Here is a 57,671-nt window from a genome sequence, read left to right on the forward strand (position 1 = left end):
ACCCGCCCCTACGTGATTTGGGGGAATCGAGGGGACATGATATTACGGGTAAGACAATTTGGGCGATCGACCTTTGTGTCTAAATTAGTCGATCGCCGAGACTCAAATTCCCTCTATCATATCGTTTCCGGTTGGATGGGAATGATTAAACCGCAGAGTACGCAGAGAACGCAGAGGAAGAGAACAGAGAGATGAATAATTCCGATGCTAACGGATTTGATATCAAACGATTTGCTCGCTAGAAGTTTCCCCGCTAGCAGGAGGCTCTACCGTATCGCCAAAGGCAATCCGCAGAAAAGGCGGAGCCAAAAAAGTCGTCAGAATCACCATGATAATAATCGAGACTTCTAACGGTTTATCCAAAACCCCACTCGCGGAACCGATGCCGGCAAACACTAAGCCGACTTCGCCCCGAGGAATCATCCCCACTCCGATCGCCAATCGATTGATTCCCGGCTGACCAAACACCACCCAACCTGTTACGATCTTGCCCAAAATAGCAACTACAATCAAAAATACGGCAATCAAAAGTCCCGCCCGATTATCGGGTACTGTTGGGTTCAAAACCCCCAAATCCGCCCGTGCTCCCACCGTCACAAAAAAGATGGGTACAAATAAATCGGCGATGGGTTTCACCAATTCATCCAACTCATTGCGCGCATCGCTTTCATCCAACACCAAGCCCGCAGCAAAGGCACCCAAAATCGCTTCGAGATGAATTGCGTTGCCCAGAAAAGCCATGAAGTAGGCAAAAATAAATGCCGGGATGAGAATATTGCCGCGAGTTTTGAGTTGACCCACCACCGCCGAGAAGGTTTTGTCGAAGACACCACCCAACAGAATCGAACCTAGCAGAAAAACAGTTGCACTGACAATCAAATAGATGACATTAACAACATCAATCTCCCCGGTTTTGGCTAAACTGGCGACAACAGCCAGGACAATAATTCCCAACACATCATCAATCACCGCCGCACCGACAATAATTTGACCTTCTTTAGAGTTCAGTTGTCCTAAATCCGACAAAACTTTGGAGGTAATTCCGATGCTGGTTGCCGTCAAAGCTGCCCCCGCAAAAATTGCTGGAATTGCCGCCGTGTGGAAAATTATCATCAAGCCAGCAGTACCAGCGGCAAAGGGAACTGCCACACCTACGCAGGCGACAACGGTAGCTTGAATTCCGACTTGCTTGAGTTGTTTGAGATCCGACTCTAAGCCAATTTCAAACAGCAGAATAATTACGCCCAATTCAGCTAGCACTGAAATGACTTCACTCTGCGATTCAAACACACTGGTGAAGGCGGCAGGGGATAGATGATTAATCGATTGCAGAACTGTCATAATCCCTGAGTCTGAGGCTGACAGCTCGCTTCCGGGAAAAACGATCAAGTGTAAAGCAGATATTCCAATAATCACCCCTGCTACAAGTTCACCCAAAACTGGCGGAAAATCAAACTTTAGAGCCACTTCCGCGCCGATTTTACTGGCGATATAAATCACTACCAAACTGAGCAAAACTCCGCTGAGGACGATCGGCGAATTTTCGGCTTCGACTGTTGCTAATAAAGGTATGGGGGCAACTAGAGAAGCTATCCCAGAACTTAAAGCTGTAATTGTATGGTTCAAAAACATGGGTAGGATGATGGTAAGAAATACGATTCTACGCGGACTGTTGACTGTTGACTGTTGACTGTTGACTGTGATATCCTGTCGTATCGATTGACCATAATATCCCGGCCGGGCGGGTTTTTGAGATTGTCAATTATTGGCAGATATTGTTGGTGAACCCGCCCCTACCTGATTTCGGGTAATAGACTGGACTAGATATGAGTGGGAAAATTGATAACTGTTACATATTGGGTAGCCAGTTAACTCGACATGACTATCAAGCAAAGCTTGAAGAACCCAAATCTGGCGGTACATCTTGCCACCGCCCTTGTCCGACTGCTTGAATTGCTTCTTTTAGCAAGATATCGCCGGTATAAATTGCCCTACCGACGATCGCACTTTTGACACCAATTGGTTCCAAAGCGAGCAAACTCAACAAATCTGCGATCGAACTTACGCCACCGGAAGCAATCACCGGAATCGAAATAGCGTTAGCAATTTCGCGCAAAGATTCCAAATTCGGCCCTTCCATAGTACCGTCGCGGTGAATGTCGGTGTAAATAATTTCAGCAGCGCCTAACTCGGCCATTTTTTGCGCCAATTCTGTTGCTAAAACTTCCGAAGTTTCTAGCCAGCCTCTAGTAGCAACTTTGCCCTTTCTGGCATCGATGCCTACCAGAATTCGATCGGGAAATTCGGCGCACAATTCGCCGACTAATTGCGGTTGTTCGACGGCGACAGTGCCGAGAATGACGCGCCGAATGCCTAAATTGAGGATAGCAGCAACAGAAGTGCGATCGCGCATTCCCCCACCTACTTGACAGGGAACGTCTACTGATCGGACGATCGCTTCTATGGCTGCTTGGTTGACTGGATGCCCTGCTTTGGCGCCGTCGAGGTCTACTAAATGCAGCATGGTTGCGCCTTCATTTACCCACTGTCTGGCGACTGCGACGGGGTTGTCGTTAAAAGTTTGAGACTTCGCGTAGTCTCCCTGATACAATCTGACGCATTTTCCATCCAATAGGTCGATCGCTGGAATTACATTCATAATATTTGGGAATGGGGAATTGGGCATCGGGCATGGGGCATCGGGCATCGGCCAAACAGGGCATTAGGAATTGGGAAGAGTTTATTTTTGTTCCTTCTTCCTTCTTCACATCGATCCTCTTCCTTCTTATATACATTCGCAGCCGCTATTTAAATGAAACATAACCGCAGAAGAAAGCGTTGACCATAAAGGAGTATTGACATCAGCTTTTTGCAAAGCTTCGGCCGTCCAGTCGTTGCAAGTTCTCAAAATAGAGTAACTGCGATTTGCTTCATAAAAACTATCACTGTTGTGGTAGCCATAACTAATTTTTAGTTTATTACCTCCTGCGTCTAGTTGGAATGAATTTTTAATGAAATTCACAATGTTTAGATAATTAGACCCGCTAAGTTTAACACATTTTGTTTCTTTATTTTGTGGCCAAGCCCGATAACCTTGTACTTGCACCGTAGACGGAGTAGGGAGAAATAGCGCCTTGAAAGCTGTAACTGGGTTGATACTTCCTGATGTAGGAGTTTCCAACATAAAAGCTCTATCTCCCCAGCCAAAAGACAAATATTTATAATCAGAAGTGGCATCCCGCCCTATTTCTGTTAGCGGTAAATATTGATTCCAGTCAAAATATTCATTTTTAACTGGAACAATGATTTCGGTGTGGATGCCTTGGTTGGAAATGTAGAGAGAGATTGTGCAATCTGCTTGCGAGTAATTTCCCCACTTTCTGGGAGTGAGATAGCCAATTATTAGGCAAGTGGTCAAAGATAAGATGACAATTCCTAAGCGCTGTATGATTTTTCTCATTTTAACTGTGGGTTTCAAATTCTGGCTTCGGATGGCGGGCGCTGCATCTTTGTGGGAAAGAATTCTTGCAGGGCATAATTGCGCTGTTCGGGGGTTTCCCTCGCCCAATTCGATAAACTTTCGTAGAAAAAGAACGACACGCCAGCGAAATCTCTTTTTCGCACTTCTTGCACTTGTTCTTGAATTTGTTTGAGGGGAACAGAATTATTTTTAAGACCAGTTAAAATGCCGATCGCAGTTGGAATGTTAAGTTTAGCCAGTTTAACTTCTTCCCGTTCCAGTTCGGCACTAAAACGCTTGATATCGCTGCGATAAACCTGCAACACAATTTCGTCGATGTAGCCGCGTCTTTCCCAGGTAAACCAGTCCTGCAAGTGGGCGGGTAAAGAAAAGTGAAAAGGGTTCGGAGATAAGCTGACAATACATTTTTCTTTACGGGATTTGATGGCGCGGGAAACTCGCCCCATGAAGTCGTTAATTTTGTCAGCGCGCCAGCGCACCCAGAAGGTTTCACGGGCGTCGTCGGAGGGAGGGCTTTTGATTTGTTCCTGATACATTGACACTGTTAATGGCTCGTAACCAAATTCTACTGGCAATCCGAAATGGTCGTCAAATTGAATGCCATCTATATCATAATTATCGACAATTTCTAGGATCAAATCTAAGATAAATTGCTGCACTTGGGGATGAAAAGGATTCAGCCAAACTCGATCGTGTTCGCCTTCTTTCCAAATAGTTGAACCGTCGCGTCGGTGCGCCAGCCAGTCGGGGTGAAGTGTGGCTAATTCCGATTCGGCGGGAGCCATGAAACCAAACTCAAACCAGGGGATTACTGCTATACCTTTTTGGCGGGATTGTGCTATAATCTCTTTGAGGATGTCTCGGTCTTTCAATCCGGGCGATGGGTCGATCGACTGTCCGAATACTCGTTGGGCGGCTGCGCTGGGATAAATCGTATAGCCTCCTTGCCAAACCGTGGGATAGATGGTATTGAAATTGAGTTGATCGAGTCGATTTACAGCGTCAATGATGTTGTTGCGCGAGAAAATAACCTCGCTGTCAATGTTAGTCAGCCAGACGCCGCGCAATTCGGTTGTTGGGGTTTTGAGCGGGGTTTGAGCCAAGAGACGGGGGGATAATATCGCGGAGGAGGTAAGGGCGATCGTAAAAACAACTATTAAAGCCAGTATCCGCTGCCATTTGTGCAGTTTAATCATCAATTTGTCGCAAATATGATTATTTTTAGACTGATATTTTACCGTATAATTAGCTTGTTAGGGTGCGTCAGCTAGGGTTATTTGATTAAAAGTCGATCGAACATTTCCTGACGCACCTACTATTTTTGATATTATTGGGGGTCAACGATGGTACCCATAAATAATATTGTTCCTGTAGTATCGTCTTGAATGGCACAAAAGAAGGGACGGTTTACATTCATTTGAAAACCCGGCATAGATCTCGTCATCTCAATTACAGTCACGGCTGCTGCTTCTGTACCTTCTTCGTTAACTTCGACAAATGTCTTGTGTTTTACCGATTCTACTGCTACTTGGCTATCAGTCATCGGGGAAAAGTCTGTTTTCGCTCCACCGAAAAATTCTGCCATTCCCAAAGCTATAAGTGTGTCTTTCAGTTGAACCTCATACTCCATTTTGAAGCGCGGTATTTCAATCATTCCACTTTTAACTCTAAATTCTTGCATCCATTTATTCCAGTTTTCTGGTGTTAATTGCTGCGAGAAAGTTGCCAAATTGGTATTGGAGTTTGGCAAGAAAATATACATACTCAGAGCGCCTTTTTTGCCGTAAGGTAAACTGACTGCTTGAAAAGTCTCTGTTTCGTAGCACCGATAAGAGCCCATCTGGGACATCATTGGATGCTGTTTGGAACTGCTGTCTGTTAAATAAAAAGTTTTGTTGGCAGTGTGAGATTTATCAAAGGGCGTTTCCCAGTTGCCTTTGAAATAGATGGCGTTAATCAAAAACAAGAGTGTATCTGGCTTGATTTTAGTGACTATTTTATCAATTTTTCCGTGAGTTTTTTCGCTCACCCAGTTGTTAATGATGCTGAGAGCTTCTTGCTGACTATGAAAGTCTATTTCGCTAATATTGGCTTGGTAGTATTGTTGATTTATTTGCAAAAATTCGGGTTTTAATGAGAAGCCTTGTCTGACCAAAAGCGCGTTGGCAATTGATACTTGAACCTTGGGGTCATCTTTTTGCAAACTCTTTTGCAAATTGTGATTGGCTGCGTTGATTGCTTTTGGACTCATTTTCGTTAATTCGAGAGCTTTTGTCATTTCTTGTTTGGTTTCTCCGCTGACTCCGTTGTATGCCATTGACAGTGCGAGGGCGACAGAAGTAGGGGAAATAAAGATATTTTGATTCGGCTCTTGTTTGGTGAGGGTGTTGAACAAGTTAAAGCCAAATTTAATATTAGCTGCAACAAGTCTGGCGTCTACATTTATCTGGTTGTTAGGGGGTGTCATGGCTAGAAGTTCTAAGTGATTGGGATGTGGGAGGTGGATGGCGTTAATTTTTAGTGGCGGCGCTAATTATGTGATTCAACCGGACATGATATCATATTCTATTGGTTAATTTTTTAAGAATAACCTTGCAGTTTCATAACTTGGCGGTAGTGCGCTTCAATCTCGCTCACCGTTTGCGATTGACGCTTGCTCGTCCACTCGCTGCGATCGAATAATTCCCGCATCAAAGCATCAACATCGATCGTTTTCACCTTACCTTCGGCGACAATTTGTTTGCCGTTTACCCAAACGCTGTCTACCGCATTAGTCGGGCGCCCTACAATCAGCAAGCCGATCGGAGCGGTGCGCGGCAGCAATGATAAACTGGTTAAATCATACAGCACAAAATCTGCTTTTTTACCGACTGTCAGCGAACCCATTTCATCGGCGAGATTCAAGCCTTGTGATCCTCCCAGGGATGCCATTTCTACAGACTGGCGCGGTGTAATCCATTGGCGGTAATCCAAATCCGTGATATTGTGCAAAATCGAACCAATTTTAATCGCTTCCAGCAAATCTTGAGAGTCATGGGCTATCAACCAACTTTAATAAAGTTAATAAATCCTAAAATTATCTATCAAAAAGTTACCCCTGATACTTAATTATAACAAAGATTTAAGATATGACAAGTTAGTAACAATCAAATAGTTATAAGATTGAAATTGTTTTTGAGCCAAAATCCCTATGAATCCTGATTCTCTCCGCACCTTGGGCGTACCGCCGAATGCTTGGAAAGTTGATGCCAAAATTGCCGATATCACCCGATCGCCGATCGCGCCTCAACCTGTTACCCTGGAAACAGAAACTAAAACCCTGCGTTTGGACTTAGCAAAAACAGCAATGTTGGTGATAGATATGCAAAACGATTTCTGTCATCCCGACGGTTGGCTAGCACATATTGGCGTAGATGTAACGCCCGCCCGAACTCCAATTAATCCTTTAATAAATTTGCTGCCAAAATTGCGATCGCACGCAGTACCAATTATTTGGATAAACTGGGGAAACCGCCCCGATTTGCTCAATATTAGTGCAGCTTCCCGTCACGTTTACAATCCCACAGGATCCGGCGTAGGTTTGGGAGATCCGCTGCCAAAAAACAACGCACCTGTACTGATGGCAGGGAGTTGGGCGGCGCAGGTTGTCGATGAATTAAAACCCAAACCGGAGGATATTTGTGTTGATAAATATCGGATGAGTGGCTTTTGGGATACTCCTTTAGATAGTATCTTGCGGAACCTCGGCAGAACTACACTTTTCTTTGGAGGAGTAAACGCCGATCAGTGCGTCATGGCTACCCTGCAAGATGCTAATTTCCTCGGTTATGACTGTATTTTAGTCAAAGATTGTACAGCTACGACATCTCCAGAGTATTGCTGGCAAGCTACTCTTTATAACGTTAAACAATGTTTTGGCTTTTTGTCGGATTCTCAGGCTATGTTAGAAGCAATTAAATAGTAGTCAGCAATGATTCCTAGAATGAGTGTAGGGGCAATCCCCCCGTGGTTGCCCCTCTTGATTAAGAAACTGAGTAGGCGGGTACGGGGCTGGGCGGGTACGGGGCTGGGCGGACACGGGGGCACCGCCCCTACGATAATTAACAATTAAACACAAAAAAATGACAAACCAGTGCATGATTCCTGTTATAAAGTCTCCGAAAGACTACCAAGCATTTCGCATCAGTCCGGGCGATACTAATAGATTAGCTATCGTCTTCGATCCGGTAATAGCTAATGTTTCATTAACAGTTTGCGTGGAGATTTTCGATGTGGGGGGCAAAACTCCTCCCAACCGTCATCAATTAGCCGTAGAAATGTTTTTTGTACTCAAAGGAACAGGGCAAGCAACCTGCGACGGCAAAACAGTTAGTATTCAACCGGGAGATAGTTTGTTAGTGCCTCCAACTGGCACTCACGTAATTGAGAATACGGGCAGTGGACGTTTGTACACTTTGTGCATCATGGTGCCGAATGAGGATTTTGTGGAACTAATTCGCAGCGGTACACCAGTCGAACTAGATGAGGAAGATATGAGAGTTCTCGGGCGATCGGATGTACTCGTATCGTGTTAGGTTTTTAGTAAGGACTTTAATCCTTTAATCTCGTCCTAGGTAGAGCCTTGGAACATATATCTAGATGCTCTGCCTAGCTTCTTTTTTGCAGGTAAAATAATTTATGAGCGTTATATTTCACATTGCTAAAAGCCAACAGTGGGAAGAAGCAAAACACCTTCAATCCTATCGCGGCGATACCCTAGACTCGGAAGGATTTATCCACTGTTCGACACTCCCGCAAGTTGTTAGAACTTCCAACAAATTTTTTGCTGGACAAACAGGATTGCTGTTGTTGTGGATTGACTCGGAAAAAGTGGAAGCAGAAGTTAAGTATGAACCTGCTGCTGGAGATTTTTATCCACACATTTACGGGCCGCTGAATGTTGATGCTGTGTTGAAAGTTATTGAGTTTGAAGCTGGTGCTGATGGCAAGTTTGAATTGCCGGAAGAATTAAGAGATGTTGTTTAATACTCTGATTTTTGACCAGTATCAACTAACTTTTCAGGGCGGGCTATAAGCACACCCCACGGGAAAGTTGAATGTTGTGGAACGGGCATCTTGCCCGTTCAACTTTTGAGGGAAAAGTTGAATTTTTGAGGGAAAAGTTGAATTTTTGAGGGAAAAGTTGAATTTTTGAGGAGAAAGTTGAATTTTTGAGGGCGGGCTAGAAGCCCAACCCCTACTCCCCACAATACAATTAAGTGTCTTGTGGAACGGGCATCTTGCCCGTTATGATTGCTGCAATATATCAATTTAAATTGACTGATTAACCAACTCTGCCGCCAATTTCAGCGCATCTTCGCGAGTCGCAATTCTACCCTCCACCCGCGCTAATTGAATCTCCATTAAAAATTGACCGATGCGTGGACTTCTGGGCAATTTCAAATATTCCATTAAATCATTGCCGCTAACTAATTGGGTAGGATGAGCAACAATATCCTCGGCATCAAGATAGCGATTAATTAACAGTGAAATCTCCTCAACCGCCACTCCCGCCGCTACCGCCAAAACCGCTAAAACTGGAAATACTATTCCCACATCCCGAAACAAAAAATACTGTTCTCTCAAAGACATTTGGGCGATAGGTTTTGCTTGCAATTTGGGCAAGTATTTCAAAAGCCCGATCGCACTTTTAATCTCCGCATTGCTGTACTTCAACCGCAGCAACTGGGTTTCAGCAATTGTCGGGTCGGAATCTGCCAGAATAGCCAACTTCGCAACCGCCAACAACGGCGTTTTAATCGTATCTCGAATCGATCGCGAAAATTCTCTCCCCAATTCTGGATAAATTGCCGCTAACTTGGCAGCAGACGCATCAATTTTTGTCAAAATATCAAAACGGTCGATCGCACTTTCAAACCAAATCGAAAACAAACCGTCTTCGCAACCGCGACAAATCCAAGGAACACCGTCAGGATTACTCAACAAATAACCCAATTCCGTCCGCACCCGTTCCACCGCTACCCGACTCAACAGCGGCGCTAATTCCCGAATCGCAGATAGAGTTTCAGGTTCGATCGCAAAACCCAACTGCGCCGCTTGGCGGTAAGCTCTTAATAACCTTAGCGGATCGTCCTCCAAATTTGACCGCGAAATCATCCGCAGCACACCCAACCGCAAGTCAGTTTGACCGTCCAAAGGATCGATGATTTCTCCCGTAAAAGGATTGCAGGCGATCGCATTTATCCGAAAATCTCGGCGCAGCAAATCCCCCTCCAGACTCCCCCCTTCCGCTTGCGCCAAATCCACCGTACCGCCCGCAAATACAACCCGCGCAATTTGGCGTTCCGCATCCAACAAGACAAATCCACCATTCGTGCGATCGGCAATTTTTCGAGCAGTCTTCACGGCCCGTGTTAGCATAACGAAATCCAAATCAAAATAGTGCGATCGCCTCCCCAGCAGCGCATCCCGCACCGCACCGCCCACCAGATAAGCAGGCGGTGTCAGCAGTTTCAAATCAAACGGCCAAGTATCAGGAGATAATGAAGAAGGCAAATTAATCGGCATCGCAACAAAAATCTACTTTCCTTACAAACAATTAAACTCTTGCTACGCTAGATTAACAGAAAGCTCCAATTTCACCAATCTTTTTGAAATGCACAGAGGATATCAAGAATGTGTATTTGTATTAACTGCCACTATGTAGACCGCTGCTTCACCTACCACGCCGTAGAAGGACAGCACGAACAGATTCACCTCACCGAAACACCTGATTTCGACCCCGTAGAACCCACAATCAACGTCAACATCCGCCCCCGCCAAGACGAAATTGAAATGGAATGGGATGTAGTTGGCTGTCAGAGTTTCAAGCAAGAGACCGGCAAATGGGCCTCATTGCGGCCAGGCGAACTCGTCCCGACTTAAGTCATTAGTCAGTAGTCAGTAGTCAGTAGTCAGTAGTCAGTAGTCATTAGTCATTAGTCATTAGTCATTAGTCAGTAGTCATTAGTCATTAGTCATTAGTCAGTAGTCATTAGTCAGTAGTCATTAGTCATTAGTCAGTAGTCATTAGTCATTTGTTGGTTGTTGGTTGCTATTAGTTGTTTTTTATAGTTTTTTTGTGAGTGGTTGGCGATAACAACCAATAACCAATTCCCAATGCCCGATGCCCAATTCCCGATGCCCAATTCCCGATGCCCGATGCCCGATGCCCGATGCCCAATGCCCGATGCCCGATTCCCAATGCCCCATTCCCCATTCCCAATCTAAAATCTAAAATCTAAAATCTAAAATCAAATGTGCTATTGCTTAAACCCAACTTGTCAGAATCCGCAAAACCCAGGGGATGCAGAATTGTGCCAAAGTTGTGGCTCAAAATTGTTGTTGACTATTGACGCAGAAACGCCCTCAGCATCTCGCTACCGAACCATAAAGCCGATCGGGCAAGGAGGCTTTGGCCGAACATTTCTAGCAGTTGATGAAACCAAACCCCTGATTTTTTCGCAGTGCGTAATCAAGCAATTTTTGCAGCAAAACACCGCAGCCGAAAAAGCCGCTCAACTATTTCACCAAGAAGCAGCCCAGCTAGAAACCTTGGGAAAACATCCCCAGATTCCAGAATTAATCGCGCATTTTGAACAAGACGGGAGACAATATTTAGTACAAGAATTTATAGACGGCAAAAACCTAGCCAGAGAATTAGAACAAAAAGGAGCCTTCACCGAAACTCAAATTCGGCAAATCCTCAACGATTTATTGCCCGTGCTCCACTTCGTCCACAAATCCAAAGTCATTCACCGCGATATCAAACCAGAAAATATCATTCGCCGCCGCCTAACTCCAGCCCCTTTACCCGCCTTAGAAAATTCCTATCAACCCTCTCCTTTCCAAAAAGATATTGTTTTAGTAGACTTTGGTGCAGCTAAGAAAGTAACAGCAACCGGCTTGCCGCAAACTGGTACAATCATCGGCAGTGCTGCTTATACAGCCCCAGAACAATTGATGGGGAAAGCAGTTTTTGCTAGCGATATCTACAGTTTGGGCGTTACTTGCATTCACTTGCTGACAGAAATTCCTCCCTTCGACTTGTTCGACAGTACAGAGGATTCTTGGGCTTGGCGAAATTATTTGAAGACTGCTGTTAGCGATGATTTCGGCCGCATCCTCGATACCATGCTCCAAAGTGCCACCAATCGGCGCTACAGTTCAGCATCAGCAGTCATCCGGCACTTGAACCCCAAACCGGTGTATTTAGACGCACAGCCGGTGCTAGACGCGCCGGAAACGCCCGCCGAACGGGTGGTTACACCTGCGCCCGGTGTGTCGCTTTTCACTCGCCAACAGCAAGCCGAAATTCAGCAAGCTTTGCAAGAGGATCTCGCCCCATACAATGTTACAATCCAAGTCAGTCAAGCCAAGCAACAGCTCAATATCGTCATCAACAGAACCGAAGACAACCCCGTTTACTATCCGCACTTATCTCAAATAATTGCCACCCGACTCACCGATTTGCAGTTAAATAAAGTCGCAGCCGTGAAGCTGTTGGGAAGACTCAACAATTCTCGTCGCCCGGAGTGGAAGCAAATATTGCAAATCGATCCCAAGATTAAATTGAGAAACAAACTCGTGCGGCTGCAACACAATCAATTACTCAAGAAAGCGGCCTCTGTTACTACCCAAGAATTTTGGCTGCCGAAGTTGAAAAGTCAGGATTTTTGGATAGATGCGCTAATGTTTGCCTTAGTTTGGTTTATATTTGGCTCTCAAATAGTCATTTTTAATTCGTGGTTCGCGCTAATAGTTTCTTCTGGTTTTATGACGGTGAAGCATCAAGTTTCCCAACACAAAGAATTTGCAAATAAAAATTTATTTGCAAGTTTAGTAGTGCTGTTTTTGATGACTGGGGGTATGGGTAATTCCAGGATTTTAAATACGGGAATATTTGGCATTCTTTTGGGTTGCTTAGTTGTGGCTTTGCCGCTGTTTTTTGTTAAGGAAAATTACCAGTAATCGTGAATAGCAATCCCCAAGACGGAACATCTGTTAAAAAATACGGCTTAGCCCTGCACACAGCTAGTCGCGAACTCGGTTTAGCCATCAGCAATTTTGCCGGGGATTATCGCTGCCAAACTTGGAATTTGGATCGGGATTTAGCCACTCATTTGCATCAGTATTTAGTCGAGTTTATTGGGCCGCAAACTTGGGAGGATTTGGCTTTTATTGCGGTGGCGAAGGGGCCCGGAGGTTTCACGGGGACTCGGATGGGTATGGTGACGGCGCGGACTTTGGCTCAACAGTTGGATATTCCGGTTTTTGCGATTTCAACTTTGGCGGCTGTGGCTTGCAGCAGCAGTAAAAAATCTATCTCAACTCAGGATATGGCGCTGCAAATGCCTGCACAGCGGGGACAATTGTTTGGGGCGGTTTATTCAATTAACAAAGATTCTGGTTTAACTGAGTTGTTTACCGATACGGTGATGACTCCTGAATCTTGGCAGGAAAAGTTGGATAAGTGGGGGAATTCTTATCAGTTAATTGAAGTTGGTAGCGAGTTGGGTTGGTCGGTTTCTAGTGTGTTGGAATTGGCTTATTTGGAGTGGCAAATGGGAAGTCGCCCTGATTGGTCGGATGCTTTGCCTTATTACGGTCAACATCCGGTTAAGGGACACTAAATATTGGAAATTGGGAAAGTGGTAATTAGGGATAAGTGATGTTGACTTTTAGCCAATCCAATCCGAGATCCAGGTTGTACGTATCGTTAGTGACTTTTCCGGCATTAGCCACCACAGCCTTTTGAAGAAGAGATTTTTGCAATGGCATTCTCAGCGGCTCAGCAAAGCTCTGATCCGCAGCAATTTGTACCTCAAATCGCTCGGCTTCGTCACTAGGATATGTTGTGGCATATATACCAATCTTACCTGAGACTTCATCAAGTTCCGAGACTAGGGCAGTTGCCGCTTTCCACCATTTATAAGCTGCCTTGGTTGCCTTAGAATCGCTTCCATAAGCATTCCATATCAGCATGGTTGTGATTGCTGACTGCCTAATCTGACAACACATAATCTTAGCTACGTGGAGATGTTCGTCCAGCGTGAAGCCCTTACGTGGTCTGGGTAGATTGTGTGGTGGATAAAGTCCTCGTGATGATTGTTGATGAAATTCTTCTCTAAACCCCGCGATAAACTCATTGTCCCATTGTTCGGCGAACTCAGTTTGCCCGTAGTAGCATTTTACTGGGTCAATTTCAGGGTTGTAGCCGTTCTTGAAAAGAATGTAATTGTCGGGGACTTCACCACAAACGATGTTATCTAGGTTAGACTTAAGCGTTGACAATGCCCTTTCAACATTGCAAGCAAGCCTGCTAACTTTTGAGGTTTGGCGGTAGCACCAACTAGATACAACACTCAGGCTTAGTGCTTCATCTCTCCGGTGTTTAATGTATAGCCCCAAATGTTTGTGCTGTTCAAAAGTGAAGCCTTGATAGATATTGTTTTTTGAATATTTTTGTCCGGCTTTGATCGTGCTCATCTCTGTTCAAAATTGCGTTATTTTTTTAACAGCCATAGATTATAACATAAGTTTTCATTGTTCATTTAAGGGCGATACAAACTTCGAGGCAAAAAGTTAATGTTAGGGGGTCTGGGCTTTCGGTTCGCAATCGATCGATCTCAGCTCGATCGCAGCCGCGAGATTCCATAAAATCGAGCATCCAGTTCGTTATTGTAGCGAGATCGATGTATTTTGCTCCGAGACAAATAGGGCAAATTTCTGGGCTGAGGGTACCGGTGCCGCCGCATTCGGGGCAATCCCAGTGGGTTGTTACGGGATCGGGGGTAGTTAGGATGTTGTTCATGCTGGGAAAAAGTACGCGCGGCGTAGCGATCCCGTAGGGAATCGCACCTACTCGTTCACTCTAGCAAAAATGCCGATCGCCCTGACTTCTTCCTGCCTTTACACTAAGCGAGCTAGTGAGTAAGATTGACAAAAATACAAAAGGGGTGGCTATGTTCGATCGCGCTCAATGGTTTTTGGCTGGAATGTCGATCGCGCTTTCGCTTCAGTTAACTCAGGCAGTAGCAGCAGCCGTACCCGTTGGTAAAGTCGTACAAACAGCACAAACTAATAGTATCGAGGCTGCTGAAAAAGTATATGAAGAAGCAAAGAAACTATACAATCAAGGAACAGCAGAAGCAAAAAGAAGTGCGCTTGTCAAATATGAAGAAGCATTAAAACTGTATCGAGAAACGGGCGATCGCTCTGGGGAAGCGAACACCCTCAACTGGCTCGGCGTAGTCTACTCAGCATTGGGAGAAAAACAGAAAGCGCTAGAGTATTACAGCCAGTCCCTTCTCCTTTTTCGGGCAGTGGGCGATCGCAGCGGGGAAGCTACCACCCTCAGCAACATCGGCAGTGTCTACTCAGATTTGGGAGAAAAACAGAAAGCACTAGAGTATTTTGGCCAGTCGCTTCCCCTAGGGCGGGCAGTAGGCGATCGCGGTGGGCAAGCTTACACCCTCCACAATATCGGCGTAGTCTACTCAGATTTGGGAGAAAAACAGAAGGCGCTAGAGTATTGCAGCCAGTCGCTTCCCCTATTTCGGGCAGTAGGTGATCGCGGCGGAGAAGCTTACACCCTCACCGGCATCGGCGTAGTCTACTCACAATTGGGAGAAAAACAGAAAGGGCTAGAGTATTACAGCCAGTCGCTTCCCCTATTTCGGGCAGTAGGTGATCGCGGTGGAGAAGCTTACACCCTCACCAGCATCGGCGTAGTCTACTCAGAATTGGGAGAAATACAGAAAGCGCTAGAGTATTACAGCCAGTCGCTTCCCCTAGTGCGGGCAGTAGGTGATCGCCGTGGGGAAGCTTACACCCTCACCAGCATCGGCAGTGTCTACTCAGAATTGGGAGAAAAACAGAAGGCGCTAGAGTATTACAGCCAGTCGCTTTCCCTAGTGCGGGCAGTAGGTGATCGCCGTGGGGAAGCTGTCACCCTTTACAGCATCGGCAGTGTCTACGATGAGTTGGGAGAAAAACAGAAAGCGCTAGAGTATTACAGCCAGTCGCTTTCCCTGAGTCGGGCAACCGACGATCGCCGCGGAGAAGCTTACACCCTCACCAACATCGGCGTAGTCTACTCACAATTGGGAGAAAAACAGAAAGCGCTAGAGTATTACAGCCAGTCGCTTCCCCTGTTTCGGGCAGTTGGCGATCGCCGTGGAGAAGCTATCACCCTCACCAGCATGGCTTATGCCAAACGCGAACAAAACAATCTTACCGAAGCCCTCACTGACATTGAATCCTCTCTCAAAATCATCGAAAACCTCCGCACCAAAATAGCCAGCCCCGAACTCCGCAGCTCATACTTTGCCACAGTACAAAACTACTACGAACTCTACATCGATTTGTTAATGCAACTGCATAAAACTAATCCTAAATCCGGTTATGATACAAAAGCCTTAGAAGCCAGCGAACGTTCTCGTGCCCGCAGTCTCCTCGAACTTCTCCAAGAAAGTAACGCCAACATTCGCGAAGGTATTTCCCCCGATTTACTGCAACAAGAAAAGAGCCTGCAACAGCAACTCAATGCTATTGAAAAGCAGCGCATCGAAGCAATCAGCAGCCCCAACCCAATCAAACTAAAGTCGATGAAATCGACAAACAGCGCCTCGCACTTTTGCAAGAATATCAGCAAATTCAAACCGGGATTCGTAGCGCTAGCCCCCGCTACGCTGCCCTTACCCAACCCCAACCTTTAACACTCCCAGAAATTCAGAAACAGATTCTCGATGAAAACACGATTTTATTGCAGTATTCCCTCGGTGAAGCTCGCAGTTATTTGTGGGTTGTGACATCAACGGGACTAACTAGCTATGAATTGCCAAAACGCGCTGACATTGAAACAGCAGCAGTGGCTTTCCGCACCGCAGTAACTAGCCCAACCCAGAGAGATATGCCCCAAAAAGTTGCCGAAGCGAGTGCAAATCTAAGTCAATTAATTTTACAGCCCGCAGCAGCCCAATTAGCAAACAAACGCTTATTAATTGTTCCCGACGGCGTGCTGCACTATACCCCTTTTCCCGCGTTAACTCTTCCCCAAACCCAAGGACAAAATATCAATGTTCCCTTAATTGCCGAACATGAAATTATTACCCTGCCTTCCGCCTCAAGTCTCGCCATTCTCAGGCAAAATTATGCAGATAGAAAACCGCCGGGCCAAACTTTAGCAATTTTAGCCGATCCTGTTTTCAGTCCAGATGATGAAAGAATTAAAGGAAAAATCACCCAAGCCACTACTGACAAGTTAGAAGCAAATAACCTCGGTTTAAATCGCTCGCTCCGTGCTTCCGATCTGGGATGGCCGCCCAAACGCCTACTCTTTACCCGCCAAGAAGCCCAAACAATATCCAGCTTATTCCCCTCAGCTTCGAGCCGTCAAATATTTGATTTTGATGCCAGTCGCACTACTGCTACCGATGGAAATTTAGTCAATTATCAAATCATTCACTTAGCCACCCACGGCCTTGCCAACAGCAAAAATCCCGAACTGTCAGGAATTGTGATGTCGATGGTAGATGACAAGGGCAATCTTGTCAATGGTTTTTTGCGCCTCACCGATATTTTCAACTTGAAACTGTCAGCCAATTTAGTGGTTTTAAGTGCTTGTCAATCGGGAATGGGACAGAATGTTAAAGGCGAAGGAATGGTGGGATTAACGAGGGGTTTTATGTATGCGGGGGCGCAGCGGGTGGCGGTGAGTTTGTGGAGTGTGGATGATGAGGGAACTGCTGTGTTAATGCAAAAGTTTTATCAAAAAATGCTGCAACAAAAGTTAGCGCCGGCGGCAGCTTTGAGGGCGGCGCAGATTGAAATGATGCAGCAGGAAAAATGGAAATCTCCCTATTATTGGGCTGCTTTTACCCTTCAGGGCGAGTGGAAATGATATCAACTCTGGTAGCATCGGGATTAATATTACTCACAGTCAGGACACGGCAGTGCCGTGTCCCTACCCCTATTAATTGTAGGGACACGGCACTGCCGTGTCCTCTATATCCTTCCGATGCAACCGGAAACGATATGAAACAGTTAAAGTGTTTGCCAAATGTAAGGTGCGCTTAGCAACGGGCAAGATGCCCGTTCCACAACACATCAAATTATTTGTGGGGAGTAGGGGTGGGGCCAAAGAGCCCGCCCTACTAAAAAGTTTATCGGCCGCTAGCTAAAGCCTCCCGCAATTTGCGGCCCCGCGATTTATCCCGAAGTTCGGGAGTCGCCATCCGCAACACAAAATCCAGCAACCAAGGCGCAATTCGGTGACACCAAACTGCTAGATGACTTTGCCATCCTACTAAGATTTCCGGCGCATCTTTCTGCAATCCCGCGACAAGTGCTAGGGCAACTTTTTCGGGAGTTGTGGGCACTACCCACCGGAATTGCTCCAAGTCTCGCACCATGTCGGTATCTGTTAGAGATGGCAGCAAAGCTGTGACTCGAACATTGTACTGAGTTAACTCGCTACGCAAAGCTTGGGTGAATCCCAAAATGGCAAATTTGGTAGCAGAATAAGTCGCCATTGTGGGAGCGGCAATTTTGCCCATCAAGCTCGAAACATTGACGATGGTTCCCTCTTTTTGAGTCGCCATTCGCCGAGCTATCAAGCGGGTAATTGTGTAGGTTCCGAGCAAGTTTAAGGCGATTTCTTCCTCGATTAATGGCAGCGGGGAACGCAAGAATGATGCTTGGTGGGCGACGCCTGCACAGTTGACTAGCAGGTGAATCGGGCCGCTATCTCGCCAAGCTTGGGCGATCGCAATATTCACCGCTACTGACTGAGTTAAATCCAAAGCTAACGGCACTACTTCTGTGCCAAAAAGATCGATTTCCTCTGCCAGTTCAATTAATTGCTTGCGGTTGCGCGCCACAATCAACAAGCGTTTGACTCCTTGTCTCGCTAATGCCAGGGCGATCGATCGCCCAATTCCGCGCGAAGCTCCTGTAACAAGAGCTGTTTTTCCTTGAAGTTGCATAGATTAAACCTTTTGGTAGATGCTCACCGCGGCACGGAGTTATGAGTTGTGAGTTGTGAATTATTAGTTATGAGTTGAATGTTTTGGCGGTAACAACTCATAATTCATAATTGTGGGAAAGGCTATCTTGTTTCGATAGACCTCATTTATTTGTGGGGTTAACTCAAAACTAAAAACTGTTGAATCGCTAACGTGCGCGTGAGTTGAACTAAACTTTGGGTTGGCCAGAAATCAGTCAAATATCTGGTCATTTAACCTCATCCAAGCAGACAAACCTGAGATGGGCCAACCTAGTCGGAAATCATGGCCAAGCGGGCTTTATTACCGCTTTTTCTTCTGTTCGCGGAGGCGGACTTTACCTGTGTAGCCGCGAATTTATTCGCCGGCGATTGGTTTTCTTCAGTCCGCAGAGGCGGACTTTGCCTGTGTAGCCCCGAATTCATTCGCCGGGAATATTCACCCCGAATTTGTCATTTTTCGGGACTGGATTACCCCTCTTTTTTTAGTCCGCAGAGGCAGACGATATCCTGTGCCGGCGCGACTTACAATCGCCGGGGATTCGTGCGAATTGGCACAGGATAATTGAGCAATGCAGATTATCAATTCCACACCTCCTAGATATGAGAATTTCCTATCTACACACACCTTAACAACTTGACAGAGAAGTGGCAACAAATTTTAATAAATCTTCCGCAACACTTCTTTACAATTTTCTCAGACTGCCGATTTCCAAGTGCCGTGAAAGCCCAAAGGTATGACACCGGGCAATTCTAGCTGGCAAACAGGTTCGCGGGAAAGTCCGTCGCTGTCAAATATCCAGACTTCGCTGCTGTCAGAATTGCCGTCGTAAACAACTGTTACTATCCAACCTTTCTCCGACGAAATATCTGGAACGTAGATGGGCTCGGCGGGATAGCGATTTTCGCCACAGTCGGCAATTGTGAGATTGCGGCTTTGCGTGTCGAAACGGGCGATCGCACCGAAACGTTCCGGTACAATATCAACGTCAGGCCGATACATTGCCAGATAAATATATCGTGCGTCTTGCCCTATTTCGGCAGCAGGTACGATCGGAAACTCACAAGGTTTATCCAACAATTCTTCTATTCCTGTCACTTTCGCCGTCAGAGGATTGAGATGCACTCGGCAAAGAGTACCCTCCGCATCGGTGCTAGTTTCACCAGTCGGTACTTCTTTCAGTCGCTGATTAGTTTGAAAGTCAGCGAAGCGCACAAAATCTACAGCCACCGAACCATCTTCCTTCACAAAACCGTTAGCAAAATGCCACTGGAACCAAGGTTCAGTTTCGCCGCGACTAACTAAAGAGAGAGTTTCAGAGTCAAAAACTAATATCTGAGTACCTAACTCCGGTTTCCACTGAAAGGACTCGCTATAACTGCTAATTCCCGTTAACAATGGCAAAAAATTGACTTGCACCGGCGGGATGAAAAATATCAGATACTTTCCCGCAAAAACAAAATCGTGGAGCGCGTAAATTCCATCTAAAGCAACTGTTGATTGTTGCACGACTTGGCCAGTAAAATCGCTTTTATACAGATTCAACTTTGTAGTCGCACCGTTGGTAACTCCAAAGTTGAAAATATTGCCAGTAATCGGGTCGCGCTTGCAGTGAGCAGAATAAACAAATTTACTATCTAAACTGCCTAAATCGTCCGTTCCCTGAGTTTCCAGGGTTTGCAAATCGAGGCGGTGAGGCGGGCCACCTTCCCACAATGCCAAAAGGCGATCGGGCAAAGCTAAAACAGAAGTATTGGCAGCATTTTTAACAGTTTTAGTCCACCGCAACCACACAGGGCCCGGTGCTGTCATGCCATAATTACTGTAGAGAAATTTATCAGCTTTTTCTTCAGCTAGATATCCCGCTGTTTTCACGTAGCGATAAACAGCCGTAGCACCGACATCGGTAAAATGTACTGCCAAAATTGCACCGTCGCCATCAAACCAATGTCCCGCAGCAACACCGCCGCGTTCCAAACGTGCGGGCCCGTTGCGATAGAGAGTGCCGCGCAATCCTGCGGGAATTTTACCGCTTTTAACCAATAGCTGAGTCAGCGGAAACTCTGCAGCCGGACGGGCTAAAGCTTGAGCCCAAGATTTTTTAGCGGAGATTTTAGTGTCTGTTTTCATTTGAAACTGGCAATTTTAAACTGATATGACAGAAATTTTCCTATACAATTATAGCAAAAATTACCTAACAGCTATGACTCTCCGCCGCCGTACTCTGCTCACAACTTTTGGGCTGACTGCTATTGGTACTCAGCTTTTGCCGCTCGCCCAAACTAGCCTATCTCCCCAAAGTGCGATCGCTAATCCGCGCCGCCTGCAAGTCGGCGATACTGTAGCCTTAATCAATCCTGCCGCTTTCAACTACGAAAAAGAAGTGCAGCCATTTTTTAAAGTTCTCGATAACCTGGGTTTAAAAGTTAAATTGGGAGAGCATTTTTACGATCGCTACGGGTATTTAGCAGGCAAGGATGCCGATCGCGCCGCCGATGTCAACGCAGCCTTTGCCGATGACTCAGTGCAAGCTATTTTTACCGGGATGGGCGGCTGGGGCTGTGCTCGGATATTGCCGATCCTGGATTACAATATTATCCGCAACAATCCCAAAATTATTATGGGATTCAGCGATATTACCGCGCTGTTATTGGCGATTTATGCTAAAACTAATATGGTTACTTTTCACGGCCCTTTAGGTGTGTCAACTTGGAGCCCCTTTACAGTAAATTACGTCAAAAAAGTTTTGTTTGACGGAGGTTCTGTTACGATGCAAAACTCCAAAAGCGTGCAAGTTGAAACAATCGGGCGCGGAACCGCTAGGGGGAAACTAATCGGCGGGAATTTATCAGTAATAGCAGCAATGGTCGGTTCTGCATATTTACCTACCTGGGAAAACAGTATTTTGTTTGTTGAGGAAGTTGGCGAAGAAGTTTATCGCATAGATAGAATGTTGACGCAGCTTAAATTAGCGGGCATTCTCGATCAAATATCAGGTTTTATTTTCGGACAGTGTACCAAGTGCGAAGCTGAAAAACCCCAAGAGTCCCTAACCTTGCCTCAAGTCTTGTCCGACCACATTCGCCCTTTGAATATTCCTGCGTGGTATGGTTCTATGGTGGGACACATTCGCGAGCAGTTCACTTTGCCGATCGGCAAACAAGTCGAAATTGACGCAAATTCTGGTACAATCAGATTGTTATAATCCGCTGTCAATTAAATCTTGAACTCTTCTGGATATTCGCAAGGCTCTTCCTCTGGTTCTGCATTACCGGGTTCTGACCATTAATGACAACTTAAGACTAAAAACCTTTGTATCTCTCGTTCACAGCCGAGTCTAGATCCCCCTAAATCCCCCTGATTGTTGGGGAGTAGGGGTTGACTTTGATCCATTTCCGGTTCCCCCCTTGTTAAGGGGGGTTAGGGGGGATCTGGGCCTAATCATCAAACACCAGACCGGTATTACGTTTAACGTTAGTTAAGTCGTCACCAACGGGCAGCTCCCGGTAACGAGAAAATTAAACATACAATTAGGACGATCGTGAAAAACCGAGAATTCATCAAACCGCTAGCAGCAATAATCGTGACAATTCTTTGCCTGTTGCCACTCAATGCCTGTGCGGCAGCAAGTAAAACCGCCAACAGCGACTCCATTTATCAGCAGCGAACAGTCCACAATCCCGACGGCATCGGCAAATTTTACATGGGTCGAGAAATTGCCCAAGTCATGGGATATCAAGGCGCAAGTTGGCTGGAAAGACCGTCCCGCGGAATGGAAGAAAAATCAGCTCGATTAGTCAATAATCTCGATTTAAAAGCCACCGATGTTGTAGCCGACATTGGAGCAGGAACGGGATATTTTAGCTTTCGCATCGCTCCCTTAGTTCCACAAGGAAAGGTTTTAGCAGTTGACGTGCAGCCGGAAATGATTAATTTTCTAGAATTGAATAAACAAGAAAAAAATATCGCTAACGTTGAGCCAGTTTTGGGAAGTATCGACAATCCGAATTTACCGGAAAACAGCGTGGATTTAGTTGTGATGGTCGATGCTTATCACGAATTTGCCTATCCCAGAGAAATGATGCAAGGAATTGTGAAAGCACTCAAACCGGGAGGCCGCACGGTATCGATCGAGTATCGGGGCGAAAACCCGCTGATTCCCATTAAAGGTTTGCACAAAATGACGCAGAAGCAGGTGAAAAAAGAAATGGCCGCCGTAGGTTTAGTATGGAAAGAGACAAAAGATATCTTGCCCCAGCAGCATTTGATGGTGTTTGAGAAAAAATCTCAAATTTAGCAGCCAAACAGAGCGATTATATACCATTTTTACTCATTTTTGTCAAGGTACAAAAGACGTATTTTTGAGGCGCGCGATCGCTCAGTCAAACATACTAAGCCTTAAGTAACCATTAAGATAGACATTTTACTAAAAATACCATTTACAATTAAAAATTGATAACCCAGAGGCGCTTCCTTCATTTTTCAAGCGAAGAAGTGTCGCTATTAAGAAGTACCAGCGTGAACATTCCAAGTTCCATCCTCACCATGCTCGCCGGCATCGGAGTGACTCTGATCAGTCTCTGGTACGGGCAGAATCACGGTTTGATGCCGATCGCCGCCTCTGACGAAGCATCCCAGATAGACGGACTATTCAATACAATGATGACCATTTCCACTGGACTATTTATCATGGTGCAGGGAGTGCTCATCGTTGCTGCAATTAAATATCGCCGTCGTCAGGGAGACAACACAGACGGGCCGCCTTGGCATGACAACTTTCCCTTAGAAATTCTTTGGACAGCCGTGCCGGCGGTGATTATTTTAGGAATCGGAGTCTACAGTTTTGAGATTTACAACTCAATGGGGGGCCTCGATCCGATGGGCAATCATGACCACGGCACCATGCAAGCGCACTCTAAAATGCGGGGAAGTGCGATCGCAGCCACACTCTCAGATACACCCCAAAACGCCCCTCAAATTCCGTCTCAAAAACTCGTTGCTTTAGGGGTAGGCGCTTCCCCAGAAAATGAAGACAAACCAGCAGACTTAGTTGTCAATGTCACAGGTTTGCAGTACGCCTGGATTTTTAGCTATCCAGAAAGCGGCGTTAGTTCTGGCGAACTGCATATGCCAGTCAACCGCGACGTACAGCTAAATATCTCAGCTCAAGACGTGCTGCACGCATTTTGGCTGCCGGAATTTCGCCTCAAACAAGATGCAATTCCGGGGCGGCCGAGCGAACTGAGATTTACACCAACTAAAACCGGCGAATACCGGGTTGTTTGTGCTGAATTGTGCGGCGCTTATCACGGAGCGATGAAAGCTGTAGCAGTCGTTCACACGCCAGAAGAATTCGACACTTGGCTGCAAAGCCAGCAAGTTGCTAGCAGTCAAAACTTAGAGCAAGCAGTTGCAGTCAATCCAGGGGAATTGTCAGACGGAGAATTTTTGGCTCCCTACGTCAGGGAAATAAAAATTAATTCCGAAACCCTAGAACAACTTCACCCAACTCATCACTAAAAATAGTCATTAGTTCCTGGCACTGGGTCTTCGATCCTGAGCTAATAACTAATGACTAATAACTAATGACTAATAACTATGACACAAGCACAGTTCCAAGAAAGTGCAAACACTGAGGCTCGCGGAACAGCGCCCGCCGATAGACATTGGCGCGACTACTTCACTTTTAATACCGACCACAAAGTCATCGGTATTCAATACCTAGTCACAACATTTATTTTCTATCTAATCGGCGGCGTGATGGCAACTTTGGTGCGAACCGAACTCGCCACCCCCGACTCCGATTTTGTCACCCCCGAACTCTACAACAGTTTATTTACTGTTCACGCGACGGTGATGATCTTCCTGTGGATTGTACCCGCCGGAGCCGGATTTGCTAACTTTTTGATCCCCTTAATGATCGGGGCCAAAGACATGGCATTTCCCCGCCTGAATGCCGTTGCCTTTTGGATGATTCCCGTAGGTGGCGTCTTGCTATTGAGCAGTTTTTTTGTAGGAGCTCCGCAGGCGGGTTGGACTTCCTATCCGCCTTTGAGTTTAGTTACTGCTCAAGCCGGGGAAGAAATTTGGATTCTCAGCGTTTTGATTCTGGGAACTTCTTCGATTTTGGGGGCGCTGAATTTTGCCGTTACCATCTTTACCATGCGGGTTCCGAGCATGGGTCTCAATGATATGCCCTTGTTTTGCTGGGCGATGATTGCGACTTCAGCGCTGAGTTTGATTGCTACTCCAGTCTTAGCCGCAGCTTTGATTTTGCTGTCGTTTGACTTGTTAGCGGGGACGGCATTTTTTAACCCGACCGGCAACGGCGATCCGATCGTCTACCAGCATTTATTCTGGTTTTATTCGCACCCCGCAGTTTACATTATGATTCTGCCCTTTTTCGGGGTGATTTCAGAAGTTTTGCCGGTGCATTCCCGCAAGCCAATTTTTGGTTATTTGGCGATCGCATATTCCAGTCTCGCGATCAGCTTTTTGGGCTTGATCGTGTGGGCGCACCATATGTTTACCAGCGGCACTCCCGGCTGGCTGCGGATGTTTTTTATGATCACTACTATGATCATCGCCGTACCCACTGGGATTAAAATATTTAGCTGGTTGGCAACTATTTGGGGAGGCAAACTCCGGCTTGTCAGCGCCATGCTATTTGCGATGGGTTTTATCTCAACATTTGTCCTCGGTGGCATCACCGGGATCATGGTGGCTTCCGTACCTTTCGACATTCACGTTCACGACACTTACTTTGTCGTCGCTCACCTACACTACGTGCTGTTTGGCGGCTCAGTGTTTGGCATTTACGCTGCTTTTTACCACTGGTTCCCCAAAATGACGGGGCGGATGATTAATGAATTTTGGGGTAGAGTTCACTTTGTTTTAACCTATGTTGGCTTTACTGTAACTTTCCTGCCGATGCACGCTTTGGGGATGCAAGGAATGCCTCGGCGGGTAGCAATGTACGACCCGAAATTTACCACAATTAATGTCATTTGTACTGTCGGTTCTTATATGCTGGCAGTGTCTACAATCCCGTTTATCATTAATGTGATTTGGAGCTGGATGTACGGCCCCAAAGCAGGTGACAATCCTTGGCAAGCTTTGAGTTTGGAATGGATGACGACTTCGCCGCCCCCGATCGAAAATTTTGAAGGAGTGCCGGTATTGGCAACAGGGCCTTACGATTACGGCATGGAAAAAATTCAGAATACAGGGGAACGTCTCAGACTTAAGTTGAGGGAAAATGCCACCCGCAACGCCCAGAAAACAGGTATTCCTATTGCGGAGGCTCAAGCTTCAACTTTCTTTGGCGGTACTGCAACTTTGGTCGCTCCTGAATCAGAGATAAATGTTGATTCTCCTGCTGATGAAAGTCAAGATGGCGAATAGTTATTAGTCATCAGGCATTAGTCATTGGGCATTGTTGACGGTTGACGGTTGACTGTTAACTAATGACTGATGACTAATGCCAACTGACAACTGACAACTGACAACTGACAACTGACTTCTTCATTACCAATTTCTTATGCAAATTCCAGCGATCGATCCGACAAAAACAGCCCTAAATTACCACCACGAGGGCGAAGTAGAAGCACACGGCGTCGAGCATCCCGACCACCGGATGTTAGGGGTAATTGTGTTCCTGTGCGCTGAAGGCATGATATTTTTCGGTATGTTTGCCGCGTATTTGATTTATCGGGCGATGGCCCCCGTGTGGCCTCCTGAAGGTACGCCCGCGCGAGAGTTATTGCTGCCGGGAATTAATACCCTGATTTTGATTTCTAGCAGTTTTGTGATTCACAATGCTGATAGTGCAATCAAAAAGAATGATGCCGCCGGAATGCGGAATTGGTTGCTCGTAACTATTGCTATGGGCGCAGTTTTCTTGGGAGGTCAGGTTTACGAATACACTCATTTAGAGTTTGGCTTGACGACTAATTTGTATGCCAGTTGCTTTTACGTTTTGACTGCTTTTCACGGCTTGCACGTTACGTTTGGAGTGCTGCTGATGGCGGGGGTAGTGTGGCGATCGCGCACGCAAGGTCACTATTCTAGCGAGCACCACTTCGGAATCGAAGCGACTGAGATTTACTGGCACTTTGTCGATGTGATTTGGATTGTTTTGTTTCTGTTACTGTATATTTTGTGATCCCAGAGGCTTTTGGGCCTCTGCCACAAGAGATTTGTATGACCCCCAAGTGGGGGTTTTTTTATTGTTTGGAGAGTGCGATCAACTTTCATATCAAGTCCGGTCGAGCGACCGCGATTTTCGTAGGGGCGGGTTCACCAACAATACCTGCCAATAATTGACAATCTCAAAAACCCGCCCCGACCGGGATATTATGGTTAATCGATCGACTTTCATTCACCTCCTCAAAGCCGATCGCGCTAAACTAAAAGTAGCAATTCTCCTATCCAGCAGCATTGAGAAAATTATGCAGTGCGAATTGTGCGATCGACAAATGGAAGCATTAACCGCCCATCACCTCATCCCCAAACAAAACACTAAGCGGAAAAACGAAGATCCAAGCCCGACAATCGACATTTGCTCAGCCTGTCACCGCCAGATTCACTCTCTATTTGACAACAAACACCTAGCCCAAGAGCTCAACACCCTGGAAAAGCTCAAAAATAACCCTGAACTCCAGAAATTTGTCTCTTGGATTAAGAAACAAAAAACTGACAAACGCATTCAAGTACGCGGCAAAAAAGCTCGATCGTAGGGCCAGAAATTAGGTATATACTCCTGGACGCAGTTACTTTCTGAGGCCCGGTTTCTTCATTAATTTTTCGTTCCCTAACCCAAAATTTTACATAGCAACCCGGTTTGTTTGCGTAAATCCTAGTATAGTGATTTACTTATGCGTAACAAGCGGCCAACAATTATCATGAACCTCACCTCCCTCGAACTCGCAAAAGACCGAGCGCGCATCTTCAAAAACTACCTCCAAATGGAAATAGATGCCCAAGCTAACATCAACAAACTAGCTTTTTTAGACCGGGGCATTGAAAAATCCCCTTACCAACAACACATTAAAAACTATCCCGATTATCTCAAACAGAAACCAGACGGCTTAAAAGTAATTAGCTCTATTCCCGGCCCCAATAATCCCCTCAAACTTACCCCGTTTCCCAGCCTGGGAGAACTACCTCAAATTAACTCTCAAGCTTTAAGTTTCCTCCACGAAGATATCAAACAAGCCTGCGTTTGCATTGGTACTTTTGTAGACGGCAAAATTCAGGCACAGTGGCTGGGAAAAAACGCACTTACCAATGCTGAGCAGTGGAGTGCGACTAAAATTATTGCACTCCTTAATATCGTCAGCCAAGTAAATAGCAAATATCCCGACTGCGACATTGACAACTGCGTTGTTAGAGATGGCAACGGGCTAAGACACGATTTTTACTTTTACGATTTAGCAAAAGACATGATTAGCTATGCCTCAAATATAGGTAGTTCAAACTCCTTAGCTGCGATGTTCAAACGCTTCGATACTCGTATAGGACTAGAGCAATGGATGAAGAGCGCTACTGGCAATAATGACCTAATTTTTCGCGGCGATTACGGCGAAAATCCTTATCACAACAACCCAAAAATCTTCGATCTCACCAAAAAACAAGTGCTGCTAAGTGCCGCATTAAACAGCACCAAACAAAGTAATTCCGTATCTGCTTATGACTTGACTAGGCTAATTTCCATGTTAGGATGGCACTTCCACATCGAACAGCGATCGCGCATGAAAGCATCTCAGTGGAACAGCTTAGAAAGCATTGTCAGAGCAATGGGACATGACAGCGCTCGATATGTGGACGTAGCAATTAAAACTTTGGGGATGGATACTCTCATCACTTCTCCAGTAATTATCTCAAAATTGGGTTACGGACTGAGCGCGATCAGGGGAACCCTAGAAACAGTTTATGTGGCTTTAGTGCGGTTTGTTGACGAGCGGCCAAAAGCGGCGGGAAAGCCGGCAAAACTCAGAACTTTAGCCATGAGTTTGCGGGCAGAAAAACCTGTAGGCGGTTCCAGCAGTGTCGATCGCCTAGCGATCGAACTCGACGCCAGATTTTGCGCCGAAGTCACGGAAATTCTCCGCCGGTTGTTTGCCGAAGAATTTTAAAGGCGGGCGATCGACTAATTAGAAAGTCGGTGAAACTTGCGATAAAGCATCCTCTCCACCGGCTTTCCTCCCCGCAAATGTTGCTCAGTTATTGTAGCAACTTCTTCAGGGCAAACGCCATTGTACCAAACCTCTTCTGGCAGCACCAACACCATCGGCCCGTTGCCGCACTGTCCCAAACAACTGCTAGCAACAACTTCAACTTCTGAGGGCGACAATTGCTGAAAAGCTGCCAGTACCTTTGCTGAATTTTGCTTCCGACAAGTGCGATTTTGGCAAACGAGAACTTGCCTAGAAGATTGGATAATTTTCATATTTTTTAGTTGACAGTCGGCTGAATATATGCTACCTTTTTATCATGGGAATAGGTGTAGCCATATATGCCCAAATTGTAGGAAAGTCGTTAAAAACTTTGGACGGGCTAGAAGCCCATCCCACAACTCATTAAACTTGAATTGCATTCAATCGCTTTGAATTCCTCAAATTATCGTGGGGAGTAGGGGTTGGGCGTCCCGCCCGCCCGAAAAATACAATTTAGATGCGGGACAGCTTAAGACTTCAACGCACCCTACGGTTAATCTGGTGACAAACCTTTGGAAGCCAACCATTGTCGATCGAACAAACGCGACTGATACCGAGCCCCGCCGTCGCAGAGTACCGTAACAATCGTATGTCCAGGCCCCATTTGCTTCGCTAAAGCCACAGCCGCCCCTACATTAATCCCCACAGAACCGCCCATAAACAGCCCTTCTTTCCTCAGCAGTTGGTAAATCACCCGGACAGCTTCAGTATCGTCAATTTGGATGGCGTCGTCTACCGGGGCATTCTCCATATTTGCAGTGACGCGAGTGGTGCCAATTCCCTCAGTAATCGAACTACCTTCAGTCTTAATTTCCCCTGTTTTGAAATAACTGTAAAGCCCGCTGCCCATCGGGTCTGCCAAGACAATTCTCACAGCAGGATTTTTTTCTTTCAAAAACATTCCTACGCCAGCAAAAGTGCCGCCAGTACCAGTAGCTGTTACCCAAGCATCAATTTTCCCGTTTGTTTGTTCCCAAATTTCCGGGCCAGTTGTCTCGTAATGAGCTCGGCGGTTGGCTAAATTGTCAAACTGATTTGCCCAGACTGCATTCTCCATTTCTGCCGCCAATCTTCCCGACAATTTGACATAATTATTCGGGTCTTTGTAAGGGACAGCGGGAACAGTCCGAACTTCAGCGCCCAAGGTTTTCAAAGCATCGATTTTTTCTTGAGATTGGTTATCGGGAATCACAATCATACATTTGTAACCTTTAGCGTTGCAAATGTGGGCCAAACCGATGCCAGTATTGCCCGCAGTGCCTTCAACAACAGTGCCGCCCGGTTTCAGCAAGCCTTTTTCTTCTGCATCTTTGATGATGTATAAAGCAGCCCTATCTTTAACGGAACCGCCGGGATTGAGAAACTCTGCTTTACCGAGAATTTCGCAGCCAGTTTCATCGCTGAAGCTGTTTAAGCGAATTAGTGGTGTGTTGCCGATTGTGCCTACAAAGCCGTTTTTAATATCCATATTTTTTGCGTGTGTGTATCCTATAATTAATTTTTACAATAAGTTGATATTTATTGCTAGCAGTTTTACCAAATCTTGCTCATATTGAGTATAAATCCGGCCAAAACGGGGTCGCCGCTGACTGTCGCGGGATTCTCCAAACATTCCTCTGGTAAACCAGGACGGTAAATATAAACTCTGCGATTTTTGCGGTCAATTAACCAGCCTAACTGCACTCCTGGTTCTCTCATATATTCTTGCATTTTTTCTTGCAATGGCTTTAAGTCCTCAAAATCGGGTCTGAGTTCAACTACAAAGTCAGGGCAAATTGGTGCAAATTTTTCTTGCTGTGCTTTTGATAAAGCATTCCACCTTTCCAGTTTAATCCAAGAAGCGTCAGGCGATCGCACGGAGCCGATCGATAAAATAAATCCTGTACAAGAAGCAAAGGCAATGCCAGTTCCGTCTCCCTTTGTCCAAATTCCCAGTTCTCCAGTTAAAATAGCATTGCGGTTGCTGCTGATGCCCCCAACGAGAGTCAACAATAGTATTTCTCCCCGCTGGTTGCGTTCTATTCGCAAGTTTCGATTGAATTGACAAAACTCAAAAAATTGGTCTTCTGTCATTTGCAACTCTGGCGGCATTCGCAGTATGATCGGAGATGACAGCATTTTGCCTTTCCTCTAATCTCAATTCTCAAACAAAATTGCATAATTTCTCTGTTTGTAGTGAGGACTTCAGTCCTCAAAAATGAGGAGTAAAGAAGGAAGTCCTTACTACAAACAGGGTGGTAAATTAAACCTATTTATTCGGCTGAGGAGTCATCCGCAAATAAGGCTTAATCGGCGTGTAGCCTTTAGGAAATTTCTCTTCCAACTCTTTCGGGTCGGTAATCGAAGGTACGATTACGCAATCGTCGCCATCTTTCCAATCAACCGGAGTCGCAACGCTGTATTTGTCGGTAAGTTGCAAGGAATCAATTACTCGCAAAATCTCATTAAAATTCCGACCAGTGCTCGCCGGATAAGTAATGCTCAAACGCAATTTCTTTTGCGGGTCAATCACAAAAACTGTGCGGATTGTTAAGTTATTCAGCGAGTTGGGATGGATCATGTCGTAAATGTCGGAGACTTTACGATCGCCATCTGCTAAAATCGGATAATTGAGGGTGACATTTTGAGTTTCCTCAATATCTTTAATCCAGCCCATGTGAGAATCCACATCATCGACGCTGAGGGCAATGGTTTTGACACCCCGCTTTTCAAATTCAGACTTTAGACGGGCCACTGCACCGAGTTCTGTGGTACACACTGGAGTATAGTCTTTCGGGTGGGAAAACAACACGACCCAGCTATCGCCAGCCCAGTCGTAGAAATTGATTTCCCCTTCAGAGGAAGCTTGGGTAAAGTTCGGAACTGTATCGCCTAATCGCAGAGTCATAACTGATTTCCTCTAATTTTATTTAAGGACTGTTCCTTATCATGCCATAATTGCCCGGTTTCTCGATCGAGCTGTAAAGGATTCTAAACTTTTTGGTCGATCGATCGGCAATTCCACTACTGTAATGTATGTGTGGCTTATACCGCTGAATTTTCTTCCTATGCTTTACTTTTTGCTTAAGGCAATACAGCCTATTTTAGTCCCGCTGTGTTTTGTGTCCGCCTGGGGCATAGTTTTTTTGCTGTGTTTGAGTGTCGGGCGTACTGTCACCGACTCCCTGCGTCGAGCTCAGCGGATGCACCAAATCCCTTGTGCTAACTGCGTATTTTTCACGGGCGACTACCACCTCAAGTGTCCCGTTCAGCCTACTATAGCTTTATCTGAAGATGCGATCGACTGTCCTGATTATCGAGGGCATTCGGGAATTTACGGTTAAAAAATCCGGCCGCTACTTTACATATTTCTTAACATCTCTGGCTCTTTCAATTAAACTTAAGTTGTGGTAAAGAGATTTTCAGGAGAGGGGAAAGAATGCTAATTCAAAAGCTAAATGCCTGCGATGAGTTTATTGCTGGCGACGGTACTCAACTGCGAGAATTGCTGCATCCAGACAAACAAGCTGTGGATTTGCGTTACAGTTTAGCCCACGCCGCTTTGCCACCGGGACAAACTTCTGCGCTGCACTCCCTGACAACTTCTGAAGTTTACTACATCCTCAGCGGTCTTGGGGAGATGCACATCGACGACGAAAATCAATTCGTGGAAGCCGGAGATGCAGTTTACATTCCGCCAAACGCCAAGCAGTTTATTTACAACTGTGGCACAGAGCCGCTAATATTTATTTGTATCGTCGATCCCGCGTGGCGGAAGGAAGACGAAACAATTTTCGACTAATTTTCTAGTGTTTCTCCTTTTATGCTCGTTACCCGGCTCTGCCCGGTAACGCATATCTAGAGGCTCTGCCTCTACTGAAAAAAACATCACAAACCGAAAATTTCTTTTAATAACAACTTTAACAACAACAGCACCCAGCCATATGTACCGAGTGATTTCCTCTTTTTTCAACTTCGATGCGGAGTTGCAATAATCCTCGGATTCAGTTGCATTGCTCCCCTCTCATTAGTTGAGGAAGTATCAGCTTTGTTGGTGGGTGCTGCTATTGGTTTTTAATGAGACAGATGTGAGATTAGACAGCGTTTTACTCCTTAGATTCTATTGTGAACTTCGCTGCGGTATCTAGATGTGGTATCTGTCAGAGAAGCTTTTTGTTCGCTTCATATTATTAATTTAGCACCTTCTTCTAGAAGTGCAAGTACCTGCAACTAAACTTTACAACTTTAGAAGTAACCACGGAGAATTATGAAGTTAAATTAAGCATTGAGCTTTCTAGCTGCTCAGCTAAAATAGTAGAGTTCGGCTGTGCTTGCTGCTGCGAGAAACGGCATAATATCTGTATGAAAACAACCAAACTCATCAAACTATGCGCCTTGTCGCTGAGTATCTTTCTGCAGTGCAGCAGTGCAGTGACAGCCCAAACGACGGCGAACCCTCAACCTGGGCAGACTTACACTAACCAAGAGATTCTGCAACAGTTGGTAAAGGCAAAAGTCGTGTATCTGGGAGAAACCCACGATAGCGCGGAAGACCACCAAGCTCAACTAAAGATTATCCGAGAAATGCAGCGGCAAAATCGGAAAATTGCGATCGCGATGGAAATGTTTCAGCGTCCCTTTCAAAGTGCGATCGACAACTACTTAGCAGGTAAACTGACTGAAGAGCAATTAGTCGAGCAAACAGAGTACGATCGCAGATGGCGTTTTCCCTGGGAATCTTACGCCCCCATTTTGCGGTTTGCCAAAGAAAATCAACTACCTGTCCTTGCCTTAAATACACCATCCGAAGTAACGAGAAAAGTTGCCCGTCAAGGTTTAGAAAGCCTCACAGCAGAGGAAAAAAAGCACATTCCGCCAATATCCGAAATTCGCACCGACAACGCCGAATATCGGCAACTGCTGCTAGAAGTTTACCAGCAACACCAAAAGGCAGAACAGGGAAATAGTACGGCTTTTGAAAGATTCTTGCAAGCCCAAGTTTTGTGGGACGAAACTATGGCGGAAAAAATAGCTGAATTTGTCAAAGCAAACCCCGACTATCAAGTTGTGGTGTTGGCGGGGAAAGGACACATTATTTACGGTTACGGCATTCCCAGTCGCGTCGAGAGGCGTTTGGGAGTCGGGAAGGTAAAAATGCGATCGGTTTTACTCAATTCCAGCGACAATCCTGTTTTGTCGGCAGATAAACCCATTGCTGACTTTGTTTGGAAGCATTGATTTGATATGATCTCAAAAATATAACCCACTCAGCCAGAGCGAGAACCAAATCGTGAAAGTCAAGCGTCTAAAAATGAACTCATTCCGAGGCATCAGCGATTTGACCCTGGAGTTTGATAAAGATGAGCCGACTGTGTTCATCGGTATCAACGGTGTGGGGAAGTCCAGCATACTTGAGTGTTTGGCTATTCTTCTCTCCTGGCTGACAAAGCGAATTCAAACTCCCAATAGTTCTGGACGTTTTTTCCACGAAGATGATATCAAAAAAGGATGCAAAGAAACTCACAGCGAAATTACAATTTCAATCAATGACTGGCCGGAAGTGGTATGGTCTTTAACCAAGGTCAGTAAAGGGCGAAGCAAGGATACTAGCAGCAACCTTGGGGACTTAAAAAGAGTTGTCGATCGCCTACACAGTGAGTTAGATGCTAATTCTTACGCAGCATTGCCTCTGGCTGTTTACTACCCAACTAACCGTGCCGTACTTGATATTCCTTTGAAGATTAGGACGAAACATTCGTTTGAGCAGATAACTGCTTATGACGAGGTTCTCACGGGAGGACAAATCGATTTTAGGCGCTTTTTTGAATGGTTTAGAGAGCGGGAAGATTTAGAAAACGAATTACGGCTCAATAATACTAATGAGTATCGCGATCGCGAACTAGAAGCAGTCAGATATGCGATCGAGAACTTACTAGACGGGTTTTCAAATTTACGGGTTAGGCGATCGCCTTTGCGAATGACTGCAGACAAACAAGGCGATGAACTGATCGTCAATCAACTATCCGATGGTGAAAAATGCTTGTTAGCACTAGCAGGAGATTTAGCAAGGCGTTTGGCGATCGCAAATCCGAATCCAGATTGCAATCCGCTTGAGGGTTCCGGCGTTGTTTTGATTGACGAGATTGAGCTCCACTTGCACCCAAAATGGCAACGGGCGATTATTCCGAATCTGAAAAAAACCTTCCCAAATTGCCAGTTTATAATTACGACTCATTCGCCACAGGTAATCAGCGATCTCAAATGGGTTCATCTTTTGAGGTCAACATCTGAAGGAATTGCGATCGATCGAGTACCCTCCTTTGGGAAAGATAGCAATCGGATTCTAGAAACGCTTATGGGAACTCCCGAACGTCCGCAGCAAATTATAGAATCTTTACGTGAATTGTTTCGCTTTATAGACAATGGCGAACTCGGAAATGCACGGCAATTGCGCCAAGAATTAGCACACCGAATGGGAGAAGAAGATCCTGAATTTGTGAGAGCAGATTGGCTAATTCAACGCAAGGAAATTCTCACTAAATGAAATATATTCAAAAGGGGAAAGAACCTCAAAAATTTTCCGACTGGAAGGCTATACAGAAGTCTCTCGGTGTCAACTATGATTACAAATATCTTTCCAACCCTGAGAAAAAAGCGGTACACATTTCTTTGCTAAGTGAACAAGGCTATATTTGCTGCTACTGCTGTATGAGAGTTGAGCAAAGCAATAGCCATATTGAACATCTAGCCCCCCAGAGCAAGACTGATTCCGAATTATCTCTTGATTACACAAATATGCTAAGCTCTTGTGGCAGATATCCAAATTGGCCAGAGTATTGTGGCAATAAGAAGCAGAATTTTGCGATCGGGGTTTCGCCACTACAAGCCAACTGTGAAGAATTTTTTAATTACTCTAGCATTGGTGAGATACTGCCAACTGCAAATAATTTAGCTCATCAAAAAGAGGCTCAAAGAACCATTGAAGTTTTGGGACTCAATCATTTTGACTTAACAGAGGGACGAAAGCAAGCATTTGAAGCACTGGAAGGAATAACACAGGAAGAGGCAGAATTATTAGCTCAAGTTTGTCAACAAATGAATGCACAAGGGCAATACCAGCCTTTTTGTAATGCAGTTTTGTATTTTCTCAAAGATTTATTTGGTGTTTCTTAAGTTTAATGTTACCCAAAGATTGCGCGATCGACGATCGGACTTAATATAAACTTGACCCCACCGCATCACCCGATCGCAGATTGCAGAAACTCGATGCACCAAGGCACACTTTACATATCGGTCATCGGTCGGTTATATTTACTACAAACCGCGCGCCCGGTGTGGGAGACTCCTCAGTCAATCGATTTTAGATTTTAGATTTTAGATTTTAGATTGAAGCATTGGCCCCACGGATAAATACGTTCGGCAAGTTTCATCGGATACAGGTTTTTTATTTCTGGGTCCTGAGTCTGCGAAGGAATGAATCACGTGGCGGGTATCCTGGATGCTTTCAGTCACGTCGGCCCGGTTTTTTATTGGTGACTATTTATTTAACTAATATATGTTAAGGCAAGAGACAGCGATCGCCTTCCTTTGCTAAAATATAGCTTGGAAATGTCAAGATTATCTTGTCAAAATATCAGGAAATACCGTGAACAATAGACCAAAAATACTTGCATTTGCCGGGAGTACCCGCGAAGCATCCTACAACAAACTGCTGGTAAAAGTTGCGGCGGCTGGGGCTACGGCGGCGGGCGCAGAAGTTACTTATGTAGATTTGCGCGATTTGCCGATGCCGCTATTTGACGAAGATTTGGAAGCAAAAGAGGGAGTGCCAGAAAATGCCCGTAAATTCAAGGAATTAATGGTAGCGCATGACGGGTTTTTGATAGCTTCCCCTGAGTATAACAGTTCAGTTACGCCTGTGTTGAAAAATGCGATCGATTGGGTATCGCGCCCAGCACCCGGTGAACCGGGATTGGTGGCATTTACTGGCAAAGTAGCGGTAATTATGAGTGCTTCCCCAGGCGGAATGGGGGGTTTGCGAGGATTGGTTCATTTGCGATCGATCCTGGGGAATATTAACGTATTGGTGCTCCCGGATCAGAAAGCAATTCCCCAAGCTTTTGAAGCATTTAATACTGACGGTACGATGAAAGATCCCAAACAGCAGGACGCTGTTGAGAATCTAGGTGCTAAGTTGTCTAATGTGCTGTCGAAATTAATCGCATGAGGCAATAAATTCATTTTGCAGTAGGGATACAGCAATGTTGTGTCCCTATCCTAGTATCTGTTATTTCGCTGGCTGCATCAAGTGCGATTCATAGAATAAAAGCCTTGAAACGGCATTGTTAAAATGCCCAATATCCGACTAATTTCATTAACAAAAAAGTCTCGCTTGTCAATAAAAATTGTGCTGTTACTCAATTTAAGAAACTTCCAATCAGTACCCGTAGTAACAGCCCCATAAATAATTTCAATTTGCTCTCCGCTGCGCTGATTAAATAATTGGGCGGCTACCATTTCTGCAATACACTGGCCTAAACCGGATTTAATACTTTCATTCTTAGCCTCTGTGAGAGTAATTACGGGGGCGCGAATTTCATAGGAATCCTTCGATGCAGTGAGAATATAATCGCAATACCCGTTTAAGCCCGCTTCTACATCTACATTGAATTCAGAACCAGAGAAAAAACCAACTTGAAAATTAAATTGTCGCCTGACTTCCAATAATATTGGAGCAATAATTAATTCAGCGCGAGCCTTTTCTGTATTAATTGCAGTAGCTAAAGACAGGTTTTCAGTTAAAGTAGTTTGCAAATAAGAACTTGGCTGCACCTCTGCGATATCACTAAACAAATCTAAAGGTTCTTCTACGGTTAAATTAAAAGATTCTCTAACTTTCGCTAAAGTTGTAAAGTCGCTGTATGCCACAGGCTAACCTCCTTGCTCGATTTTGGCGATTGCATTCTCAAATTGCTACAATTATAATTGATTGGCTGTTATTCTCACCCCCAAATTAACATGACATTCACCGGAGATCCCGACTCAGCACCTGCTTTGCCGACAGCCGCAGAAGCAGCGGTTGCCAAAACCAGCAGCCGCGCTTTAGAATCGCACTTGCAAAATCATCCGTCTGGCGAATCCCTCAAATTGATATTAAACGAAAAAGAGGGAAAGACAATTGACATACCTGCAGCAGCATTGCCACTGCTGTTAGCGATTTTACAACAGACAAGCAGCGGCAATACTGTCAAGCTGATTCCAATTACTGAGGAACTCGATATCTGGCAGGTTGAGGCCATACTGAATGTCTCCCGCGAGTATGTGTGGCAGTTATTAGATTCGGGCGAAATTCCTTACAAAATGGTACGCACCTGTCGCCGGATACGTTATGAAGATGTAATGAAATATAAAAAGCAGGATTATGACAAAAGAAGTAAATTGCTTGACGAACTTGTCGCAGAATCAGAAGCACTCGGTTTGTACGACTAACTCATGGAAATTGTAAAAGTTGTCTGCGATGCTAATGTTTTGTATTCAGCCGCACTCCGCGATTTTCTGATGGAATTAGCCGTGGGTGATGTGTTTGAGCCGAGGTGGACAGAAGAGATTCACGGCGAATGGATAAGAAACGTGCTTCTGAACAATCCAAATCTCACATTAGAACGGCTTGCCAGAACCAAAAATCTGATGAATGCAAGCATTAAAAATTGTGTGGTGACTGGCTACGAGCCAATTATACCAGATTTGGAACTTCCAGATCCGGGCGATCGGCACGTTCTAGCAGCAGCAATTCATTCTCGCGCGGATTTTATCGTTACTTTCAATCTCAGGGATTTTCCTACTGAGAATCTCAAACAATATAATATTGAACCGCTGCACCCAGATGACTTTATCCTACGCTTTCTCAACTTAAAGTTTGAAGGTGTATGCAAAGCAGCCGAGAAACAAAGAATCAGGCTCAAAAATCCGCCAAAAACGCCTGACGAGTATTTACAGACGCTGGTAGAATTGGGACTGCCACTGTCAGCACATCGGATGCGAGAATTGTGCTATCGAGATTAGTTCGATCGCAAACCGCAGAGTTTTCCGAGTTTCTTCCCAGGTTTATTCTTGTATCTTCCCCCAGGCTAACTCTTCGACCTAGCCAATATACCGCTCATCTACTTTTTCCAAGACCGCAGTAAACGTATTTTCCATTATGCCTCTACTTGAAAACGGGTATAATTTTATTTCCTAGAGATAATAGCTCGTGAAAACATTACCACAAATTGTACCGAAACCGCATCACCCGATCGACGTAAAATAAAACCACCCGATCGCAGATTGCCAGAAATAGACAAGAGTAGGCATACTTGAACTATCGGTCATCGGTCGGTATATTTCTTCCAAACAGCACGGCAGGCGTGGGAGACTCCTCCGTTACGCCTGCCCTGCAGTTTTATTTAATAATTGTTCGATTTCCTACGGCATAGCTTCGCTTCACCTAAATTACCCCATTTTTTTCTTCTTCCAAGCCTCGACAAACGGCAAAAACACCGACACCAACTCCTGCCGATTCATCACCAAAGTCGGATAAGAAACTCTCCCGTAATTCTTCCCCACTTCCAGCGGAAAAATCCCCTGGGATTCCAGCGGCAACCAAACTGCACCAGCAGCCTTCACAATTACCCAACTCCCCGCAATATCCCAAATTTTCGGAGTCGCTTCCACCCCTCCCATAGCCACACCCGAAGCCACCGTCAAAAAATTGTAACTAGCCATGCCCAACATCCGAATTTTACTCGGAAGATGAGGCCCGATTCCCACACTCCGGGAACACAAATTAAAAATATGATTTCCGCTCATTTTATCAGCAGTGGGACAAATCGGTCGATTGTTCAAAAACGCACCTTGAGGCATATTTGCCAATACGTTGTGGCCCGCCAAATCCCCTGCATAAAAACCGTGAAAAAACTGATTCACCGGCGGCAAATGCACGCAGCCAAAAACCGGAGTTCCGCGATACAATAAGCCCAAAGAAATCCCCCAAATCGGAATTCCCCTAGCAAAATTAGTTGTAGCATCCAAAGGATCGACAACCCAACACCATTCATTATCTGGGAAAACGTGTTCTCCTTCCTCACTCAAAATCCCGTGACTGGGAAAAGCAGATGAGATCGCACTTCTAATCTCCGCATCCGCCCAATTATCAGACTGCGTAACCAAACTCCCATCATCCTTCTCATCTGCTTGTGCAGAACCGAAATCTTTCAAAAACTGCTCGCCGACTGTCTTGACAGTAGTCTGAGAAAAACTTAAAATAGAATCCCAAAAATCTTTCATTTGTATTTTGTTTGTACGATAAGACGGCGGTTGAAACCAGGTCTACAAAAACTAAGACGGCGGTTGAAACCGCGTCTACAAAAATTAAGACGGCGGTTGAAACCGCGTCTACAAAAACGAAGTCCGCCTCCGCGGACTGAAGATAAATTTCTTCCACCCGCGGAGGCGGGTTTTGTCTGTATAGACGCGGTTTCAACCGCCCGGTCTTCTTCTATCAGTCTAATTCATTTTCAAGAATAGTTGCGATCGCACTTTTAGCATTATCCTGAAACTCCCCAACATCCACCCTACCCAACAGCCAAACAGCCAGAATCATACCCACCGCCGGCACAGCAAAAACCAACCCATAAGCCAACATCGGCACCCCAAACAAACTTCTGCCCAAATCCAAAATAGCACCGCCACTAATCGTCGCCACACCCCGCGCCATCGCCTGCGACAAACCCCAAGCGCCAATAAAAGTCCCAGCAGTTTCTGCAGCAGTCAAATCCAACATCAAACTCAGCGCACCCGTCGTAGTAATACCCGAAGCAAAACCAAAAAACATTAAAGCCGACTTAAACACAATTGGATTTCCTGTGAATCCCGATGCAATAATTAAACCCAAACAAGCAGCAACCGACAAACAGCCCAACCTAATCGTATTTTGCTTGCCAATGCGCGGCACAATTAAAAAACCAGTGGCGCTCAAACCGATCAGAGTACCAGTACCATAAATAGCATTTAAGCGAGTAGTTTCCGAAATCGGCATCTTAAAAATTTCGCCGCCGTAAGGTTCCAAAACCGCATCCTGCATAAACAAACAAATTGTCATAATCAGCAGGAAAGTAAAAAACAAACCGGTTTGGCGGCTAGCAGTCAAAATCCGCAGCGCACTTCCCAGAGTAATTTTATCTTCTCGATTCACTGCGGACGATCGAACCCCGTACCGCGAATACTTTTTCTCAACGCCAAAAGTTGCAATCCCCACCAACAGCAAAACCAGCGCCGGCACCTTCACAAACAAACCGTTAATCGAAGCCTGCAACACTTCCCGTGGCACATCCCCATCAATTTGCTTCAGCAAACCGCTGCTAACAATCGCCCCGATAATAATACCAACCATCAGCATCGACCACACCACACCAATCAACTTCGATCGATCCTCCTCATCGGAAACATCCACCAACAAAGCAGCAAAAGGAGTCGAACTCGAACAAATAGCAATACCGTAAAGTGCAAAAATCAAACCCAACAAACCCACCCAACCGTAAGTAGGAGTCGTCCACCCCACAGCCTCCAAACTGCTACCCAAGCGCCACATCACCTGCACCGCTAAAAAAGCAGAAATCACAAACAAAACCCCGCCCATCCACACATAACCCGTGCGGTGATGGCCAAACAAAGGCTTAGCATCAGACATTTGCCCGAACCACACCCTAGCCGGGGCGACAAACTGGTGCATAGCCAGCGTACCAGCCACCACAGTAGCCGGAATCGCCAACTCTTTAATCATGACGCGATTGAGCACCCCCAGGGTCAAAATCGACATCATGCCCAATCCCATCTGAAACAAACCCAACCGGAACATAGTCAGCAGGGTAACTCTCTTGATAGCAGGAGTCGCGGAATCTGTTAATCTTGAATCTGGTAAACGGTCGATCGACATAACTATTGAAATAAACAGAGCATTTGCACTTATAGTAACTGAGATATCGCCACCAGCCGCCTTTCCTCCCCCGGCTAGAAGCTCGATCGCGATTATTCGTATAAATTCATATAAAAATAAAGAGAATCAATAACTGTGGATTTACCAACCGTGACAACCATTACCCTAGGACAAAATGGCCCAGCCGTCATTCCCCTGTGCGTCGGAACTTGGGCTTGGGGCGACAAACTATTTTGGAACTACGGCAGCAACTACGGCGCCGCCGAAGTCGAAGCAGCATTCAAAACATCCCTAGACAGCGGAGTCAACTTCTTCGACACAGCCGAAGTCTACGGTAACGGCTTGTCAGAAGAATTGCTGGGGCAGTTTATCAAAAAAACCAGCCAACCCGTGCAAATAGCCACCAAATTCGGCCCCGTACCTTGGCGGATTACAGGAAAATCAGTTTCCGAAGCCTTAAGTGCCAGCTTAAAACGCTTGCAAGTCGAACAAATAGCCCTCTACCAAGTGCACTGGCCATTCACTTTTTTACTCAGTCAAGAAACCCTGATGAACGCCTTAGCCGATGAAGTAAAACAAGGCAGAATTCAAGCAGTAGGAGTCAGCAACTATTCAGTAGAACAGATGCGCCAAGCCCACAAAATACTAGCAGCAAGAGGCGTTCCCCTAGCAACAAATCAAGTCCGGTACTCCTTGCTGTCGCGGCAAGTAGAAAAACAAGGAATTGTGAGTGCAGCCCGCGAATTGGGAGTAACAATTTTAGCGTACAGCCCCTTAGCCCAAGGATTGCTCACCGACAAATACACAGCCCAAGAACCACCTACAGGAGCCCGCAAAATGGACTCCCGCTTCAGCAAAAGTGGCCTCGAAAAAATTGAATTAGTTATGTCTACCCTGCGGAAAATGGGCAGAAAGCGCGATCGCACGCCCGCCCAAGTTGCCCTAAACTGGTTGATATGCCAAAACGGAATCATTCCCATTCCCGGCGCCAAAACAGCAAAACAAGCCCAAGAAAATGCAGGCGCTTTAGGCTGGACTTTAAGCGAAGATGAAGTCAACCAACTAGAACTAATGACTCGTCCCTGGCTAGAATAAATTTGTTAATTGTTGACTGTTCACTGTTGACTGTTCGCTGTTCCCCGTAGGTTGGGTTTTACTTCAGTCTACCCAACCTAAAGTTCACTTTCTTCTCACCTCTTCCTTCTTCCTTGCATCCGTTACATCCGTTACAAAATCCGTTGCCGAACTTTGTCTTACTATGAAAATCTTAACTGACTGGGGCTTCACGCGCGAAGGCTGGCGCAACAACAGCCGCGGCGAATATTTAGTTTTGCTTCAAGGAGGATTGCTCACAGGATTTGTAATCTTACCAGTTTATCAACTGCCAGGATTAAAAATTCAATCAACCCACTTACTTTATATTATCTGGTTTAGGGCCAGTATTCTAGGCTTAACCGGATTAATTTTAATCATCAAAGGATTAATAGACTTAGGAAAAAACCTCACACCTTTACCATATCCCAGAGAAGACGGAGAATTAGTCCAAACAGGCATTTACGGAATAGTGCGGCATCCATTATACAGCGGCTTAATTTTAGCAGCCCTCGGCTGGACACTTTTTCAAATGAGCATATCCCACTTAATAGCCAGCGCACTATTAATAATACTTTTCGAGATCAAAGCCAACCGAGAAGAAACCTGGTTAACCCAAAAATATCCAGACTATTCAGAGTACCGCCAAAAAGTCAAAAAACTAATTCCCGGAATCTATTAACAGTTCGATCTAAAAACCTCGCTGTCAACAGTCAACAGTCAACAGTCAACAGTCAACAGTTAACAGTCAACTGTCAACTGTCAACTATCTAAAGACCATTACCAATTAGAATAAACGGTGCCCAGTAGTATGGATGATGCAAACGACTGGCCACTGACCGTTTCAAACCGCTGCGAGTTTGAGCTAAAATTGATAAATTGGCCGATGGACCCAACACTGAATCATCACCTGTAATTAAGGCTATTTGCGCTTTTTGCAAAGCTTCTGCCTTCTTATTTCCCGACAGCAACGCCGTATAAAAAGCAACCATCAAAGCTTGAGTGCCGCCATCATCTACTTTCCATAAAGAAGCGATCGCAGCTTTTGCTCCTGTTTCCTGTATCTGGTAGCCAAAACCTAAAATTTCTTCTCCATTACCTAGTTTACCACCTATCCCCGTCTGGCAAGCACTCAATACTACCAAGTCTACATTTAGTAGGTTTAAAGTTTGAATATCGGGCAGGGTAATTAGACCCCCATCACCCAGCAAAATAAACGAATCTTCGGGTTTTCCCGTAACAAACATAGCATGAGTTGCCAAATGAATAATGTTATAATCTGGCAAGCGGGGAATCATTGTGGCACGATTGAATTCCCGATCGATTAATTTGGTAGTTCCTGGCATCATCGCAGCTAAATTTTCCACTTCTAGCCCCGCAAATGGCAAACCCGAAAAACCAAATGGAGTAGACCCCCGTTTAATATTATAACGACCCGCAGCAAAAGCACCAGCTAAAATGCGAGGTTTAGCTGCAGTTTCTACATTGAATTTTGTCAGGCTCATAGCAGTAATATTATTAATGACAAACCGCTGCCCCAACCATTGTTTGCCGTCGTATAAAGCTGCTAGGGGAATGTAGCGTAACTGTCCATCAGGAGCATAAATAATGCTTTTAGCTTGTGCTTCAGTCAGATCGTGTTCGAGGGGTTTGATTAACCAATTATAAAGTTTCTTAGCAGGAATTGTGGCATCGGATTTCGGATCTTCCAAAGCCATGCGGAATTCCACAATTGCTTGATTTACCTCTTGCTTTTTAACTGTTACAGTACGTCGAAATGGGGGAGCATCAGCAGTTGTTATTACCAATTCTAAACGGTCTTCTAAAATTAAAGGCTGAATCAATACTGCCTTTTTTTCTAACCGCTGCAATACGTCTCCCCGCATCATATTAAGTTGAGCTAGATTCACAGTTTGTACTCTAGGGCTGAGTTGTTGGAGAATGGCAACAATTTCAGGAGAATTAATAAATTCGTTGAATGTGCCGCGCATTTCCTGCTGCATTTGCCTGAGATTGGCAATTTCTTGTTGCTGCTCAGATGTGCGATTAGCTGGAGTAATTTTTTCTAATTCAGCCAGCTTTCTGCCTAGTTGAATCTCTCTATTTAAAATTTCATTGTGTCTGTTTCGGATTTGCTGTTCTTGAGGAGTTAAGGGAATACCTTGTGCTGTTTGTTCGTTTCCCCGAACGGAACGGAGATAATCTTCTATTTCTTGAATTTTGAGTAAATCGAGGACTTGTTGTGCTTCTAAAACTCGGTCTTGTTGCAGTAATATATCTGCGAGGTGGCGATAAGTATCGGCGACAGTTGTTGTGTACGATCGCTGTTGTTCGGTGGGGAGAGAGCGCAAATCGCTGCGAATTGATTCGGTGACATTAACGGATAATTTATAAAAGGCGATCGCTACTTCTGGTTGATTTTGTTTCGCCAATACTTCACCAATGTTACTAAGAATAAGAGCTTCAATTCGGCGATCGCCAACCTCCCTAATAATTGCTAAAGCTGTTTGGTAAGAATCTAACGCTCGGTCAAATTGATTTAAATCCTTATAGACACTCCCAATGCTATTAAAAGTGTTTCCCGTCCATGCTTTTTCTCCCACTTCTTGAAAAATTGATAATGCTTGTTTAAGCGCGTCTATTGCTTGAGAATATTGCTCCCGCCTGTAATAAATAGATCCAACTTTGCTAAGGGTACGCGCTATAGTGGCATTTCCGCCGAGTTGTCTCCGAATAGCTAATGCTTGTTGATAAAATTCCAAAGCTTTGGAGTAATCTCCTAACTGTTCGTAAGCCCACCCAATATTGTGAAGACTGTATCCTTCTCCAGATTTGTCGTTAAGTTCTCTACGAATGACTAAAGCTTGCCGGTGTAACTCAAGTGCTTGGAGATTATCGCCCAGAGCAGTGTAAACTAGCCCTATATTATTTAGAGTTTTTCCTATAGCTGCCTTATCATTAAGTTCACGGCTAATAGCAAGACTCTGCTGATAAAAACTAAGTGCTTGAGAGTATTGACTTAAATTCTCGTAAACTAAGCCAATGTTATTAAAAATACTCCCAATACCAGTTATGTTATTAATTTTCTGACTAATTGCAAGGCTTTGCCGATAAAAATCTAATGCTTTATAAAACTCTCCTTTCCAGTAATAAATATTTCCAATTTCATGAATAGTTTTCCTCAGACATTCCTGATTAATTAGTTGTTGACAAATAGTTAGAGATTGCTCTAATAACTGAATAGCTAACGAATATTGACCCAAATAAGCATGAATAACTCCTATAGCACGGGTGGTCTCTGCAATACCTTTGATATCGCCAATCTCTCGACGAATTACTAAAGCTTGGTGGTAGATTTCTAATGCTTCTTTATATTTGTTGTGACGCGATTTTTTACGACCTGCCTCGAATAGTAAATCGGCTTCAATATGACGGTGTGAAACAGTTAGTTTTTGTGTTACCAATGTAGATATTATCCTATTTGGATGTATATATAATTCCAATGGCAAGTTCAGCAAAAAGCTCAAACTAGCATTTAAAAAACTAAGGTAGTTAAAGCTAAAAGACATGAGGCAAATATTATACAAATCAGTTATATCCTACCAATAATAGTCTCTTGGCAGTTGGCTAACCACAAAGAGACTAGAATTTATGTTGACTCTTTCATTCTTAAAGTTCGACGGTTTTTTTATCGATCTGGCTAATTTTGAATTATCGTTGCCCTTCACCATTTGTATTGACAGAACCATCGCTAGATGATGCCTCTCCATCACCTCCAGGTGATGGAGAGCCATCATCGCTAGATGATGCCTCTCCATCACCCATTTCATTACCTCCACGTGATGCTCCTCTATCACCCATTCCATCACCTCGACGTGATGCTTGTCCATCACCGATGTAACTACGAAAATCAGTAGGTTTTAGGATCTCAGTATTCCCATTATTTGAACCATACCAATCTAATTGAGTTTCTAAAGGCGAGTTAATGCTTTCTGCTATTTCCTCACTAATTTTAATACTGTTTTCTCTAAAAGTTGATAGAGCCTCTTGGTAAGACTCTACTGCTTGTCTCCTGTATATATTGCCAATATTGGTTAGAGTGTATGCGACTCCTGTCGAATCGCCTATTTCTTGATAAATAGCTAATGCAGCTTGGCAATACTGCAATGCAGTATCATATTTCTTGGCTTCAAACTTATTGCGAGCTTTTTGTAATAAGTTAAACGCTATTTGACTGGCCGATGTTTCAGCACTCATATTTAATATGGCCTCTCACTTCACTATTTGAAATAGTCACTACAAAAAACTGTTCTCCGGAAAAAATCAAAATTTTCTCTAAATTAACTCCCCAATCCTCCGGCAAAGCGTTGCGGTTTTGCCAAACTTGCCTTGAGTTTGGCAATCTGCGTTTCCAGTTCCTTAACTTTTCGCGTATTTCCTAAAGCTTTGTGACTGTTTATGGCTTGCGTCAACCAGCGAAGTGCTTCTTGCTTTTCGCCGATCGCCCCGTACAACTCCCCCAAAGCCTCCTCTAACTGCGCTTGCTCCCCGATGTCTTTGGCTGCACTAGCTAATTTATGTGCTTGTAGATAATTGCTCTCTGCCAGCAATGTCACCCCTTCTTGCCAGTATAAATCGCCTAGCTTGCGATAGGCAATAGCTTCTTGAAAACCCGTTGCTACCAATGCTTCCAATGTCTCGATCGCCTCAGATTTCAAATCCGAACCGATGTAAAAATAAGCACGTTGCAAAGCTTTGGTTTTCTCGGCAATTTTTTGACTGTTAATTTGCTCGATCGCCCCTTTCACCAGTTGCTTTTGGGTCGTTGGTAGCATTCGGAAGCTTCGATCGCCCAGTTTTTCCTCCTCAGATGTCCTGCCGTTCTCAGCTTTTACCACCAGTAAATACACAAATCCCGGTTCCAGTTGTGGTGTTCCCGGATACACTACTTCATTTCCATTAACTTTTGTTTCCCAAATTGCCCGATCGCCCTTCACTAAACTAACAGTATAATTATTAACACCGGGAACTTTATTCCAACGCAATTTCGGTCGATCGTTCAGCAATAAAGTGCGTCGGGGACTGATAATATAAGGAATTAAGACATCAAGAGGCCCGCGAGGATCGGCAGTATAATCCTCACAGTCGATCGCTAGCATTTCCCGTCGATGGATACCTGAAACTTGAGGATGCAATCCATTAATTATCGGATAAACTCTTGACGCTGTGACGATCGGGATTAAAGGCGTCAGCCCAAAAATAGCAAAGTAAGTAAATGTTTTGCCTTTGAGATTGATTGGTGTCAGCTTGGATGGATGATTATTTTTCATGACCTAAATTATTTTTCATTGTTCGCGATCGCATAAACTTTGGAAATCTTCATTAGTCCTCTTTTAGAGGACTTGTGCTTTGAGGCAGGGGTTTAAACCCCTGCCGGACTATCGGAGATACGCTATAACTTTAAATTTTGAAAATTTTTGCTAAATTCTTGCCGTATCCATCTCTGTTCTTCAGAAGACTCCGACTGCAAATTATCATAGCACTTTTTCCAATTAGATATAGATGCTTGTTTATTGCCTTGACGTTCTAAAAGAACCGCTTGCAAACAGTAAGCAACAGAGCGATCGCTGGAAATATTAATCGCTTTCGTCAGGTTATTGTTAGCCTCTTCATATCGCCCTAACTCCAACTGCGCCCAACCTAAATTTTTGTAAACGGCATACTTAATTTTGCGATCTTTAGCAAGTGGTAAAGCTTTTTCTAACAGCGGTATAGCTTTTGTATATTGTTTATCTAAAATTTCTAACCGTGCCAAATTATTTAAAGCTTGATTAAAACCTGCATTGACAGCAATTTGATAGGCAGCGCGAGCCCGATCGTACTCTTGTTTGTCTTCATGAAGGACGCCTAAATTATAGTTAGTCTGACCATCATTGGGTTTAAAAAAGAGAGCTGTTTTATAAGAGATTTCCGCAGTCTCTAAACGTTTATTCTTGTAACTTAAAAAACCTTCTTTCTTAAGAAAATATACTATTTGGGGTGAGAAAGTCCACCAACCACCTACCAAAAACAAGCTAGCTAGAGCTAGTTTACCTACCCAGTTAAAACTTAGCTTATCTGCGTTCGGATTCGTTTTACGTCGCTCGATCGAGTAATTAATTTCTGGCAAGGGTTTCGCCAAGCTTTCCAAGTGCGATCGCGAGTTTCCCCCTGCCAAAATCTGCAATATTTCCTGGCAACTTTGCGGTCGCTTTCCGGGGAAAATCGCCATCATTTGGTCAAGCAAATTTGCCAGATGCGGTGAAAGTTGCGTTGCTTTATCTCGCCATATCAATTCACCATTGTCAGGATTTTTAGGTAAATCGATGGGCACTTTTCCTGTCAGTAAATAAACAAAACTACGTCCTAAAGCAAAGAAATCAGATTGCGGTACTGCATGACCCTCTGCTTGTTCGCTTGGCGTATAGCCAGCAGAAATAATCGCAGTTCCCGTATAATTTTCTTTTTGTTGCCGCAAGTAAGTTTCTGTTACTTCTCGCACCGCACCAAAATCAACTAATACCAATTTCCCATCCGGTTTTAACATGATATTGGACGGTTTAATATCTCGGTGAAAATACTGCTGATCGTGCAGTAAATTGAGAATTTGTGTGAGTTGTGTCAACCACTCAATGGCTGTTTCTGTATTTATTGGTTGATTCGCTCTTGCTAACATCCACTCTTGTAAATTTTGCCCCGGTATTTTCTCCATTACCAAACATGGTAACGGTTTGCTACTACCTTCAGGCCAATTAAAATATCCGTCTTTTTCTACATGAGGAATGCCAGGATGCCTTTGGCTCATTAAGAACTCTGCTTCTCGCTGAAATAAAATGGTGGCTTTTTGCTTAATATCTGGGTTATTAAAGTTATCTAAATTCAAAACTTTTAATACTTTGATAATGCCACCATCGTCTACTTCAAAAATATCGCCAAAGCCACCGCCACCAATGCGATCGATAACTTGGTAGCGACCTTGCAATATGAATCCTGGATGAATTAAGTTATTTGGAATCATAGAACCTCTTAAGAACCTGTAGGGGCGGGTTCGCCAACTGATTTCAAGCTTGCATATCGGTTACATAAACCCGCCCTCCCCACTCTATATTTCAGTTTCTCCTAGCAGTTTTAGAAAATTTTTCTCTGCATATTGAAGCTTTGGGGAAGGACACTCGCGCACTTTTGACAAAAGTTCTTTTAGCTGCATTTGATAATTATTATTTATTCGAGTTAAATCTAAGCGTTCTCTAACTTTGGTTAAGATCGGGTGTAGCTGAGTAATTTTAGTGTCCTTGAGTTCGGGCGATCGCTCGAAAGCATGACTTCCGATTAAACCTAGCTTGTCGGTGGATTGCGCTTCCATTGCTTCGAGAATATTTTGGCATATTTGTTCGATCGAATTATGGGTGAGATATTTCATCATCACGGGTTCGAGAGTGAATTTTGCTTCAGCACTAGAGGGAGAAAGCTCTTTTTCGATTAACGAACGCCTTACCAAGGATTCTAATACTGTTAGTAATTCTGAACTAGAAACGGCTGCTGATAATTTTGCTTTCAGTTGGTTCCAGGAAATCGGCTGCTGTTCGATCGCCAGCCAGTACATGACAGCTTTTCCTAAATCCGATAACCGCTGAAAATGTTCGTTAAGTAGATTGGCAAAAATATCGCCAATAACTAAGGAGCTTTGACCCATAAATTGACTAATATTTCCATTAAACAACTCTTGAATTGTGGTAGCAGTAATTTTCAGTGCAGCCGGATGACCTCGGTATATTTGTATCAGTTCATCTAAGCCGTTTTCTGAGGCAGAAAAGCCAATGGATGCCAAAAGCATTTTTGCATCTGTTGGTTTTAAGCCTTTAACTTGTAATGCACGTACAGGTAAGGTTTCGCCTGCTAAAGATGCGACCTCTACAGGCTTTTCTCGCGATAAAAGTAGCAAGCAGCTTTGATGCCTTTCTTCTGAGATTCGCCTCAATAGTTGACCGTACCCTTCATAACCATCTCCGTAATACCCAGCAATGTCTCCACTTCGCAAAATCATTTCCCAATCATCTAGGATTAGCAAACAACGGCGATCGCGCAAACTTTTGATTAGGGAAGAAATTTGCTCGCCTATAGTAGTTGGCAGTTGCGTTTCTGGGGAACTGCTGGCAAATGAGTTCAACTCAGTCAAGATTGTCAGCAAGGGAGGTGCATGACGGAGGCTGCGCCAAATTAGATATTCAAATTCACCCTGAAGTTGTTCTCCCAGTTTAGCAGTCAAAGCCGTTTTACCAATACCTCCCATACCCAACAGCGCCACCAAGCGACAGCGATCGCGGAGTACCCATTGACTGAGGGTATTTAATTCTGTGGCGCGGCCGAAAAAATTTGAGACTTCCGGCGCTTCACCCCAATCTTGGCATAAAGGAGTGCTTGTAACTCCTGAAACATCGCCAAAATCCTCGATGTTGACCAATTGTTCCGCTATTTCTGGTGCAATTGGCTGTGCGGCTATCTCTGACTGCAAGTGCGATCGCCTTTCCAATGCCGATCGAAAGTTTCTTTTACTGACTCTTTCCCCTAAAGCTTCCGAAAGCAGATTCCATAACTTGGGACCCACATCTTGCATCAGGTATTCGGCAGCATATCCGTAAGCCTCTGCAATCTTATGATACTCATGACCTTCCCAAGATCCCCTCAGAATTATTACTTCTATATCTTTTAAGTGTCTGTTTGTTTTGGCTAATACGGCGGTATCTGCGAGTTTCAGCGCTTCTTCAAAATTCATAACGTTAAAACTTTTTAATTACATCTTGAGTATAACCTGATGTTTACTGATGTTTACTTATTTAAACTGAGGTTGCCTCAGTTTTTTTGTTTTTGGATTGAACTTTAACAACTTAGGTGATCTATATCGACCGTACACTAACAACTCGCTACTGTATAAATATCAGCTCAAACAAATGGTCTGAAGCCAAATCAATCGTTTACAACACTTACCTTGAGGTAAATTATGGCTGTCAATCATAACGTTCCGTATTTCAGTCAAGAAGATAACGATATTGAACCCTGGCGCACTTGCGGTGCTACAAGTTCGGCAATGTGTCTGAAATACTTTCAAGTTGCAGATTTAGGTCCCTTTGCACAGTACGAAGATGATGTTAAAAAACGTTTCGATCTGCTGGGAATAGATCACAGTGCTCCCGATGGCATCAAAAGATTGTTAGAAGGTTTAGGGTTGAGAGATAATTTGACCTTCAAGGGGAGTATTTCAGACATCACTCGCTCTCTCGATTCGGGTGAGATATGTATATTGCATGGCTATTGGACAGGATCGGGTCACATTCTAGTTATTCGCGGTTATAACGACAAGGGTGACTTTTTTGTGAACGATCCAGCCGGAGAATGGTTCTATGCAGGCTATCGGAAAAATTCCCCATTTTCACCAGATAACAAGGGCGAAAACAAGTTATACAGTCGTAAATTGATATCCTCCGCTGGCAATGCCTCTAGTTTGCGTGAAGCTTTATCTTTTTATGACACTTGGGACAGTAGCAAGAGCGAATCTACTGCAACAATGTGGCTGCATCGCATCTCGAAATAACTCTCAAAATTTACTGGTTGGCGATTGATATCGCCTCGGATGAATCGCCCATAAAAAAGGTTTGTAGTGAGGACTTTAGTCCGCATTTTTCCCAAATCTGTAAGAAAGGACGCTCAGTCCTTACTACAAACATCATTACTACTTGGAGAACTGAATATGACCATTAAAAAAGTCGAGTTACAAATCAATGACGGGATTATTGATAGCCCTCACCTGATTGACGAGGTAGAAATCCTGCAAAGGCGCTTGAAAGATTGGGGATTATTACCCAAAGATGCCAAAATTGACGGACTTTTTGGGTCTGTCACAAAAGCAGCAGTGGAACAATTTCAACGGATGCGCCCTGCTAATAAAAGCCAATTTGTCCCCGGCGGACTACAAGTTACTGGAAAAGTCGATCGCAATACCTGGGCCGAGTTGCTGAAGGTGAAGCCAGAAGAAATCGCAATAGTTACTCGCAAACCCAAGATTTGGGATATGCCAGGTGGTTTCTCCAGCGTTGATAATATTTTAGATATTGCTCAATGCCTATCCGAAATTCGCCCCTTTGCTAAGAAAAATTTGCCTATTGTCCTCAATCAATGTCTCGATAATGGTGTCATCGATCGGGGGCAAATTGCCTATGTTTTTGCAACGGCTGAACATGAATCCCATTTTGGACGCTTCATGATGGAATTAGCTGATGGGTGGGATTATGAAAATCGCGAAGATCTAGGAAACACTGAACCCGGTGATGGCCCTCGCTTCAAAGGAAGAGGTTTTGTCCAAATTACAGGTCGTCGTAACTATCAAATTTGGAGTGAACAACTCGGAATTAATTTGATAGATAATCCAGAAAAAGCCGCTCTCCCTGAAATCGCTGCCATGATTCTAGTTCGGGGAATGCGCGATGGTAGCTTTACGGGTGTAGGTTTGAGTGATTTCATTGTTGGCAATCTGCGCGATTTCTTCAACGCCAGAACAATAGTGAATGGACGGGACAAGGCCGATCTCATCGCGCAGATCGCTGAGCATTACTTCAAAGCCATAGCCTAAACAGAAGTTGCCCCCTCCGTGGGGTAACTTCCACCTACAAATTAAACAATTCGGAGTCATTTTTTATGTCATTTACAGCAAAAGTTGTAACAGCAGCAGCGTGGGGAGCCAGACCGCCAAAATCTGGAACATTTCCTTTTCAAAGGACTATTCCTCGCTATGTAATTGTCCATCATACAAACAACCAAAACCCTCCCAACGATGCCTCAAGAGGCACACTTGAAGGAGCAATTCAGTTAGCGCGAAACATTCAAAACTTTCACATGGATGATAATGATTGGTCGGACTCAGGACACAACTTCTTAAATACAACCGGAGGGTTTATTTTAGAAGGCAGGCACGGTTCTTTAGATGCTGTGAAAAAAGGGTTTTGCATTCAGTCAGCCCACGCAGCGCAAGATCCAGGAAAATTAGCCACCGGCAATCAATCTCCTGGTATTGAAAATGAAGGGAATTTCATGACTTTCCAAATGAGTGAAAAGCAATGGGAGAGCCTTGTAGAACTTTGTGTGTCATTATGCGATTCTTGCAATATTAGTCCGCTCAATATCAAGGGACACAGAGATTTCAGCAATACTGATTGTCCGGGTGATTTGCTGTACGGTCAACTTCCCAGTTTGAGAAAACAAGTTGCTGATAAGCTAGGTATGCAATTCACTCCCGAACAGCTAGAAAATGAGTCGCCATTTGTGACTCTACGCTTGGGTTCAACAGGTTCAGCCGTTATAAAACTCCAACAGCGATTGCGCGATCGGGGATTTAATCCAGGAGCAGTTGATGGTGTATTTGGTGAAAATACACAAACGGCTGTAAAAGCTTTCCAGCGTTCTGTTGGACTTGAAGATGATGGAAGAGTTGGTAGCCACACTCGAACTAAGTTAGGAGTTAGTTAAGCTTTAATCATTTAGGAGGTTAATCAAATGACACATTCTTCTATAGTTGAGACTCAACCAAATTCTTCAGAACATGGAAAAGAGCTTGCCGAATTATTCCAGGAAGATAATGGGAAATACTCGACAATGCGAGCCATGAGTTTTATTGCGCTGATTGCAGCGATTGTGTTTGGTGCAATAACAATAACTAGCAAAGATTCTGAGGGTAAATACATTACAACTGCTTTTTTAGTTGCTGCTTTCGCGCCAAAAGCTGTTCAAAAATTTGCAGAACGTGTGTAAATCAAGTTGAGTTAGATGGATGATGAAAGCAGCCGACGTGATGGTAAAATTTGTTGTTGCTAATGCTCGAAACTCTGTATTTTTAACCTCTCATCTCTCTCAACGACCTTATTTGCTCCATCAGCCCGATAGCCACTAGCTATTAGAGTAGCGATCGCACCTCACCCCTTCATCTCCTCACCAAATAACCAGAAATGAAGGTTGCAGGTGCGATCGCTCTTTCCTCTGACTAATGACTAATGACTAATGACTACTGACTAATGACTGCTTTCGGAGTCAACTATCAACTATCAACTATCAACTGACAACTATCAACTGACTTTCATTCCTGCCGCGTACCATCAGGCATCACCGCACCCTTTAAATTCGCCCCTGCCAAATTAGTATCCAACAGCACAGCATTTCTCAGATTAGCACCCTTCAAATTAGCACTTTCCCGATTAGCCATCCACAGATTAGCCCCCTCCAAATTCGCCCCATCCAAGTCAGCATTAACAAGAAAAATACCTTTCATAAAAGCTCCTGTTAAATTCGCATTTTTTAAGTTACTCCCTCCCAAATAAGCATCCTCTAAAAACGCATTTTCTAAATTGCTTCCCTCCAAATTTGCCCCTGCCAAATTGCTGCTTATCAGGTAAACCCCAGCCAAATTTGCCTGTTTCAAGTTAGCGTTTACCAAATGCGCGCTCCACAAATTGGCATCTTTCAGGTTGGCTTTTTCTAAATTGACGCCTTCCAGAAAAACTTCGCTCAAATTTGCCCCGGAAAGATTGCAACCTTGACATTCCCTCACTGTCAGCAATTGCCGGACTTGATGCTTGACTGACGAACGGTTCGCTGCGAAAATTATTAAACCTGTAGTTGCTAAGGCAATAATACTAAAAGTTGCCAGCCCGATCGCACTTACAATTTTCCTTTGTCCCCCGCCTCGAAACATCCGCTTGCAGCCCCTAAAAATATTTCGATAATGGTTCGTATGTATAACCTAGTTCCTTCCTTCCCCTGCCCCTATGAAAAAACAGTTAAAATTTAAATTCCTGACGATCACACTTATTGTAAGCTTAGCAATAATCGGTGTCGGATGCGATCGCCTTTTCACAAAACCCTTTCAACTTCCCGCCTCAGCCAAACAAGAACCCTGGCCAATTCAAACAGGCCTCCGATCAGCCATCCTCCGATCCAACATACCAACAGTCAACCGCGTAGTTTTAGTACCCGACGAAGCGACATTCTTAGCAGCCATCCAAAAATGGAATCTCAAAGGAAACTGGCCTATTCTCATCGAAGACAAAAAATATGCGCCCATGTTTTTGCAGCGCTTTCAACCCGAAGAAATAGTCCGTTTGCCAAGCATCAAACAGCAACTGCCAAAAAATCAAAAACTCCAGCAATTAATGCTGAACGCCACAGCAGCAGCCTGGAATGCCACGGATACTCAAACCTTAAAAGCAAAATGGAAGCAACTCGGCTGGGAACCCCCAGGAGTAGTAATCTCATCAGAAAATGACCCCGCACGCTCAGCAGCAGTTGCCTTAGCAGCCGTTCACGGCCAACCTTTAGTATTTCTAGAAGGCAACTTCGGCAAACCCAACGATACCCTCAATAACACACAGTGGAACACTCTGCAACTAGCAGTTACAAAAGCTGTCGAATCAACCGGATTTTTTTATTCTCAACTCGCAGACCAGATCGACACAATAACCATTGTACGCCAACTAGCAGTCAAATATCAATCTCCTGAAAAACCCGACGAACAACTAGCCGTTACCGACGGTTTGGGAAGGCACCCCAACGGCGAACGCTGGGCGGCTGTTGGCTGGATTTACGGTTCCGAGGTGCGATCGATCTATCAAGCCATGTGTGCCATATTTCTCGACAGCCAAACAGCCATGCTTTATGACAGTTACCCCAAGGAAGGAAATTGGGCAAAATATGAAATGGAGGAAGCAGCTAGCGGACTAAAAACCATAGGTTTAAATGTCCAAGTAGTGCAGCAACCAGAATCTAGCCTGGAAAAGTGGAGGAGTTTAGCCTCAAAACCGTGGACATTTGACTTAATATTAATGAATTCCAAAGGCTATCCAAAATCCTTCCAAGTCGGCAACGGCGACGCTTCAGTTGAAGATATACCAAAACTTCAATTTCCTGCCGCAATCCACATGATCCACAGTTGGTCAGCAGCAGCCCCCGATGACACAAACACCGTTGCCGGAAGGTGGCTAGAGAATGGTGCTTACGCATATATTGGCAGCGTCAACGAACCTTTTTTATCGGCATTTATTCCACCTAAATTAATGGTCGATCGCCTAAAGCGAGGAGCACCCTTTTTAATCGCAGCACGCCAGCTAGAATCCCCACCCTGGAAAGTCGCCACCATCGGCGATCCGCTAATGTCGATCGCCAAACCCCGGCCAAAAATTCCGCCCACTCAACAACCGATGTGATAGTATGCGCGAGCAAGGGATTTAAAATTGGAGATTTGAGATTTCTGGTTTGAGATTTGTGGTTGTTAGGTAAAATCTCCAAGCGCCAATTCTTTAATTTGAAAGTTGTTTTTTACTGAGTTATATGATATTGCGAGTTCAGTGATGCGATCGACCTAAGCGCCAAAACTCTAAATATAGTTAATTAGGATTATCGCGAGAGTGTATCTAAGTTTGAATGTAACTGAGCATACAATCACGCCAAATCCGCCGCTCCTCAGAATCAGTCATTCCACCCCAGCGGCCAGCCAAAAAAATTTACCCTAAAATACGCCTTAATATAAGTTGTCAATTCCCCTAAAATCACTCAAAATGAAAATAAGAAATAAATTGTAATATTATATAACTTCTCACCGAAGAATTAACCGCTAAATGAGAGCCATCCCTCCTGTGGATCTGCCGCCACCCGGGCCAACCGCAGCAACTCCCCAAGCCTCCCGCCTAAGCCCGCTATTCAACCGCCTGCACCCCAGTCCAGAAACCCTCCTGCTCATCCTCTCCCTAGTCATCGGGGGAGTTACGGGCGCAGGCGTCGTCACGTTTCACTACCTCATCCACTTCATCCAC

At 44.7% G+C, this 57,671-nt stretch carries 55 protein-coding genes and 1 pseudogene (1 of these 56 running past the window's edge); 31 read left to right on the forward strand and 25 right to left on the reverse strand.

All coding sequences use genetic code 11. The features are described 5' to 3' along the window. A partial coding sequence (locus QUA16_RS06120) for a hypothetical protein (RefSeq protein ID WP_333181053.1) occupies positions 1-195 on the forward strand: 195 nt, incomplete at its 5' end. A gap of 27 nt (positions 196-222) precedes the next feature. Here the strand turns inward: QUA16_RS06120 and QUA16_RS06125 are convergent. The 6 genes from QUA16_RS06125 to QUA16_RS06150 form a co-directional block, all read right to left on the reverse strand. Further along, the gene (locus QUA16_RS06125) at positions 223-1,632 is read right to left on the reverse strand and encodes a cation:proton antiporter (protein ID WP_333102353.1); all 1,410 of its coding nucleotides are present in this window, start codon (positions 1,630-1,632) and stop codon (positions 223-225) included. Between the two features lie 253 nt (positions 1,633-1,885). Then, positions 1,886-2,659 (reverse strand): 1-(5-phosphoribosyl)-5-[(5-phosphoribosylamino)methylideneamino]imidazole-4-carboxamide isomerase, encoded by a 774-nt coding sequence (hisA, locus tag QUA16_RS06130; protein ID WP_333102352.1) that lies wholly within the window; start codon positions 2,657-2,659, stop codon positions 1,886-1,888. Between the two features lie 126 nt (positions 2,660-2,785). Then, positions 2,786-3,460 carry a TIGR02117 family protein gene (locus QUA16_RS06135; protein WP_333102351.1) on the reverse strand — a complete coding sequence of 225 codons (675 nt, stop codon included), beginning with the start codon at positions 3,458-3,460 and terminating at the stop codon, positions 2,786-2,788. A 14-nt stretch (positions 3,461-3,474) separates the two neighbouring features. After that, the gene (locus QUA16_RS06140) at positions 3,475-4,677 is read right to left on the reverse strand and encodes a glycoside hydrolase family 10 protein (RefSeq protein WP_333102350.1); all 1,203 of its coding nucleotides are present in this window, start codon (positions 4,675-4,677) and stop codon (positions 3,475-3,477) included. A 131-nt stretch (positions 4,678-4,808) separates the two neighbouring features. Continuing rightward, positions 4,809-5,948, reverse strand: a complete 1,140-nt coding sequence (locus QUA16_RS06145; protein ID WP_333102349.1) for a serpin family protein — start codon at positions 5,946-5,948, stop codon at positions 4,809-4,811. Positions 5,949-6,061: 113 nt separating this feature from the next. Beyond that, positions 6,062-6,526: an amidohydrolase family protein gene (locus tag QUA16_RS06150; protein ID WP_333102348.1), complete on the reverse strand. Its 465-nt coding sequence runs from the start codon at positions 6,524-6,526 to the stop codon at positions 6,062-6,064. A 145-nt stretch (positions 6,527-6,671) separates the two neighbouring features. Here QUA16_RS06150 and QUA16_RS06155 point away from each other — a divergent pair, with 145 nt between their 5' ends. The 3 genes from QUA16_RS06155 (at position 6,672) to QUA16_RS06165 (ending at position 8,506) form a co-directional block, all read left to right on the forward strand. Then, positions 6,672-7,442 carry a cysteine hydrolase family protein gene (locus QUA16_RS06155; RefSeq protein ID WP_333102347.1) on the forward strand — a complete coding sequence of 257 codons (771 nt, stop codon included), beginning with the start codon at positions 6,672-6,674 and terminating at the stop codon, positions 7,440-7,442. A gap of 175 nt (positions 7,443-7,617) precedes the next feature. After that, entirely contained in the window at positions 7,618-8,055 is a 438-nt protein-coding gene (locus QUA16_RS06160) for a cupin domain-containing protein (RefSeq protein WP_333102345.1), read from the forward strand. Between the two features lie 103 nt (positions 8,056-8,158). Continuing rightward, positions 8,159-8,506, forward strand: coding sequence for a DUF952 domain-containing protein (locus tag QUA16_RS06165; protein WP_333102344.1), 348 nt, complete (start codon positions 8,159-8,161; stop codon positions 8,504-8,506). A gap of 285 nt (positions 8,507-8,791) precedes the next feature. Here the strand turns inward: QUA16_RS06165 and QUA16_RS06170 are convergent, their stop codons facing one another. After that, positions 8,792-10,048, reverse strand: a complete 1,257-nt coding sequence (locus QUA16_RS06170; protein ID WP_333102343.1) for a CCA tRNA nucleotidyltransferase — start codon at positions 10,046-10,048, stop codon at positions 8,792-8,794. 108 nt (positions 10,049-10,156) lie between these two features. Between QUA16_RS06170 and QUA16_RS06175 the strand changes: the two genes are divergently transcribed. Then, a complete protein-coding gene (locus tag QUA16_RS06175) occupies positions 10,157-10,405 on the forward strand; it encodes a Ycf34 family protein (RefSeq protein WP_333102342.1) in 249 nt (82 codons plus the stop codon). A 183-nt stretch (positions 10,406-10,588) separates the two neighbouring features. Here QUA16_RS06175 and QUA16_RS06180 read toward each other — a convergent pair whose 3' ends face one another. Beyond that, positions 10,589-10,732 carry a hypothetical protein gene (locus QUA16_RS06180; protein WP_333102341.1) on the reverse strand — a complete coding sequence of 48 codons (144 nt, stop codon included), beginning with the start codon at positions 10,730-10,732 and terminating at the stop codon, positions 10,589-10,591. Between the two features lie 45 nt (positions 10,733-10,777). Here QUA16_RS06180 and QUA16_RS06185 point away from each other — a divergent pair, with 45 nt between their 5' ends. Together QUA16_RS06185 and tsaB are read left to right on the forward strand one after the other, a co-directional pair. Continuing rightward, complete coding sequence (locus tag QUA16_RS06185) at positions 10,778-12,490, forward strand: serine/threonine-protein kinase (RefSeq protein ID WP_333102340.1); 1,713 nt, start codon at positions 10,778-10,780, stop codon at positions 12,488-12,490. Between the two features lie 2 nt (positions 12,491-12,492). After that, positions 12,493-13,152 carry a tRNA (adenosine(37)-N6)-threonylcarbamoyltransferase complex dimerization subunit type 1 TsaB gene (gene tsaB / locus QUA16_RS06190; protein ID WP_333102339.1) on the forward strand — a complete coding sequence of 220 codons (660 nt, stop codon included), beginning with the start codon at positions 12,493-12,495 and terminating at the stop codon, positions 13,150-13,152. Positions 13,153-13,177: 25 nt separating this feature from the next. On the opposite strand, the gene QUA16_RS06195 is transcribed toward tsaB, so the two are convergent. Then, entirely contained in the window at positions 13,178-14,008 is an 831-nt protein-coding gene (locus QUA16_RS06195) for a hypothetical protein (RefSeq protein WP_333102338.1), read from the reverse strand. 61 nt (positions 14,009-14,069) lie between these two features. After that, positions 14,070-14,333: a hypothetical protein gene (locus tag QUA16_RS06200; protein ID WP_333102337.1), complete on the reverse strand. Its 264-nt coding sequence runs from the start codon at positions 14,331-14,333 to the stop codon at positions 14,070-14,072. 151 nt (positions 14,334-14,484) lie between these two features. Here QUA16_RS06200 and QUA16_RS36865 point away from each other — a divergent pair. Then, positions 14,485-17,423 (forward strand): annotated as a pseudogene (locus QUA16_RS36865) (CHAT domain-containing protein). A gap of 262 nt (positions 17,424-17,685) precedes the next feature. Here the strand turns inward: QUA16_RS36865 and QUA16_RS06215 are convergent. After that, positions 17,686-18,507: an SDR family NAD(P)-dependent oxidoreductase gene (locus QUA16_RS06215; protein WP_333102334.1), complete on the reverse strand. Its 822-nt coding sequence runs from the start codon at positions 18,505-18,507 to the stop codon at positions 17,686-17,688. 714 nt (positions 18,508-19,221) lie between these two features. Beyond that, positions 19,222-20,655, reverse strand: a complete 1,434-nt coding sequence (locus QUA16_RS06220; RefSeq protein ID WP_333102332.1) for a carotenoid oxygenase family protein — start codon at positions 20,653-20,655, stop codon at positions 19,222-19,224. A 73-nt stretch (positions 20,656-20,728) separates the two neighbouring features. On the opposite strand from QUA16_RS06220, the gene QUA16_RS06225 reads away from it, so the two are divergent. From QUA16_RS06225 to QUA16_RS06255, 7 genes are all read left to right on the forward strand, one after another. Then, a complete protein-coding gene (locus tag QUA16_RS06225) occupies positions 20,729-21,730 on the forward strand; it encodes an LD-carboxypeptidase (protein ID WP_333102357.1) in 1,002 nt (333 codons plus the stop codon). 333 nt (positions 21,731-22,063) lie between these two features. Further along, positions 22,064-22,822 carry a class I SAM-dependent methyltransferase gene (locus QUA16_RS06230; RefSeq protein ID WP_333102356.1) on the forward strand — a complete coding sequence of 253 codons (759 nt, stop codon included), beginning with the start codon at positions 22,064-22,066 and terminating at the stop codon, positions 22,820-22,822. 221 nt (positions 22,823-23,043) lie between these two features. Further along, positions 23,044-24,045 (forward strand): cytochrome c oxidase subunit II, encoded by a 1,002-nt coding sequence (locus tag QUA16_RS06235; protein WP_333102331.1) that lies wholly within the window; start codon positions 23,044-23,046, stop codon positions 24,043-24,045. A gap of 78 nt (positions 24,046-24,123) precedes the next feature. Next, positions 24,124-25,929 carry a cytochrome c oxidase subunit I gene (ctaD, locus tag QUA16_RS06240; protein ID WP_333102330.1) on the forward strand — a complete coding sequence of 602 codons (1,806 nt, stop codon included), beginning with the start codon at positions 24,124-24,126 and terminating at the stop codon, positions 25,927-25,929. Positions 25,930-26,065: 136 nt separating this feature from the next. Next, on the forward strand, positions 26,066-26,689 hold the full coding sequence (locus tag QUA16_RS06245) for a heme-copper oxidase subunit III (protein WP_333102329.1): 624 nt from the start codon (positions 26,066-26,068) through the stop codon (positions 26,687-26,689). A gap of 193 nt (positions 26,690-26,882) precedes the next feature. Further along, a complete protein-coding gene (locus tag QUA16_RS06250; RefSeq protein ID WP_333102328.1) occupies positions 26,883-27,263 on the forward strand; it encodes an HNH endonuclease in 381 nt (126 codons plus the stop codon). Positions 27,264-27,401: 138 nt separating this feature from the next. After that, positions 27,402-28,661: a hypothetical protein gene (locus QUA16_RS06255; protein WP_333102327.1), complete on the forward strand. Its 1,260-nt coding sequence runs from the start codon at positions 27,402-27,404 to the stop codon at positions 28,659-28,661. A 14-nt stretch (positions 28,662-28,675) separates the two neighbouring features. On the opposite strand, the gene QUA16_RS06260 is transcribed toward QUA16_RS06255, so the two are convergent. The 4 genes from QUA16_RS06260 to QUA16_RS06275 all read right to left on the reverse strand — a co-directional run bounded on the left by QUA16_RS06260 (position 28,676) and on the right by QUA16_RS06275 (position 31,629). Then, complete coding sequence (locus QUA16_RS06260) at positions 28,676-28,975, reverse strand: (2Fe-2S) ferredoxin domain-containing protein (protein ID WP_333102326.1); 300 nt, start codon at positions 28,973-28,975, stop codon at positions 28,676-28,678. 260 nt (positions 28,976-29,235) lie between these two features. Then, positions 29,236-30,210 carry a cysteine synthase A gene (locus tag QUA16_RS06265; protein ID WP_333102325.1) on the reverse strand — a complete coding sequence of 325 codons (975 nt, stop codon included), beginning with the start codon at positions 30,208-30,210 and terminating at the stop codon, positions 29,236-29,238. A gap of 65 nt (positions 30,211-30,275) precedes the next feature. Continuing rightward, complete coding sequence (locus tag QUA16_RS06270) at positions 30,276-30,860, reverse strand: Uma2 family endonuclease (protein ID WP_333102324.1); 585 nt, start codon at positions 30,858-30,860, stop codon at positions 30,276-30,278. 130 nt (positions 30,861-30,990) lie between these two features. Then, positions 30,991-31,629, reverse strand: coding sequence for a peroxiredoxin (locus QUA16_RS06275; RefSeq protein ID WP_190661218.1), 639 nt, complete (start codon positions 31,627-31,629; stop codon positions 30,991-30,993). A 160-nt stretch (positions 31,630-31,789) separates the two neighbouring features. Here QUA16_RS06275 and QUA16_RS06280 point away from each other — a divergent pair, with 160 nt between their 5' ends. The 6 genes from QUA16_RS06280 to QUA16_RS06305 all read left to right on the forward strand — a co-directional run bounded on the left by QUA16_RS06280 (position 31,790) and on the right by QUA16_RS06305 (position 36,948). Continuing rightward, the gene (locus QUA16_RS06280) at positions 31,790-32,065 is read left to right on the forward strand and encodes a hypothetical protein (RefSeq protein ID WP_190733064.1); all 276 of its coding nucleotides are present in this window, start codon (positions 31,790-31,792) and stop codon (positions 32,063-32,065) included. A 95-nt stretch (positions 32,066-32,160) separates the two neighbouring features. Next, complete coding sequence (locus QUA16_RS06285) at positions 32,161-32,523, forward strand: cupin domain-containing protein (protein ID WP_333102323.1); 363 nt, start codon at positions 32,161-32,163, stop codon at positions 32,521-32,523. A gap of 560 nt (positions 32,524-33,083) precedes the next feature. Beyond that, the gene (locus QUA16_RS06290; protein WP_333102322.1) at positions 33,084-33,959 is read left to right on the forward strand and encodes a ChaN family lipoprotein; all 876 of its coding nucleotides are present in this window, start codon (positions 33,084-33,086) and stop codon (positions 33,957-33,959) included. A 52-nt stretch (positions 33,960-34,011) separates the two neighbouring features. After that, the gene (locus tag QUA16_RS06295) at positions 34,012-35,265 is read left to right on the forward strand and encodes an AAA family ATPase (protein WP_333102320.1); all 1,254 of its coding nucleotides are present in this window, start codon (positions 34,012-34,014) and stop codon (positions 35,263-35,265) included. After that, on the forward strand, positions 35,262-35,894 hold the full coding sequence (locus QUA16_RS06300; protein WP_333102318.1) for a retron system putative HNH endonuclease: 633 nt from the start codon (positions 35,262-35,264) through the stop codon (positions 35,892-35,894). The genes QUA16_RS06295 and QUA16_RS06300 overlap by 4 nt, the downstream gene beginning before the upstream one ends. A gap of 472 nt (positions 35,895-36,366) precedes the next feature. After that, on the forward strand, positions 36,367-36,948 hold the full coding sequence (locus tag QUA16_RS06305; RefSeq protein WP_333102317.1) for an NAD(P)H-dependent oxidoreductase: 582 nt from the start codon (positions 36,367-36,369) through the stop codon (positions 36,946-36,948). Positions 36,949-37,025: 77 nt separating this feature from the next. Here QUA16_RS06305 and QUA16_RS06310 read toward each other — a convergent pair whose 3' ends face one another. Continuing rightward, positions 37,026-37,649: a hypothetical protein gene (locus tag QUA16_RS06310; RefSeq protein ID WP_333102316.1), complete on the reverse strand. Its 624-nt coding sequence runs from the start codon at positions 37,647-37,649 to the stop codon at positions 37,026-37,028. 90 nt (positions 37,650-37,739) lie between these two features. On the opposite strand from QUA16_RS06310, the gene QUA16_RS06315 reads away from it, so the two are divergent. Both QUA16_RS06315 and QUA16_RS06320 read left to right on the forward strand, forming a co-directional pair. Continuing rightward, positions 37,740-38,210 carry an excisionase family DNA-binding protein gene (locus QUA16_RS06315; protein WP_333102315.1) on the forward strand — a complete coding sequence of 157 codons (471 nt, stop codon included), beginning with the start codon at positions 37,740-37,742 and terminating at the stop codon, positions 38,208-38,210. A 3-nt stretch (positions 38,211-38,213) separates the two neighbouring features. After that, positions 38,214-38,783: a PIN domain-containing protein gene (locus tag QUA16_RS06320; protein ID WP_333102314.1), complete on the forward strand. Its 570-nt coding sequence runs from the start codon at positions 38,214-38,216 to the stop codon at positions 38,781-38,783. Positions 38,784-39,209: 426 nt separating this feature from the next. Here the strand turns inward: QUA16_RS06320 and QUA16_RS06325 are convergent, their stop codons facing one another. After that, positions 39,210-40,043: an inositol monophosphatase family protein gene (locus QUA16_RS06325; RefSeq protein ID WP_333102313.1), complete on the reverse strand. Its 834-nt coding sequence runs from the start codon at positions 40,041-40,043 to the stop codon at positions 39,210-39,212. Between the two features lie 214 nt (positions 40,044-40,257). Next, the gene (locus QUA16_RS06330; RefSeq protein ID WP_333102312.1) at positions 40,258-41,691 is read right to left on the reverse strand and encodes a BCD family MFS transporter; all 1,434 of its coding nucleotides are present in this window, start codon (positions 41,689-41,691) and stop codon (positions 40,258-40,260) included. Between the two features lie 150 nt (positions 41,692-41,841). Here QUA16_RS06330 and QUA16_RS06335 point away from each other — a divergent pair, with 150 nt between their 5' ends. Together QUA16_RS06335 and QUA16_RS06340 are read left to right on the forward strand one after the other, a co-directional pair. Next, a complete protein-coding gene (locus tag QUA16_RS06335; RefSeq protein WP_333102355.1) occupies positions 41,842-42,786 on the forward strand; it encodes an aldo/keto reductase in 945 nt (314 codons plus the stop codon). Positions 42,787-42,949: 163 nt separating this feature from the next. Next, positions 42,950-43,465 carry an isoprenylcysteine carboxylmethyltransferase family protein gene (locus QUA16_RS06340; protein WP_333102311.1) on the forward strand — a complete coding sequence of 172 codons (516 nt, stop codon included), beginning with the start codon at positions 42,950-42,952 and terminating at the stop codon, positions 43,463-43,465. Between the two features lie 88 nt (positions 43,466-43,553). Here QUA16_RS06340 and QUA16_RS06345 read toward each other — a convergent pair whose 3' ends face one another. The 5 genes from QUA16_RS06345 to QUA16_RS06365 all read right to left on the reverse strand — a co-directional run bounded on the left by QUA16_RS06345 (position 43,554) and on the right by QUA16_RS06365 (position 51,595). Next, positions 43,554-46,247, reverse strand: coding sequence for a tetratricopeptide repeat protein (locus QUA16_RS06345; protein WP_333102310.1), 2,694 nt, complete (start codon positions 46,245-46,247; stop codon positions 43,554-43,556). Between the two features lie 247 nt (positions 46,248-46,494). Continuing rightward, positions 46,495-47,040 (reverse strand): tetratricopeptide repeat protein, encoded by a 546-nt coding sequence (locus QUA16_RS06350; RefSeq protein WP_333102309.1) that lies wholly within the window; start codon positions 47,038-47,040, stop codon positions 46,495-46,497. An 83-nt stretch (positions 47,041-47,123) separates the two neighbouring features. Further along, the gene (locus QUA16_RS06355; RefSeq protein WP_333102308.1) at positions 47,124-48,113 is read right to left on the reverse strand and encodes a tetratricopeptide repeat protein; all 990 of its coding nucleotides are present in this window, start codon (positions 48,111-48,113) and stop codon (positions 47,124-47,126) included. 122 nt (positions 48,114-48,235) lie between these two features. Next, positions 48,236-49,840: a serine/threonine-protein kinase gene (locus QUA16_RS06360; protein ID WP_333102305.1), complete on the reverse strand. Its 1,605-nt coding sequence runs from the start codon at positions 49,838-49,840 to the stop codon at positions 48,236-48,238. A gap of 84 nt (positions 49,841-49,924) precedes the next feature. Then, a complete protein-coding gene (locus QUA16_RS06365; protein WP_333102304.1) occupies positions 49,925-51,595 on the reverse strand; it encodes an NB-ARC domain-containing protein in 1,671 nt (556 codons plus the stop codon). A gap of 225 nt (positions 51,596-51,820) precedes the next feature. Between QUA16_RS06365 and QUA16_RS06370 the strand changes: the two genes are divergently transcribed. The 4 genes from QUA16_RS06370 to QUA16_RS06385 all read left to right on the forward strand — a co-directional run bounded on the left by QUA16_RS06370 (position 51,821) and on the right by QUA16_RS06385 (position 54,621). Then, positions 51,821-52,411, forward strand: a complete 591-nt coding sequence (locus tag QUA16_RS06370) for a C39 family peptidase (RefSeq protein ID WP_333102303.1) — start codon at positions 51,821-51,823, stop codon at positions 52,409-52,411. Positions 52,412-52,567: 156 nt separating this feature from the next. Continuing rightward, positions 52,568-53,446 (forward strand): peptidoglycan-binding protein, encoded by an 879-nt coding sequence (locus QUA16_RS06375; protein ID WP_333102302.1) that lies wholly within the window; start codon positions 52,568-52,570, stop codon positions 53,444-53,446. A 65-nt stretch (positions 53,447-53,511) separates the two neighbouring features. Beyond that, positions 53,512-54,339 carry an N-acetylmuramoyl-L-alanine amidase gene (locus QUA16_RS06380; RefSeq protein ID WP_333102301.1) on the forward strand — a complete coding sequence of 276 codons (828 nt, stop codon included), beginning with the start codon at positions 53,512-53,514 and terminating at the stop codon, positions 54,337-54,339. Between the two features lie 27 nt (positions 54,340-54,366). Continuing rightward, positions 54,367-54,621, forward strand: a complete 255-nt coding sequence (locus QUA16_RS06385) for a hypothetical protein (protein WP_333102299.1) — start codon at positions 54,367-54,369, stop codon at positions 54,619-54,621. 322 nt (positions 54,622-54,943) lie between these two features. On the opposite strand, the gene QUA16_RS06390 is transcribed toward QUA16_RS06385, so the two are convergent. Then, entirely contained in the window at positions 54,944-55,558 is a 615-nt protein-coding gene (locus QUA16_RS06390) for a pentapeptide repeat-containing protein (protein WP_333102298.1), read from the reverse strand. 73 nt (positions 55,559-55,631) lie between these two features. Here QUA16_RS06390 and QUA16_RS06395 point away from each other — a divergent pair, with 73 nt between their 5' ends. Together QUA16_RS06395 and QUA16_RS06400 are read left to right on the forward strand one after the other, a co-directional pair. Next, positions 55,632-57,065: a hypothetical protein gene (locus QUA16_RS06395; RefSeq protein WP_333102297.1), complete on the forward strand. Its 1,434-nt coding sequence runs from the start codon at positions 55,632-55,634 to the stop codon at positions 57,063-57,065. A 411-nt stretch (positions 57,066-57,476) separates the two neighbouring features. Then, positions 57,477-57,671, forward strand: the 5' portion of a protein-coding gene (locus QUA16_RS06400; RefSeq protein ID WP_333102295.1) for a chloride channel protein. The gene runs 1,389 nt beyond the window's last position; only the first 195 of its 1,584 coding nucleotides appear in the window; its start codon is at positions 57,477-57,479; its stop codon lies beyond the right edge, outside the window.

Source organism: Microcoleus sp. S13_C3 (assembly GCF_036700905.1).
In the GTDB taxonomy this organism is placed as follows: domain Bacteria; phylum Cyanobacteriota; class Cyanobacteriia; order Cyanobacteriales; family Microcoleaceae; genus Microcoleus.

Bases quoted from the DNA above. Each gene is read 5' to 3' on its own strand.
- QUA16_RS06395 (WP_333102297.1), top strand. From the start codon at position 55,632: ATGAAAAAACAGTTAAAATTTAAATTCCTGACGATCACACTTATTGTA.
- QUA16_RS06360 (WP_333102305.1), bottom strand. From the start codon at position 49,840: ATGATTCCAAATAACTTAATTCATCCAGGATTCATATTGCAAGGTCGC.
- QUA16_RS06330 (WP_333102312.1), bottom strand. From the start codon at position 41,691: ATGTCGATCGACCGTTTACCAGATTCAAGATTAACAGATTCCGCGACT.
- QUA16_RS06160 (WP_333102345.1), top strand. From the start codon at position 7,618: ATGATTCCTGTTATAAAGTCTCCGAAAGACTACCAAGCATTTCGCATC.
- QUA16_RS06170 (WP_333102343.1), bottom strand. From the start codon at position 10,048: ATGCCGATTAATTTGCCTTCTTCATTATCTCCTGATACTTGGCCGTTT.
- QUA16_RS06140 (WP_333102350.1), bottom strand. From the start codon at position 4,677: ATGATTAAACTGCACAAATGGCAGCGGATACTGGCTTTAATAGTTGTT.
- QUA16_RS06325 (WP_333102313.1), bottom strand. From the start codon at position 40,043: ATGAAAGATTTTTGGGATTCTATTTTAAGTTTTTCTCAGACTACTGTC.
- QUA16_RS06180 (WP_333102341.1), bottom strand. From the start codon at position 10,732: ATGGGGCATTGGGAATCGGGCATCGGGCATTGGGCATCGGGCATCGGG.
- QUA16_RS06280 (WP_190733064.1), top strand. From the start codon at position 31,790: ATGCTTTACTTTTTGCTTAAGGCAATACAGCCTATTTTAGTCCCGCTG.
- QUA16_RS06320 (WP_333102314.1), top strand. From the start codon at position 38,214: ATGGAAATTGTAAAAGTTGTCTGCGATGCTAATGTTTTGTATTCAGCC.
- QUA16_RS06220 (WP_333102332.1), bottom strand. From the start codon at position 20,655: ATGAAAACAGACACTAAAATCTCCGCTAAAAAATCTTGGGCTCAAGCT.
- QUA16_RS06285 (WP_333102323.1), top strand. From the start codon at position 32,161: ATGCTAATTCAAAAGCTAAATGCCTGCGATGAGTTTATTGCTGGCGAC.
- QUA16_RS06370 (WP_333102303.1), top strand. From the start codon at position 51,821: ATGGCTGTCAATCATAACGTTCCGTATTTCAGTCAAGAAGATAACGAT.
- QUA16_RS06270 (WP_333102324.1), bottom strand. From the start codon at position 30,860: ATGCTGTCATCTCCGATCATACTGCGAATGCCGCCAGAGTTGCAAATG.
- QUA16_RS06175 (WP_333102342.1), top strand. From the start codon at position 10,157: ATGTGTATTTGTATTAACTGCCACTATGTAGACCGCTGCTTCACCTAC.
- QUA16_RS06275 (WP_190661218.1), bottom strand. From the start codon at position 31,629: ATGACTCTGCGATTAGGCGATACAGTTCCGAACTTTACCCAAGCTTCC.
- QUA16_RS06250 (WP_333102328.1), top strand. From the start codon at position 26,883: ATGGTTAATCGATCGACTTTCATTCACCTCCTCAAAGCCGATCGCGCT.
- QUA16_RS06385 (WP_333102299.1), top strand. From the start codon at position 54,367: ATGACACATTCTTCTATAGTTGAGACTCAACCAAATTCTTCAGAACAT.
- QUA16_RS06365 (WP_333102304.1), bottom strand. From the start codon at position 51,595: ATGAATTTTGAAGAAGCGCTGAAACTCGCAGATACCGCCGTATTAGCC.
- ctaD (WP_333102330.1), top strand. From the start codon at position 24,124: ATGACACAAGCACAGTTCCAAGAAAGTGCAAACACTGAGGCTCGCGGA.
- QUA16_RS06300 (WP_333102318.1), top strand. From the start codon at position 35,262: ATGAAATATATTCAAAAGGGGAAAGAACCTCAAAAATTTTCCGACTGG.
- QUA16_RS06165 (WP_333102344.1), top strand. From the start codon at position 8,159: ATGAGCGTTATATTTCACATTGCTAAAAGCCAACAGTGGGAAGAAGCA.
- QUA16_RS06185 (WP_333102340.1), top strand. From the start codon at position 10,778: ATGTGCTATTGCTTAAACCCAACTTGTCAGAATCCGCAAAACCCAGGG.
- QUA16_RS06145 (WP_333102349.1), bottom strand. From the start codon at position 5,948: ATGACACCCCCTAACAACCAGATAAATGTAGACGCCAGACTTGTTGCA.
- QUA16_RS06265 (WP_333102325.1), bottom strand. From the start codon at position 30,210: ATGGATATTAAAAACGGCTTTGTAGGCACAATCGGCAACACACCACTA.
- QUA16_RS06195 (WP_333102338.1), bottom strand. From the start codon at position 14,008: ATGAGCACGATCAAAGCCGGACAAAAATATTCAAAAAACAATATCTAT.
- QUA16_RS06200 (WP_333102337.1), bottom strand. From the start codon at position 14,333: ATGAACAACATCCTAACTACCCCCGATCCCGTAACAACCCACTGGGAT.
- hisA (WP_333102352.1), bottom strand. From the start codon at position 2,659: ATGAATGTAATTCCAGCGATCGACCTATTGGATGGAAAATGCGTCAGA.
- QUA16_RS06260 (WP_333102326.1), bottom strand. From the start codon at position 28,975: ATGAAAATTATCCAATCTTCTAGGCAAGTTCTCGTTTGCCAAAATCGC.
- QUA16_RS06290 (WP_333102322.1), top strand. From the start codon at position 33,084: ATGAAAACAACCAAACTCATCAAACTATGCGCCTTGTCGCTGAGTATC.
- QUA16_RS06245 (WP_333102329.1), top strand. From the start codon at position 26,066: ATGCAAATTCCAGCGATCGATCCGACAAAAACAGCCCTAAATTACCAC.
- QUA16_RS06155 (WP_333102347.1), top strand. From the start codon at position 6,672: ATGAATCCTGATTCTCTCCGCACCTTGGGCGTACCGCCGAATGCTTGG.
- QUA16_RS06375 (WP_333102302.1), top strand. From the start codon at position 52,568: ATGACCATTAAAAAAGTCGAGTTACAAATCAATGACGGGATTATTGAT.
- QUA16_RS06390 (WP_333102298.1), bottom strand. From the start codon at position 55,558: ATGTTTCGAGGCGGGGGACAAAGGAAAATTGTAAGTGCGATCGGGCTG.
- QUA16_RS06315 (WP_333102315.1), top strand. From the start codon at position 37,740: ATGACATTCACCGGAGATCCCGACTCAGCACCTGCTTTGCCGACAGCC.
- QUA16_RS06255 (WP_333102327.1), top strand. From the start codon at position 27,402: ATGCGTAACAAGCGGCCAACAATTATCATGAACCTCACCTCCCTCGAA.
- QUA16_RS06215 (WP_333102334.1), bottom strand. From the start codon at position 18,507: ATGCAACTTCAAGGAAAAACAGCTCTTGTTACAGGAGCTTCGCGCGGA.
- QUA16_RS06350 (WP_333102309.1), bottom strand. From the start codon at position 47,040: ATGAGTGCTGAAACATCGGCCAGTCAAATAGCGTTTAACTTATTACAA.
- QUA16_RS06125 (WP_333102353.1), bottom strand. From the start codon at position 1,632: ATGTTTTTGAACCATACAATTACAGCTTTAAGTTCTGGGATAGCTTCT.
- QUA16_RS06355 (WP_333102308.1), bottom strand. From the start codon at position 48,113: ATGAAAAATAATCATCCATCCAAGCTGACACCAATCAATCTCAAAGGC.
- QUA16_RS06135 (WP_333102351.1), bottom strand. From the start codon at position 3,460: ATGAGAAAAATCATACAGCGCTTAGGAATTGTCATCTTATCTTTGACC.
- QUA16_RS06380 (WP_333102301.1), top strand. From the start codon at position 53,512: ATGTCATTTACAGCAAAAGTTGTAACAGCAGCAGCGTGGGGAGCCAGA.
- QUA16_RS06225 (WP_333102357.1), top strand. From the start codon at position 20,729: ATGACTCTCCGCCGCCGTACTCTGCTCACAACTTTTGGGCTGACTGCT.
- QUA16_RS06340 (WP_333102311.1), top strand. From the start codon at position 42,950: ATGAAAATCTTAACTGACTGGGGCTTCACGCGCGAAGGCTGGCGCAAC.